The sequence below is a fragment of the Pseudenemella bisphenolivorans genome (assembly GCF_051133435.1).
In the GTDB taxonomy this organism is placed as follows: domain Bacteria; phylum Actinomycetota; class Actinomycetes; order Propionibacteriales; family Propionibacteriaceae; genus JAAYAO01.
This window is the reverse complement of the sequence record NZ_JBPGNY010000002.1, coordinates 399,114-456,784: the sequence shown is the minus strand read 5'-3', so window position 1 is coordinate 456,784 and position 57,671 is coordinate 399,114. Positions and strand designations below refer to the sequence as shown.

General features: G+C 67.8%; 45 protein-coding genes, 1 tRNA gene and 1 pseudogene (1 of these 47 only partly in view). 33 read left to right on the top strand and 14 right to left on the bottom strand.

All coding sequences use genetic code 11. The features are described 5' to 3' along the window. The 10 genes and pseudogenes from dnaN to ACR4XW_RS06900 form a co-directional block, all read left to right on the top strand. Window positions 1-700, top strand: the 3' portion of a protein-coding gene (gene dnaN, locus ACR4XW_RS06945) for a DNA polymerase III subunit beta (RefSeq protein WP_434759806.1). Its footprint begins 461 nt before the window's first position; the window shows 700 of its 1,161 coding nt (coding positions 462-1,161); its start codon lies beyond the left edge, outside the window; the stop codon is at window positions 698-700. A 20-nt stretch (window positions 701-720) separates the two neighbouring features. Then, window positions 721-1,854 (top strand): DNA replication/repair protein RecF, encoded by a 1,134-nt coding sequence (gene recF, locus ACR4XW_RS06940; protein ID WP_434759805.1) that lies wholly within the window; start codon window positions 721-723, stop codon window positions 1,852-1,854. A 34-nt stretch (window positions 1,855-1,888) separates the two neighbouring features. Next, on the top strand, window positions 1,889-2,419 hold the full coding sequence (locus ACR4XW_RS06935; protein WP_434759911.1) for a DciA family protein: 531 nt from the start codon (window positions 1,889-1,891) through the stop codon (window positions 2,417-2,419). 39 nt (window positions 2,420-2,458) lie between these two features. After that, window positions 2,459-4,390 (top strand): hypothetical protein, encoded by a 1,932-nt coding sequence (locus tag ACR4XW_RS06930; protein ID WP_434759804.1) that lies wholly within the window; start codon window positions 2,459-2,461, stop codon window positions 4,388-4,390. Next, complete coding sequence (locus ACR4XW_RS06925) at window positions 4,390-4,905, top strand: hypothetical protein (protein WP_434759803.1); 516 nt, start codon at window positions 4,390-4,392, stop codon at window positions 4,903-4,905. Before ACR4XW_RS06930 ends, ACR4XW_RS06925 begins: the two co-directional genes overlap by 1 nt. Further along, on the top strand, window positions 4,902-5,537 hold the full coding sequence (locus ACR4XW_RS06920) for a hypothetical protein (protein ID WP_434759802.1): 636 nt from the start codon (window positions 4,902-4,904) through the stop codon (window positions 5,535-5,537). Before ACR4XW_RS06925 ends, ACR4XW_RS06920 begins: the two co-directional genes overlap by 4 nt. Before the next feature lie 290 nt (window positions 5,538-5,827). Continuing rightward, window positions 5,828-7,777 (top strand): annotated as a pseudogene (gyrB, locus tag ACR4XW_RS06915) (DNA topoisomerase (ATP-hydrolyzing) subunit B); the annotation flags it as partial. A gap of 41 nt (window positions 7,778-7,818) precedes the next feature. Beyond that, complete coding sequence (gene gyrA, locus ACR4XW_RS06910; RefSeq protein ID WP_434759801.1) at window positions 7,819-10,533, top strand: DNA gyrase subunit A; 2,715 nt, start codon at window positions 7,819-7,821, stop codon at window positions 10,531-10,533. After that, complete coding sequence (locus tag ACR4XW_RS06905; RefSeq protein WP_434759800.1) at window positions 10,526-12,037, top strand: DUF3566 domain-containing protein; 1,512 nt, start codon at window positions 10,526-10,528, stop codon at window positions 12,035-12,037. The genes gyrA and ACR4XW_RS06905 overlap by 8 nt, the downstream gene beginning before the upstream one ends. Window positions 12,038-12,105: 68 nt before the next feature. Next, window positions 12,106-12,182, top strand: a tRNA-Ile gene (locus ACR4XW_RS06900). Window positions 12,183-12,282: 100 nt separating this feature from the next. Here ACR4XW_RS06900 and ACR4XW_RS06895 read toward each other — a convergent pair. The 4 genes from ACR4XW_RS06895 to ACR4XW_RS06880 all read right to left on the bottom strand — a co-directional run bounded on the left by ACR4XW_RS06895 (window position 12,283) and on the right by ACR4XW_RS06880 (window position 19,059). Further along, complete coding sequence (locus ACR4XW_RS06895) at window positions 12,283-12,639, bottom strand: hypothetical protein (protein ID WP_434759799.1); 357 nt, start codon at window positions 12,637-12,639, stop codon at window positions 12,283-12,285. Between the two features lie 91 nt (window positions 12,640-12,730). Next, window positions 12,731-13,303, bottom strand: coding sequence for an RNA polymerase sigma factor SigM (sigM, locus tag ACR4XW_RS06890; RefSeq protein WP_434759798.1), 573 nt, complete (start codon window positions 13,301-13,303; stop codon window positions 12,731-12,733). After that, a complete protein-coding gene (murJ, locus tag ACR4XW_RS06885) occupies window positions 13,304-17,050 on the bottom strand; it encodes a murein biosynthesis integral membrane protein MurJ (RefSeq protein WP_434759797.1) in 3,747 nt (1,248 codons plus the stop codon). Further along, entirely contained in the window at window positions 17,047-19,059 is a 2,013-nt protein-coding gene (locus tag ACR4XW_RS06880) for a DUF6049 family protein (protein WP_434759796.1), read from the bottom strand. The genes murJ and ACR4XW_RS06880 overlap by 4 nt, the downstream gene beginning before the upstream one ends. 86 nt (window positions 19,060-19,145) lie before the next feature. On the opposite strand from ACR4XW_RS06880, the gene ACR4XW_RS06875 reads away from it, so the two are divergent. Continuing rightward, on the top strand, window positions 19,146-20,585 hold the full coding sequence (locus tag ACR4XW_RS06875; RefSeq protein WP_434759795.1) for a CCA tRNA nucleotidyltransferase: 1,440 nt from the start codon (window positions 19,146-19,148) through the stop codon (window positions 20,583-20,585). 2 nt (window positions 20,586-20,587) lie between these two features. Here the strand turns inward: ACR4XW_RS06875 and ACR4XW_RS06870 are convergent, their stop codons facing one another. Next, window positions 20,588-21,916, bottom strand: coding sequence for an MFS transporter (locus ACR4XW_RS06870; RefSeq protein ID WP_434759794.1), 1,329 nt, complete (start codon window positions 21,914-21,916; stop codon window positions 20,588-20,590). Window positions 21,917-22,376: 460 nt separating this feature from the next. On the opposite strand from ACR4XW_RS06870, the gene ACR4XW_RS06865 reads away from it, so the two are divergent. The 15 genes from ACR4XW_RS06865 (at window position 22,377) to ACR4XW_RS06795 (ending at window position 38,625) form a co-directional block, all read left to right on the top strand. Next, window positions 22,377-23,111, top strand: a complete 735-nt coding sequence (locus ACR4XW_RS06865; RefSeq protein WP_434759793.1) for a hypothetical protein — start codon at window positions 22,377-22,379, stop codon at window positions 23,109-23,111. A gap of 104 nt (window positions 23,112-23,215) precedes the next feature. Next, entirely contained in the window at window positions 23,216-23,881 is a 666-nt protein-coding gene (locus ACR4XW_RS06860; protein ID WP_434759792.1) for an SAF domain-containing protein, read from the top strand. Between the two features lies 1 nt (window position 23,882). After that, window positions 23,883-24,638 carry a hypothetical protein gene (locus ACR4XW_RS06855; protein WP_434759791.1) on the top strand — a complete coding sequence of 252 codons (756 nt, stop codon included), beginning with the start codon at window positions 23,883-23,885 and terminating at the stop codon, window positions 24,636-24,638. Beyond that, on the top strand, window positions 24,635-26,368 hold the full coding sequence (locus ACR4XW_RS06850) for a TadA family conjugal transfer-associated ATPase (protein WP_434759790.1): 1,734 nt from the start codon (window positions 24,635-24,637) through the stop codon (window positions 26,366-26,368). The genes ACR4XW_RS06855 and ACR4XW_RS06850 overlap by 4 nt, the downstream gene beginning before the upstream one ends. Beyond that, a complete protein-coding gene (locus ACR4XW_RS06845; RefSeq protein ID WP_434759789.1) occupies window positions 26,365-27,216 on the top strand; it encodes a type II secretion system F family protein in 852 nt (283 codons plus the stop codon). Before ACR4XW_RS06850 ends, ACR4XW_RS06845 begins: the two co-directional genes overlap by 4 nt. Further along, window positions 27,213-28,097 carry a type II secretion system F family protein gene (locus ACR4XW_RS06840; RefSeq protein ID WP_434759788.1) on the top strand — a complete coding sequence of 295 codons (885 nt, stop codon included), beginning with the start codon at window positions 27,213-27,215 and terminating at the stop codon, window positions 28,095-28,097. The genes ACR4XW_RS06845 and ACR4XW_RS06840 overlap by 4 nt, the downstream gene beginning before the upstream one ends. Window positions 28,098-28,119: 22 nt before the next feature. Next, a complete protein-coding gene (locus tag ACR4XW_RS06835) occupies window positions 28,120-28,314 on the top strand; it encodes a hypothetical protein (RefSeq protein WP_434759787.1) in 195 nt (64 codons plus the stop codon). 7 nt (window positions 28,315-28,321) lie between these two features. Beyond that, entirely contained in the window at window positions 28,322-28,699 is a 378-nt protein-coding gene (locus ACR4XW_RS06830; protein WP_434759786.1) for a TadE/TadG family type IV pilus assembly protein, read from the top strand. Continuing rightward, complete coding sequence (locus ACR4XW_RS06825) at window positions 28,696-29,118, top strand: TadE/TadG family type IV pilus assembly protein (RefSeq protein WP_434759785.1); 423 nt, start codon at window positions 28,696-28,698, stop codon at window positions 29,116-29,118. The genes ACR4XW_RS06830 and ACR4XW_RS06825 overlap by 4 nt, the downstream gene beginning before the upstream one ends. Beyond that, window positions 29,118-32,114, top strand: a complete 2,997-nt coding sequence (locus ACR4XW_RS06820; protein ID WP_434759784.1) for an AfsR/SARP family transcriptional regulator — start codon at window positions 29,118-29,120, stop codon at window positions 32,112-32,114. The genes ACR4XW_RS06825 and ACR4XW_RS06820 overlap by 1 nt, the downstream gene beginning before the upstream one ends. Window positions 32,115-32,326: 212 nt before the next feature. Continuing rightward, on the top strand, window positions 32,327-34,240 hold the full coding sequence (locus ACR4XW_RS06815) for a beta-glucoside-specific PTS transporter subunit IIABC (RefSeq protein WP_434759783.1): 1,914 nt from the start codon (window positions 32,327-32,329) through the stop codon (window positions 34,238-34,240). A 15-nt stretch (window positions 34,241-34,255) separates the two neighbouring features. Continuing rightward, window positions 34,256-35,665 carry a glycoside hydrolase family 1 protein gene (locus ACR4XW_RS06810; protein WP_434759782.1) on the top strand — a complete coding sequence of 470 codons (1,410 nt, stop codon included), beginning with the start codon at window positions 34,256-34,258 and terminating at the stop codon, window positions 35,663-35,665. A gap of 133 nt (window positions 35,666-35,798) precedes the next feature. Then, window positions 35,799-36,638, top strand: a complete 840-nt coding sequence (locus ACR4XW_RS06805; RefSeq protein ID WP_434759781.1) for a PRD domain-containing protein — start codon at window positions 35,799-35,801, stop codon at window positions 36,636-36,638. A 124-nt stretch (window positions 36,639-36,762) separates the two neighbouring features. Then, window positions 36,763-37,332 (top strand): pyridoxamine 5'-phosphate oxidase family protein, encoded by a 570-nt coding sequence (locus ACR4XW_RS06800; RefSeq protein WP_434759780.1) that lies wholly within the window; start codon window positions 36,763-36,765, stop codon window positions 37,330-37,332. A 129-nt stretch (window positions 37,333-37,461) separates the two neighbouring features. Then, window positions 37,462-38,625 (top strand): M20/M25/M40 family metallo-hydrolase, encoded by a 1,164-nt coding sequence (locus tag ACR4XW_RS06795; RefSeq protein ID WP_434759779.1) that lies wholly within the window; start codon window positions 37,462-37,464, stop codon window positions 38,623-38,625. 12 nt (window positions 38,626-38,637) lie between these two features. Here ACR4XW_RS06795 and ACR4XW_RS06790 read toward each other — a convergent pair whose 3' ends face one another. After that, window positions 38,638-38,832 carry a ferredoxin gene (locus ACR4XW_RS06790; RefSeq protein ID WP_434759778.1) on the bottom strand — a complete coding sequence of 65 codons (195 nt, stop codon included), beginning with the start codon at window positions 38,830-38,832 and terminating at the stop codon, window positions 38,638-38,640. Between the two features lie 77 nt (window positions 38,833-38,909). Here ACR4XW_RS06790 and ACR4XW_RS06785 point away from each other — a divergent pair, with 77 nt between their 5' ends. Further along, a complete protein-coding gene (locus ACR4XW_RS06785) occupies window positions 38,910-40,043 on the top strand; it encodes an NAD(P)/FAD-dependent oxidoreductase (protein WP_434759777.1) in 1,134 nt (377 codons plus the stop codon). 29 nt (window positions 40,044-40,072) lie between these two features. On the opposite strand, the gene ACR4XW_RS06780 is transcribed toward ACR4XW_RS06785, so the two are convergent. Next, on the bottom strand, window positions 40,073-42,676 hold the full coding sequence (locus ACR4XW_RS06780; RefSeq protein ID WP_434759776.1) for a YhgE/Pip domain-containing protein: 2,604 nt from the start codon (window positions 42,674-42,676) through the stop codon (window positions 40,073-40,075). Window positions 42,677-42,684: 8 nt separating this feature from the next. Beyond that, window positions 42,685-45,432, bottom strand: a complete 2,748-nt coding sequence (locus ACR4XW_RS06775) for an MMPL family transporter (protein ID WP_434759775.1) — start codon at window positions 45,430-45,432, stop codon at window positions 42,685-42,687. A 94-nt stretch (window positions 45,433-45,526) separates the two neighbouring features. On the opposite strand from ACR4XW_RS06775, the gene ACR4XW_RS06770 reads away from it, so the two are divergent. Further along, complete coding sequence (locus ACR4XW_RS06770) at window positions 45,527-46,150, top strand: TetR/AcrR family transcriptional regulator (protein WP_434759774.1); 624 nt, start codon at window positions 45,527-45,529, stop codon at window positions 46,148-46,150. Between the two features lie 42 nt (window positions 46,151-46,192). Continuing rightward, entirely contained in the window at window positions 46,193-46,684 is a 492-nt protein-coding gene (locus tag ACR4XW_RS06765; RefSeq protein ID WP_434759773.1) for a DUF4442 domain-containing protein, read from the top strand. 73 nt (window positions 46,685-46,757) lie between these two features. Here the strand turns inward: ACR4XW_RS06765 and ACR4XW_RS06760 are convergent, their stop codons facing one another. Next, window positions 46,758-48,521 carry an RNA/DNA-binding domain-containing protein gene (locus tag ACR4XW_RS06760; RefSeq protein ID WP_434759772.1) on the bottom strand — a complete coding sequence of 588 codons (1,764 nt, stop codon included), beginning with the start codon at window positions 48,519-48,521 and terminating at the stop codon, window positions 46,758-46,760. A 90-nt stretch (window positions 48,522-48,611) separates the two neighbouring features. Further along, window positions 48,612-49,922, bottom strand: a complete 1,311-nt coding sequence (locus ACR4XW_RS06755) for a DNA polymerase IV (RefSeq protein ID WP_434759771.1) — start codon at window positions 49,920-49,922, stop codon at window positions 48,612-48,614. 78 nt (window positions 49,923-50,000) lie between these two features. Between ACR4XW_RS06755 and ACR4XW_RS06750 the strand changes: the two genes are divergently transcribed. Next, window positions 50,001-50,780 carry a tyrosine-protein phosphatase gene (locus ACR4XW_RS06750; protein ID WP_434759770.1) on the top strand — a complete coding sequence of 260 codons (780 nt, stop codon included), beginning with the start codon at window positions 50,001-50,003 and terminating at the stop codon, window positions 50,778-50,780. Window positions 50,781-50,810: 30 nt separating this feature from the next. On the opposite strand, the gene ACR4XW_RS06745 is transcribed toward ACR4XW_RS06750, so the two are convergent. From ACR4XW_RS06745 to ACR4XW_RS06735, 3 genes are read right to left on the bottom strand one after another with little or no spacing between them, the layout of a single operon-like run. After that, on the bottom strand, window positions 50,811-51,131 hold the full coding sequence (locus ACR4XW_RS06745; protein WP_434759769.1) for a putative quinol monooxygenase: 321 nt from the start codon (window positions 51,129-51,131) through the stop codon (window positions 50,811-50,813). A gap of 37 nt (window positions 51,132-51,168) precedes the next feature. After that, window positions 51,169-52,212, bottom strand: coding sequence for an alanine racemase (locus tag ACR4XW_RS06740; RefSeq protein ID WP_434759768.1), 1,044 nt, complete (start codon window positions 52,210-52,212; stop codon window positions 51,169-51,171). A gap of 3 nt (window positions 52,213-52,215) precedes the next feature. After that, complete coding sequence (locus ACR4XW_RS06735; protein WP_434759767.1) at window positions 52,216-53,610, bottom strand: hypothetical protein; 1,395 nt, start codon at window positions 53,608-53,610, stop codon at window positions 52,216-52,218. A 61-nt stretch (window positions 53,611-53,671) separates the two neighbouring features. Between ACR4XW_RS06735 and ACR4XW_RS06730 the strand changes: the two genes are divergently transcribed. Further along, window positions 53,672-54,958, top strand: a complete 1,287-nt coding sequence (locus ACR4XW_RS06730) for a hypothetical protein (protein WP_434759766.1) — start codon at window positions 53,672-53,674, stop codon at window positions 54,956-54,958. Further along, window positions 54,955-55,884 (top strand): hypothetical protein, encoded by a 930-nt coding sequence (locus ACR4XW_RS06725; RefSeq protein ID WP_434759765.1) that lies wholly within the window; start codon window positions 54,955-54,957, stop codon window positions 55,882-55,884. The genes ACR4XW_RS06730 and ACR4XW_RS06725 overlap by 4 nt, the downstream gene beginning before the upstream one ends. Window positions 55,885-55,954: 70 nt before the next feature. Here the strand turns inward: ACR4XW_RS06725 and ACR4XW_RS06720 are convergent, their stop codons facing one another. Beyond that, window positions 55,955-56,803, bottom strand: a complete 849-nt coding sequence (locus ACR4XW_RS06720) for a DUF3592 domain-containing protein (protein WP_434759764.1) — start codon at window positions 56,801-56,803, stop codon at window positions 55,955-55,957. Between the two features lie 258 nt (window positions 56,804-57,061). Here ACR4XW_RS06720 and ACR4XW_RS06715 point away from each other — a divergent pair, with 258 nt between their 5' ends. Next, entirely contained in the window at window positions 57,062-57,619 is a 558-nt protein-coding gene (locus ACR4XW_RS06715) for a lipoprotein LpqH (protein WP_434759763.1), read from the top strand. Window positions 57,620-57,671: the final 52 nt, after the last annotated feature.

Genomic DNA, 57,671 nt, shown 5'->3' with positions numbered 1-57,671 from the left:
CGTGCGGGTCGAGATCGACGGCGAAACGGTGTCGTTGCTGGCCACCGACCGCTACCGGATGGCCCTGAAGGAACTCACCTGGCAGCCGACCGACACCCAGGCCACCGGGGCCGCCCTGGTGCCGGCCAAGGTGCTGGCCGAGACCTCGAAGTCGATGACCTCGGGTGAGAAGGTGACCGTCAGCCTGTCCCAGGCCGGGGTGGGCGAGGGTCTGATCGGTTTCGAGGGCGACGGGCCCGGTGGCGAACGTCAAATCACCACCCGGCTGCTGGACGGGGAGTTCCCCAAGGTGCGCCACCTGATGTCGATCCAGCCCTTGTTGTCGGTGCGTGGCAATACCCACGACATCATCGATGCCGCCAAGCGCGTGGCCCTGGTGGCCGACCGCAACACCCCGCTGCGAATGCTGATGGGGGAGCAGACCATCACCCTGGAGGCCGCGACCGGCGACCAGGCCCAGGCCTCGGAATCCCTCGAGGCCGTGGTCGACCTGCACGGCAACAGCGAACCCGTCCTGGACGCGGCCGGCTTCAACCCCACCTACCTGCTCGACGCCCTGGGCGCGTTGAGCACCCCGTACGTCCATTTCTCCTTCACCGCGGCCGGCAAACCCTGCCTGCTGACCGGTCTGACCTCGCTGGACGCCGATCCGTTGACCGACTACCGGCACGTGATCATGTTGATGCGTCTGCCGAGTTGAGCGAACGGGGTGATCACTGAGTGTTCGTCGACCATCTGACGCTGGCCGACTTCCGCTCCTACCCCGAAGCCGAACTCGAGCTCACCCCGGGGGTGTGCACCTTCGTCGGTGCCAACGGCCAGGGCAAGACCAACCTGGTCGAAGCGGTGGAATACCTGTCCACCGGCGCCTCCCACCGGGTCAGCAGTGATGAACCCCTGGTGCGGGCCGGTGCCGAACGCGCCGTGGTGCGGGCCCGGGTGCGCGCCGGCCGCGACGACGACCGTGCGCTGGTGCTCGAACTGGAGATCTGGCCGGGCAAATCGAACCGCGCGAAACTCAACCGTGCGCCGCTGCCGCGGGCGCGGGAACTGGTCGGAGTTCTGCGCAGCGTGGTGTTCTCACCCGAAGACCTGGCCATCATCAAGGGCGACCCGGGCCAACGCCGACGCTTTCTCGACCACGTGGTCACCACACGCTGGCCGCGGATGGCCGGAGTTCGCGCCGACTACGACAAGGTGCTGAAACAGCGCACCGCCCTGCTGAAGGTGATCGGCGGCAAGGGCAACCGGGCACCTGATCCGCACGCCCTGCCGACCCTGGAGGTCTGGGACGAACAACTCGCCGCCCTGGGCGCGGAGTTGTTGTCGGCCCGGCTCGACACCCTGGCCGATATGTGGCCGCATGTGCAGCAGGCCTATGCCGACATCGCCCCGACCAACAATGTCGCCACCGGTCACTACCGGGCCTCGGCACCGCTGGGGGAGTCCCACGACCGCGAAGCCTTCACCGAGGTGTTGTTGGCCGAGATGCAGCAACGCCGTTCCGAGGAGATCGCCCGCGGGGTGAGTCTGGTCGGGCCGCATCGCGACGATGTCGAGCTGATGCTGGGGGAGTTGCCGGCCAAGGGCTATGCCAGCCACGGCGAATCGTGGTCGTATGCGCTGGCTTTGCGGCTGGCGGCTTTCGCCCTGTTGCAGGACGATGGTGTGGAGCCGGTGCTGGTGCTGGACGACGTTTTCGCCGAGCTGGACACCACCCGGCGCTCGCGCCTGGCCGGCAAAGCGGTGCAGGCCGAACAAGTCCTGATCACCGCAGCGGTGGCGGCCGACATTCCCGCCGAACTCGACGGCAACCGCTGGCAGGTCACGATGGGGGAGGTGACCCGTGTCTGACCCCGAGGCCGCACCCGGCCCGGACACGCACGGCGTGCCGGAACAGAGCCCCGAAACCCCGGACACCGCGTCCGACCCGGCCCAGGACCACGACCCCACCGGTCTGGAGCTGGCGATGCGGGTGGCCGCCGCGGTCGGCAAGGGCAACGCCCCGCGCGCCCGACGTCCCAAACCCGCGGCGTCCCGGCCGGCGGCCCCGCGCAGTCGCGATCGTGACCCGAAACTGCTCGGCCCCGCGTTGGAGCATCTGATCAGTGACCGGGGATGGTCGACCGAGATCAATGTGCACACTCTGCTCGGCCGGTGGCCCTCCCTGGTGGGTGAGGTCAATGCCGAACACAGCCGGCCCGAGTCCTACAGCGACGGGGTGTTGGTGGTGCGTACCGATTCGACCGTGTGGGCCACCTCGCTGCGCACCATCGCCCACCAACTCGTCGCCCGGTTGAACGACGAACTCGGCCAGGGCACGGTGACGCGGGTGCGGGTGCTCGGACCGGCGGCACCCAGTTGGAAACACGGACGCCGCTCGGTTCGCGGCCGTGGCCCGCGGGATACCTACGGCTGAGCACTTACGGCTGAGCCGAATATCGCTACGCTGGGCCGCGTGACAGCGCCCGCCCGTTTCTGGGACGAATGCCGCGTCCTGGTGGGGACCACCGTGAGGACGTGGCGATCGCTGTTGCCGTTGATGCTGTTGCTGCAGGTGATCTCCTGGTTCTGTCTGCAGAGCACGATGGCCGTGGCCGCGGTGATCACGATGGATCATCCGTGGCTCGCGCTCGGCATCTTCTCGGTCGGTTTCGTGCTCTCCCTGGTCGTCGCGGTGGTGATGCTGAGGGTGGTCGGCGACACCCTGGGCACCCCGGCGATGGTTCCCGACGCCGAGGGCGAACCCGAGGGACGGGTCGGTTTGACCCGGATGCTGGGGTTGACGATGTTGCCGCTGCTGGCGATGTATGCGGCCTTCGGTCATGTCGCCGAGGCGGTGCGCCAACTCACCCTGATCACCTTCGCCATGTTCGGTTCCATCGGTGACAACCTGCTGATCGTGCTCAGCCCGAACCGGGCCGGGGTCTTCACGGTGCTGGCGGTGCTGATCGGCGCCTATGTGCTGCGCCGGGTGCTCGACAAGGTGCACGAGCGCACCGGATGGCGTTGGATGGGTCTGCTGGTGACCATCACCGAAGCCTTCTTCGTGATGGGTGTGGTGCTGGCGGCCTCCCGATGGATCTCGAACCTGACGTTCTGGTTGCGCCACCGCGAGCTGATGGCCTGGTGGGATGCCACCGTCGCCGGCCTGGCCACCGCCCTGCACCTGGTCAACATCGACCTGCCGGCGGTGCTGGCCTGGATCGGCCCGGTGTGGCAGGACGAAGTGGCCCCGTCACTGATCAAGGCCCTCACCGAACCCCTGCTCTGGCTGGCCGTCGCCGCCCTGGTCTTCGGTAGCCGGGTGGTCTCGGTCGCCGATATGTGGCGCAAGGGACAACCCCTGTCCAGCCAGGTGCCCGGGGCCCGGCGGCTCACCCTGTTCCGCAAGATGGCCGCCACCGCAGAGGCCAAACGGCAACATCCCCCGGGCCTGGGACGGCGCTTCGGGATGTGGCTGCAGGAGACCTTCCTGGGCGATATCGACGACAAATACCTGCCCACCCTGCACGCGATCCGGCTGGTGCTGAAAGCCGGCCTGCCGTTCCTGACCGCCTTCGTGTTGCTGCACAACCTGGTGTCGATCGGCAAGGGCCTGCTCACCACCGCCCTGGCGGATGCGATCGGCGGACACTCCACCATCCTGTGGACCGGCATGTTGCCCGGGGTGGAACTGGTGGTCGGCCTGCTTCTCGAAACCGTACGGTTGGTGCTCATCGCGGCGGCCTTTCACCGGTGCCTGCAACTCTTCCGGGCCCGCGCCCATGCCTCGGACAACCCGGTCCCCGCGCCGCGTCCGGGCAAGGCGTCGGCAACGGTGGCCGTCACCTGGCGCAGGTTGCGCGGTGCGTTGGCGATGCTGCTGGTCGCGATCGTGGTCAGCGCGACCGGATGGGTGATCGCGGATCGAACCGGCAAGGAGCACTTCGACTATCGGGACGGAGAGGTCGGCGAGCCCGTGGCCTTCGCCGGTATGGATGTCACCGTCCGGGATGTGCAATACGGCCAACTCGTGCCGGGCCTGAGAGACCTGGCGTTGACGAAATCGCGCTGGGTGGTGGTCTCGACCCGCCTCAGTGCCCCCGGCAAGTCCCGCGCGGTATCGATCAAACTGGTCGGCCCGGGCGGAAAGCTCTATCGCAGCCCCGGTGGCAACCTCACCGTCGGTGACGGTCAGTGGACCGACGAGGACCTGTTCTTCGAGGTGGATGTCGACGACATCGGCGAGTTGAAGATGTTGGTGCAACCGGTCACCGAGATCGTCGTCCGTGAGGACGCCGCCCGGATCGACCTCGGCCCAGAACCCGCTGACGTGCCCCGGGTGATCGATGAGTCGCAGTGGCAGTCGGTGCCGGTCCGCAGGCTGCCGGAGCATGGGGGCAACTGATGAGGACGCCGTGGTGGTTCATCAGTCGCTGGCAGGCCTTCGTGGCGGTACTGCTGGTGGGCCTGTCCTTCCTCACCGTGTGGATCGGCATGACCTACAGCTACACGCTGACCAACTACACCGTGCACGAGCCGGGTGAGGTCGTGTCGAAGGACGGCATCACCTACAAGTACCTGGGCATGGTGCGCTCCCAGGTCGGTACCGGCGGCGGACGAGTGCAATATGCCGCACCGGGAATGACCTACGTCGCCGTGGTCGTCGAGGTCACCATCGATGAGGGCGCCGATGCCTATTGCCCGCTTTCCTTGATCGATGCCGAGCAGACCATGTCCTGGTTCATCGAGCAGTCCCATGTGCTCAACGAGAGTTTCCGGTCCTCCTGTATGGACGCCACCCCCGGTGAACCCACCCAGGTGGTGACGGTGTTCGAGGTACCCAGCTCGCAGGCCGAGAACGTCGGCGGCGTGATGCTGGGCACGACCACCTGGCGGGCCCTGTCGGAGGTGATCCGATGAGGGCCGGGGTATGGCTGGACGACCATCCGCTCGACGAACAGTGGTCGCAACCGGTACGTCCGTTCCGACTGCCGGGCTGGGTGTGGTTGGTGAGCATCGTGCTGGTGTTGGCCGCGATCGCCGGCACCGTCTTCGCCGCCGGTGGTTTCGAGGAGCGCCGAGACCTGATCGATCTGCGCAAGCCCGGTGCGGTGCTGGAGGTCGGCCCCTACGAGATCGTGTTGGACCGGGTGGAGGTGCAGCACGTCCAGGATTACGACGATTCCTGGCACTGGGAGTACCGGGTGATCGGCACGATCACCAACACCTGGCACGAGACGGTCTACTTCGAGACCGGTGACCACGGCTGGATCGCGGTCCGTAATCCGCGCGGCGGCGAGGCCTTGTCGGTGACCAAGGTTGAGGTCGATCAACACGGCAGCGCCTGGGTGCCACCCACCGGAACCCCGCAGTCGGCGGTGTGGACTGTGGAAATGGACACCGAACCGACCGCCTACCTGGCGGTGGGCCTGGTCGACCTGGAGTACACCGACAACACGCTGATCGCCCTGGGGGAACGGGTCTGGAACCCGGCCGACCGGGCCTATCTGACCTATGTCCCGGTGATTCGACTGCCGGATGCGTCCCAATAATGACGTGTCCCCCCACAGCGGTGGGGGTCGCGAGCGTTCTGCGGGCCTTTGAGGGCCGCTAACGGGCATATCGATACAATTTTGTCGTCCGCGGGGGCCGTGAAAGCAGGTTATTCCGCGCTGAGGCAGTAGACTCGATGTGTTTGGGTGATAAGCCATGAGTAACGACAGGAGACGACCCGGTGAGTGAAGAGACCACGGGCCCGTTGAACCCACTGGGAGACATCTCCGGTGAGTTGACCGAGGCCGAGTTGGCCACCATTTCGGGGAGCGTGTCGCACGCGGTCGCCGAGGGTCAGTACGACGCGAGTTCGATCTCGGTACTGGAAGGCCTCGAGGCGGTACGCAAGCGGCCCGGCATGTACATCGGTTCGACCGGTGAGCGCGGTTTGCACCACCTGGTCTACGAGGTGGTCGACAACTCCGTCGACGAAGCCCTGGCCGGCTACTGCGACAAGATCACCGTCACCATCCTGCCCGAGGGCGGCATCCGGGTGGTCGACAACGGACGCGGTATTCCGGTCGGCCTGCACCCGGTGGAGAAGATCCCCGCGGTCACCGTGGCGCTGACCGTCCTGCACGCCGGCGGCAAGTTCGGCGACGGCGGCTACAAGGTCTCCGGTGGTCTGCACGGGGTGGGTGTGTCGGTGGTGAACGCCCTGGCGTCGCGGCTGACCGTCGACGTGTGGCGCGACGGCTACCACTGGCAGCAGTCCTTCTCCCTCGGTGAACCGGACGGGCCCCTGGAGCGGCTCGAGGAATCCGACGCGAACGGCACCACGGTCACCTTCTGGGCCTCCGACGAGATCTTCGAGACCACCGACTACTCCTACGACACCCTGCTGAACCGGTTCCGTGAGATGGCCTTCCTGAACAAGGGACTGACCATCGAGCTGGTGGACGAGCGTCCCGAGCATGCCGACCCCGAAACCGGCGAGGCACCGGGGGAGACCTTCCGCTACGACAACGGCCTGATCGACTACGTCGCACACCTCACCGCGACCAAGGAAACGATCCACCCCACCGTGATCGCGGTGGATGCCCACCAGCCCGACCAGGGCATGGGCCTGGAGGTGGCGATGCAGTGGAACACCTCGTTCAACGAATCGGTGCACACCTTCGCCAACACGATCAACACCCACGAGGGCGGCACCCACGAGGAGGGCTTCCGCTCCGCGCTGACCAACACGGTCAACAAGTGGGGTGAGGCCTGGGGGCTGATCCGCAAGCGCGAGGACCGGGTTTCCGGTGACGACATCCGTGAAGGTCTGACCGCGATCGTGTCGATCAAGCTCTCCGAACCGCAGTTCGAGGGCCAGACCAAGACCAAACTCGGCAACACCGAGGCGCGGTCCTTCGTCCAGCGGGTGGTCAACGACAAGCTCGGCGACTGGATGGAACAGAACCCGGCCGAGGGCAAGGAGATCGTCCGCAAGTCGCAGGCCGCCGCCCAGGCCCGGCTCGCCGCCCGCAAGGCCCGGGATCTGGCCCGCAGCCGCAAGGGTCTGCTGGCCGGTGGCGGGCTGCCCGGCAAACTGTCCGACTGCTCCTCGACCAACCCCGAGGAGTGCGAGGTCTTCATCGTCGAGGGTGACTCCGCCGGCGGTTCGGCCAAGGGTGGCCGCGACCCGCGCACCCAGGCGATCCTGCCCCTGCGCGGCAAGATCCTCAACGTCGAGAAGGCCCGGATCGACAAGATCCTGCAGAACCGCGAGGTCGAGGCGATCATCAACGCGCTCGGCACCGGCATCCAGGACGATTTCGACATCGACAAGCTGCGCTACCACAAGGTTGTGCTGATGGCCGACGCCGACGTCGACGGCGCCCACATCCGCACGCTGCTGCTGACCCTGCTGTTCCGGTACATGAAGCCGCTGATCGATGCCGGGCACGTGTACCTGGCCCAGCCGCCGCTGTTCCGGCTGCGGTGGACCAACGCCCCGCACGAGTTGGCCTACACCGATTCCGAACGCGATGCGCTGCGTGAGGCCGGGCTGGCCGCCGGCAAGAAGCTGCCGAACGTCAACCCGATCCAGCGGTACAAGGGCCTCGGTGAGATGGACGCCGGCGACCTGTGGGACACCACGATGGATCCGGACAAGCGGATCCTGCTGCAGGTGACCCTGGACGACGCGGCCCGGGCCGACGAGATGTTCTCGATCCTGATGGGCGAGGACGTCGAGATGCGCCGCAGCTTCATCCAACAGAACGCCAAGGACGTCCGCTTCCTCGACATCTGACGCGGTGCGGCCGTTGCCCATCGCAGAGCTAAGGACTTTGCATGACTGACATTCCCCAAGACCCGACCTCGGCCGAGGACCAGGCACCCGACGAGCAGGTGCAGGCCGACGGACAGGGCCTGGACATGGGTGAGCGCCTGCAGCGCACCCAGGAGATCGCCCTCACCGACGAGATCCAGAGCGCCTACCTCGACTACGCGATGAGCGTGATTGTCGGACGCGCCCTGCCCGACGTCCGCGACGGTTTGAAGCCGGTGCACCGCCGGGTGCTGTACGCGATGTTCGACGGTGGTTACCGTCCCGACCGGGGCTGGAACAAGTGCTCCCGCGTGGTCGGTGAGGTGATGGGTCTGTACCACCCCCACGGTGACTCGGCGATCTACGACACCCTGGTGCGGCTCGCCCAGCCGTGGGTGATGAAGGCCCCGCTGGTGTTGGGGCAGGGCAACTTCGGTTCGCCCGGTAACGACCCGGCCGCCGCGATGCGGTACACCGAGTGCAAGATGGCGCCGCTGGCCATGGAGATGGTGCGCGACATCGAAGAGGACACCGTCGACTTCAAGCCCAACTACGACAACCGCGACACCGAACCGGTCGTGCTGCCGGCACGGTTCCCGAACCTGTTGGTGAACGGATCCACCGGTATCGCGGTCGGCATGGCCACCAACATCCCCACCCACAACATGCGTGAGGTGGCCGACGCGGTGCTGTGGTCGCTGGCCCACCCGGAGGCGACCGAGGAGGAGCTGCTCGAGGCGGCGATGGAACGGGTCAAGGGCCCCGACTTCCCGCTCGGCGCGTTGATCGTCGGCCGCAAGGGCATCGAGGAGGCCTACCGCACCGGCCGCGGATCGGTGACGATGCGCGCGGTGGTCGACATCGAGGAGGACAAGAACGGCCGCACCTCCCTGGTGGTCACCGAGTTGCCGTACATGTGCAACCCCGACAACCTGGCCGCCAAGATCGCCGAGTTGGTCAACTCCGGCCGGATCGGCGGCATCGCCGACATCCGCGACGACAGCTCGGCGCGTACCGGTCAGCGTCTGGTGATCGTGTTGAAGCGCGACGCCCAGCCGCGGGTGGTGCTGAACAACCTCTACAAGCACACCCAGTTGCAGGACACCTTCGGCTGCAACATGCTCGCGCTGGTCGACGACGTGCCGCGCACCCTGCGCCTCGACCAGTTCATCACCCACTGGGTGACCCACCAGATCGAGGTCATCCAGCGCCGCACCCGGTTCCGGCTGGCCAAGGCCGAGGAGCAGGCCCACCTGTTCCGCGGTTACGTCAAGGCCCTGGACGCCCTGGACGAGGTGATCGCGCTGATCCGCGGATCGCGCACCACCGAGGAGGCCCGGGAAGGGTTGAAGGCCCTGCTGGACATCGACGATGTCCAGGCCACCGCGATCCTGGACATGCAGTTGCGCCGGTTGGCCGCGCTGGAACGCCAGAAGATCATGGACACCCTGGCCGAGATCGAACAGCGAATCGCCGACCTGCAGGCGATCCTGGCCGACGAGAGCCGGCAGCGGCAGATCATCGCCGATGAACTGACCGAGATCGTCGACAAGTACGGGTCGGAGCGCAAGACCCGGATCATCGCCGCCGACGGCGACATGTCCGAGGAAGATCTCATCCCCGACTTCGACATGGTGGTCACGATCACCCACGGCGGGTACGCCAAGCGCACCCGTTCCGACTCCTACCGGGTGCAGAAGCGCGGCGGCAAGGGGGTGCGGGGGGCGTCCCTGCGCACCGACGACACCGTCGAGCACCTGTTCACCACCAGCAACCACGACTGGGTGCTGTTCTTCACCAACCAGGGACGGGTCTACCGCACCAAGGTGTGGCAACTGCCCGAGGCCGGACGCGATGCCCGCGGTGGACACGTCGCCGGGTTGTTGAGCTTCCAGCCCGATGAGCACATCGCCCAGGTGTTGACCCTGCGCACCTATCAGGATGCGCCCTACCTGCTGCTCGCCACCCGTCAGGGCAAGGTCAAGAAGACCGACCTGACGTTGTACGACTCGCCGCGCCAGGCCGGGGTGATTGCGATCAACCTGGCCGATGGCGACGAGGTGATCGGTGCCGGCCTGTGTGGACCGGACAGCGATGCATTGTTGGTCTCGCGCAAGGGTCAGGCGATCCGGTTCCAGCTCGATGATGCCCAGGTCCGTCCGATGGGACGGGCCACCGCCGGGGTCAAGGGGATGGAATTCCGCGCCGGCGACGAGTTGCTGTCGATGGCGGTGGTCGACCACAGCGATGATGCCGACGACGTGGAACGGTTCGTGTTCACCGTCACTGACGGTGGCTACGCCAAGCGCACCCGGGTCAGTGATTACCGCGAACAGCGCCGCGGCGGCCTGGGCATCAAGGCGATGAAGCTCAACGAAGACCGTGGCTCCTTGGTCGGTGGGCTGATCGTCGTCGAGAGCGACGAGGTGTTGGCGATTCGGCTTTCGGGTCAGGTGACCCGCAGTGCGGTGTCGGAGGTTCCGGTACAGGGCCGCGACACCATGGGGGTCAAGTTCGTCGGCGTCCAGGGCAAGGATGCGGTGAGTTTGATCGCGGTGAATCCGGAGGCCCAGGAGCCCGAGCACGAGGATCAGAACGGTGAATCGGATGCCGAATCCGAGGCCGAAGATGCATCTGAAGCCGGAACCAAGCAGAATGAACCGGTCGAGGAAGGTAGCGTGACTGTTACCGACCCAGGCGCCGAGGATGTGCACGGCGAGGAGGAGCTCAGTGACTGATCACTCGAATAGCGGTGGGGACGACGACACGATCGTCCAACCTGCGGTCACCGGTGACAAGCCGGTGCGTCAGGTGGCCCCGCCGTCCCAGGCACCGGTGATGGCGACTCCGCCTGCTCAGGTCCGTCCCGCGGCCGCACCCAAGACCGAGTCCGGTCCGGTGCCCAGCCCCGCCCGTCCGAGCGATACCGGCGCCGGCCCGGCCAAGGCGCCCACCGCCGCCTCCGGGAATACCCCCGGCGCGCCGGTGAAGGCGCCCGGAACCCAGCCGTCCCCGGTGCCGGCACCGGCCGAGGCCAAGAACGCGGCCACGCCGGCTCCGGCCAAGCCGGGACAGCCGCAACCGGCACAATCCCAATCGGCACAGGCCAAACCGACAAAGCCTGCGCAGCCGCAGTCGGCTCAGCCGAAGCCGAACCAGCCCGGGAAGCCGGCCCAAACGCCGCCGGCTGCGAGTGCCGGCGCGAAGCCCCCGGCTTCGTCCGGTACCCCGGCCGCGACCCCGGCGCAGCCGACAAAGAGTACGGCGCAGCCGGCAGCGACCACGGCTCAGCCGACAAAGAGCACGGCTCAGCCGGGGGCAACCAAGCCCACCGAACCGGCGAAGCCGGCCCCGACGGCGAAGTCCGCTGAACCGGCCAAGCCCGCCGAGCCGGACGCTGCCAAGCCGGACGCGGCCAAGGAGAATCAGCCCGGGAAGCCGGCTCAGCCGGTGCGGCGAGGCCCGCGCAGCAAGGCGAGCGCCCGAGCCGCAGCCGCTGCCGGTGGTGCCGCCCTGGGTGGTGCCGCAGTCGGTGCCGCCGCCGGAGGTGCTGCTGGTTCCGGTGCCGTCGGGTCGAAGCCCGATGCACCCGGCGCCACGCCGGCGATGGGTGTGAACCGGGGTGGCGCGCCGCAGCGCAGCACCGCCCAGGTACTGGGGGAGGACAAGAAGACCGACGATCTGGCTGCCCGGGATGCCGCCGGCGGTGACGTGGCCACCCCCGATGCGGACGCGAAGACCGAGGTGTTGGCCTCCGATGCCTCCGCGACCCGCACCAAGGATGGCGACGACAAGACCTCGGGGGCGAAGGCGACCGCCGCGAGCGTGGCCGCCTCGGTGAAGCGTGCGATCGGTAACCCAACCACCCACCGCACCCGCAAAGCTCGGCTGCGGTTGGCGAAGTTCGACCCCTGGTCGGTGATGAAGACCACCTTCCTGTTCTCGATCGCCTTCATGATCGCGAGCCTGGCCGCGGTGATGTTGCTGTACAGCGTGATCAGCTCGTCCGGCGTGTTCGACGCGATCAACGACATCGTCGGTCAGGTGCTGGCCGCCCCCGGTGACACCACCCCGTTCAAGATCGAGGACTACCTCACCCCGCAGCGGGTGGCCGGGTTCACCCTGGTGGTCGGCGTGCTCAACGTGGTGCTGATGACCGCGATCGGAACCTTGGCGGCCTTCCTGTACAACCTCGCCTCCTCCCTGCTGGGTGGTCTCGAGGTGACCCTCGCCGAGGACTGATCGAAAATTTGGAGCGGGCAACGGCGATGCAGTACAGTGACTCGTCGTTGCACCTCCGGGAGCACCCCGGGCCTATAGCTCAGACGGTTAGAGCGCTGCCCTGATAAGGCAGAGGTCACTGGTTCAAGTCCAGTTAGGCCCACCACCATCCAGAACCGGGAAAACCCGCCCCACGAGGGCGGGTTTTTGTTTCCCGGGGGCGGGTGTGTTCGGTCGGTTCGAGCTGCGCGTCAGTTCGAGTTCGGTCAGTTCGAGAGCCGCGTGCGGCGCTGCGGGGCGATCTTCTTCTCCCCGATCGGGTTCGCACCGAAGGATCCCAGTGCAGTACGCGCCGCGGCAGCCGCCGATTCGGCGTCCATCTCGGCCTTGCTGGCGCCGCTGCGACGACGGGCCACCTCGGCATCGAGGGTGGCGTCCAGCCGTGCGGCGACGTCCGGGGGCATCGTCTCGGCCGGGACGTCCGACAGCAACGAGCCGGCCTCGGTGAACACAGCGACAATCTCGGTGCAGCGGGCGCACGATGCGACATGTGCGCGCGCCACCCGATCAACAGCGAGATCGGCAGCCACGTCGGCCAACACATCACGCGAAGGATGAGTCATCTCGGGCTCCAGACGGCGGTTGGAAACGAGGGGTACAGGCTGGGACGAGCTCGATCTCGGATCGGTTCCGGCTCGCGGGTGGTGATCTTTTTCATACCCGGCTCCGGAGTTGTTCCAGCAGCGGCAACAGCTTGGCCCGTCCGCGGGAACACCGGCTCTTGATCGTCCCGGTGGCACATCCCAGGATACGTGCGGCTTCCTCCACCGAATAGCCCTCCATGTCGACCAGCACCAGGGCGGCGCGTTGGTCGGCGTTGAGTTCACCCAGGGCGGCCCGCACCACCTCGCGGGTCTCACCGGCCTCGACGGCGTGCTCGGCATTGGACGGGGCGGCCATGATCTCGTTGCGGTCGATGTCCTCGGGCAGGGCATCGGCCCGGCGCACCTTGTTGCGGCGAATCCGGTCCAGGCAGGCGTTCACCACGATCCGGTGCAGCCAGGTGGTGACCTGGGAATCGCCCCGGAAGGTGTGCGCGCGGCGGAAGGCCGAGATGTAGGCGTCCTGCAGGGCGTCGGCGGCTTCCTCACCGTTGCGCATGGTGCGCAGCGCCACGGCCCACAAGCGGTCGCGGTGCCGGTTCACCAGCACGGCGAAGGCATCGTCATCACCGTCGACATGGGCGGCGAGCAGTTGCACATCGGTGCGCTCGTCGGAGTGGAGCATCTAGCGTTGCACCTCGATCTCGAAGATCCCCCCACGATAGTTGCCGTCCTCGGGGGGCAGCGAGGTCAGATAGACCAACACCCACCGGGTGGGTTCCGGGCCCTCCTCGAGGTTCAGGGTCACCTCACCCTCGGCATCGGCTTGGGTGGCCACCGTGCGCCATTGGGTCTGGCTGTTCATCGGGGCCTCGTTGCCCTCGGCATTCTCACCCGGGACGCGCACCTCCACGTCGGTGCCGTCGCCCGACAGCCACAGTTTCACCGCGGTGACGTCGGTGGGCTCGCCCAGATCGACCACCAGACCCACGCCGGGTTTCAGTCCGCCGAGCTTCGGGTTGCCGCGGTACGACAGGGTGCGCCAACGGGTGTCGGGGTCACCGTCGTGGGCCAGGGCGGTCTCGTCGGGGTTCTCCTCGTCGTTGCCACCGTCGGCGGACGGGTCGAAGTCGAGGGCCTCGGCAATCTCCACCGGACCGTCATTGCCCCGATCGGATTCGGAGGTCGGATGGGGTTGGGCCGGGCCGGTGGTGCCGAGCTGACGCTGCACGAACACCCCGATCAGCGACAGAATGAACACCAGCAGCACGAAGCCGATCAGCAGCGACAGCCAGCGCCGGTTCGGTTCCTCGTCGATGATTGGCCCGGTCGATTCGGCCGGGTCGTCCACTGCGGGGGGTGCGCTGTGTTGGGCGTGGTAGGCGTCCTCGGGCGATTCGGTGCCGACATCGCGCCGGCCGACCACCGGCACCGGGTATCGGATCCGGGCCTCCAGTTCCTGGGAGGCATCGGTGGTGCCCAGGATCGCGCTGAGCGCACCGACCACCTCCTGGGCGGTACTCAGCGGCGGCAGGCCGTGCCGCAACGGATCGCCCAGAATCTGCTCGCACAACCGATCCAGGGCCGGGGAGACCCCGGCGCGCACCTGACGCGGCGACAACAACCTCGAACCGCTCTGCGGGGCGGCGGGCAGCCCGTGGGCGGGGCCGCCGGGCCACCGCGACACCACGGTGGCGTACAGCATCCGGCCCAGGTCACGTACGTCGGTGTGCTCGGGATCGTCCGAGGTCTCGTCGGGGTGCAGGGCGCTGGAGATCAGGAAGCCGGCGATCTTGATATTGCCGGTGGGGGTGATGATCACCGTCTCGGGGCTGATCCGCTCGTGGTAGAGGCCCTGGGCGTGCATCACGCTCAACGCGTCGGCGATCTCGCGCACCAGCCAGGCCGATTCCCGGGCGCTCAACGGCCCGGTGGACAGCAGCAGTTGCAGGCTGCGGCCCGGGGCGAACTCGGAGACCACATAGGGCCCGGTCTCGTCGTCGACCACGTCCAAGACCCGCAGGAATCGCGCATCGGTGGCCACCGCCGAGCGTCGGGCGGCGTCCAACACCGCCCGGGTGCGCGAGTCGTCGGCTTCCAGCAGGTGCACCAATACCGAACGTGACAGCACCGAATCGAAGGCCCGCCAGGTCACGATGTCGTCCCCGCGGCCGGCAATCTCCTCCAACTCGTACCGATCCCCGAGTACCTGGCCGGCGGTGGCCTGCCAGGTGCCGCCGTCGACGAGGGGACGGATCGTGGTCTCCTCGTCCGACTCGTCGCCGACCGGGGCCATCGTGCTGGTCGGCATATCGTCCTCACCCAGGCTGAGCCGGGCGTGGGCGGGGGTGTCGACGAGTTCCTCGGCCGGCTCGTCGGTGACTGCCGCGGAATCCCGGACCGCGGTGTCCTCGTCCTCGTCGGCGTCCTGGATGCAGTCGTCCTCGGGGGACGGGGCGGCCGGTGGGTGCAGGGTCGCGTCCGGGTCGGTCGGCGGGTTGGACTCGGTGGTGAGTTGTTCGACGGTTTCGGCATCCACCGCGGCCTGCGGGCCGGTGTCATCGGACTCCGGGTTGCCGCCGCGGCGCCGCAGCACCCCGAGAATGTCGCGGACCTCCTGCAGGTTCAGCAACCGGGAGCCGAGCAGGAAGCCGGCGATGGCCGCCAACCCGGCCACCAGCAGGGTGAGGGCCAGCGGACCGAAACTGGTCGACCAGTACTTCTCACCCAGCCACACCACCAACAGTGCCGCCCCGGCACCGGGCAACACGGCCAGGAACAGCCGCACCAGGTGTCGTCCGATCTCCCGCAGCGACAGCTCGGGAAGCTTGCGCTGCAGGATCCGCAGCACCATGTACAGGCCCACCAGGTAGGCCAGCGAATAGGCCAGGCCCAGACCCGCCGCGACCAGCGACGGCCGGTGGAAGGGCACCACCAGGGCCATCGCGAAACCGACATTGGCGATCGCGATCACAATCTGGACCAGGAAGGCCGACCGGGTGTCCTCCAGGGCGTACAGGGCACGCAGGCAGATGTAGTGCAGGGTGAACGGCACCAGTCCGACCGCCAGGGTCATCAACGTCCAGCCGATGTAGCGGGCGTCCTCCGCACCGGCACCGTTGCCGAACAACAACTGCACGATCGGCCCGGCCAGGGCGATGAACCCGACGCTGACCGGCAGCAGCACGGTGACTGCGAGTTTCATCGTCCGCAGCGTCTCGTTGCGCACCCCGGCCAGATCACCGGCCTCGGCCAGTCGCGAGGCCGAGGGCAACATCGCGGTGGCCAGCGACACCGTGATCAGCGAGTGCGGCATGATCCACAACAGGTAGGCGTTGTTGTAGGCCGTCAGACCGGCACCCTCACCGGCGGCGGTCGCCGAGGTGGCCAGCTTGTTGATCACCACCAGGGCCAACTGGGTGACCGCGACGAAGCCGAGCGTCCACTTCGCCAGTGAGAAGGTGTGGCCCAGGCCGACCCCGCGCCAGTCGAAACGGGGCCGGTAGCGGAACCCGGCCAGCCGCAGGTAGGGCACCAGGATCGCCGCCTGGACGAGGATGCCGAAGGTCGAGCCGAGGCCGAGCAACATCTCCTGTCGGGCGGTGAAGGCCCCCGAGCCGTCCCCGCCGCTGCCCCAGGTGAACAGGTACAGCGACAGCACTCCGATCGAGACCACGTTGTTCGCGATCGGGGCCCACATCATCGGGCCGAACCGTTCCCGGGCGTTCAACACCTGCCCGGCCAGGAAGAAGGCACCGTAGAAGAAGATCTGCGGCAGACAGAAATAGGCCAGGGTGACCATCGACTCGTACTGGGCCGCCAGTGCCGGGGCCTTCCACGCGTCGGAGGTGTACAGCCACACGAATCCCGGCGCCCCGATCGTGATCAGCACCGTGACGACCAGGATGATCGTCAGGAAGGCGGTCATGATCCGGTTGGTGTAGGCGTCGCCGCCGTCGGGGTCCTTCTTCACCGCCCGGACGATCTGGGGCACCAGGACGGTGTTCAGCGCACCGCCGGCGAGCAGGATGTACAGGCTGTTCGGGATCGTGTTGGCCAGGGTGAACATGTCCACCTGGCGGGTGCCGTTGCCCAGCACGAAGGCGATCATCGCGGTACGGATGAAACCGAAGACCCGTGACAACAAGGTGCCCGAGGCCATCACCGCACTGGCCGACAGCAGCCGTTTGGTGGCTGCCGTGCCGGTGGCTGCCGTGCCGGTGGGGGCCGGCTGGTCGTCGGAGTCGGTCTCGTCGTCGATGGGGTCCGGGTCGTCCCGGCCGGTCAAATCGTCGTGGACGGTGGCGTCCTCGTCATCGAAGGGCACGAACGGTGCGGTCGAATCGGGGTCGGTCACCTCGGCCCACCGGGAGTCGTTGACCCAGTCGGGCGGGTCGAGGGATTCGTCGGTCTGCCGTTCGCGGGGCGTCACCGGTCACCTCCCTGCACCTGGCGGGCGCGTACCTGGCGGATCCGCAAGGTGGTGGTGCCGACCAATACCGCGCCGGAGATCAACACGATCACCCAGGCGGCCCACCCCAGGTCGGAAACCTCCACCACGACATTCACCTTGTCGCTGACCTGGTGGCCCGACGGGGTGGTGAGCCGCCCCGACACGTCCACCAGGCCGTTCACCTCGGCGACCGGGTTGATGTTGACCGTCACCGATTCGCCCGGCGCGATCACCACCACCGGTTGTTCCGGGAAGCGGATTCGTTGGCCCTGCACCGATTCGAAAACCGGCCGTACCTGGATCTCGCGGGAGTAGTTGTTGCTGATCGTGGCCGGAAAGGTGGTGCCCTCACGCATGCTCAGGGTGACCCGGCTGGGGGCGCGCAGGCTGATGGTGTCGCCATCGGTCACCCCTTCCATTTCGGCGCGGGCGGGGGCCAGAAAGGCTTCCTGCTCCTTCGCGGCGCCACGCCACCAACTCGACACTCCCCGGGCGATCACCGGGTAGGAGGTGGTCTGGCGGTCGGTCGGGTCGACCAGCAGGTCGTTGAACAGGGCCTGGGTCTCGACGAGTTCGGTGACCAGGGCGAGTTGTTCCGGTTGCAACTGGGCCTGATCCATCGACGTGGTCCACTCCGGGTCGCCGGTCCACGACGACGGGCTCTGCTTGAGCAGTTCCGACAGCGGGCGTCGGCGGGTGCCGGCGGGGGTGGCCTCGTCCAGGGCGGCTGCCTGGGGGGTGTCGATGATCCGCACCGGCACGGGCTGCCCGTCCAGGGCTTGGACGAGCGCCTCGGCGTGCATCCGCTGCCGGATCCGGATCCGGTCGCCGACCGGGTCGGGGCCGGGCCCGCCGTCGAAGATGGTCGGGTCGGTGCGTACCAGCGGGGTCTTGTGCACCGGCTGCAGTAGTACGCCCTGGGCGTCGGTGTTGTTCAGCACCACCGCCGAGGCCTCGAAACGATCGGCCAACAACAGCCCGTCGGGGTTCCACTCGTTGGAGGAGTTCAGCACCAGCACCGGGGCGTAGGCCAGGGCGGGTACTTGCTGACCGGCCTTGTCGGCATAGGAGATGAGTTCGGCACCCATGTTGTCGGGCATGGCCGCCAGGGCGGTCAGGTCGGGCATCGCATAGGGCAACCGGTAGCGGTCGCCGGAGAGCTTCTCGAAGGCCACCAGCCAGTCGTCGGCCACCGAGGCCCCTTCGCCGGGGCGCAGTTTCCCGTCGGCGCCGGTCACCTGGTATCCGTCGCTCATCATGATCACCTCGTCCAGCAGGGACGGGTCGATGGCGTGGCTGACCTTCTCGCGGGCGGCCGATTCCAGCAGGGTGTGCAGCCGTCCGCCCGGGGCGAGTTCGGTGGCCAGATGGTCGTCTACGAAGACGTCGTCGCGCACCATCGAGGGCCGGCTCGACAACACCACCACCGAGGTGACCATCGGGGCCGGGGTGCTGTCGGTGGTGCGCAGGGCGAAGGTGCGGGCCCGCGACAGGGTCCAGGGGGCCGACCCGTCGGTGCTGCCGCGCAGGTGCAGGCCGATCAGGTACACCCCTTCGCGGTCGGGCAGCTCGAGATCGTCCATGGTCAGGGTGATGCGGAACTTGACCTCCTGGCCGGCCTCGAGCGGTTTGTCGGGGGTGGTCAGATCCTGGAAGGTGCCGATCTCGCAACACACCCGCCGGCCGAGCGGCTGGGTGGGTTCGGATTGCAGCACCGAATCGAGGGCCTCGGGGGTGGTGATCGGGGTGCTGTCGCGCCACACCATCGCCTGCAGGTTGTACAGCGGGCCGCTGGTGGTGTTCGCGATGGTGCCGGCCACCACCACCTGGCCGTCACCGGTGCTCGGCACGGTCACTTCGGAGAAGGTGATTCGGGCCGGTTGCTCCTCGTCGGCGGCGGCCGAGGGGGAGGGGCCGAGGAGTCCGACGACCGCGAGCACCAGCAGGCTGATCAGCCCTGCCGCCCATCGTCGATTCAGATTCCTCACGTCGCCATCGTAAGCGGCCTTCCGGAGTGCCGGGGCCACACGCGCCGGGCGGTAGACCGGTGCGACTGGGGGTAAAGTGTCGCCCCGTGTCGAACCTGAGCAAGGCCCAGTCGAACGCGGTGGCGGAATTGGTGCGCATCGCGCCGGTCGTCGATGCCCTGGGACAGGCCTTCGAGGCGGCCGGTCACGAGTTGTACCTGGTCGGTGGTTCGGTACGTGATGCGCTGCTCGGTGAGTTGGGCAACGACCTCGATTTCACCACCTCGGCCCGTCCCGATCAGATCGAAGAACTGTTGCGCACGGTCTCGTCCAGTGTCTGGACGGTCGGCAAGGCCTTCGGGACGATCGGCTGCAAGGTGGCCTCCGGCGGCATCGAGTGGCTGATCGAGGTGACCACCTACCGCGCCGATGTGTACCGGCACGACTCGCGCAAACCCGAGGTCAGTTTCGGTGATCGGCTCGATGACGACCTGGTGCGCCGCGATTTCACGGTGAACTCGATGGCGATCCGGGTGCCGCAGACCAAATTCATCGACCCCTTCGGCGGGTTGGCCGACCTGGCCGAGGGCATTCTGCGCACCCCCGGCAAGCCGGAGGATTCGTTCAGCGACGACCCGCTGCGGATGATGCGCGCTGCCCGATTCACCAGTCAGTTGGGCTTCCGGGTGGCCCCGGAGGTGATCGAGGCGATGACCTCGATGAGTGAACGGTTGACGATCGTCTCGGCCGAACGCAACCGCGACGAGCTCAGCCGACTGCTGCTCACCGACCGTCCGCGGGCCGGGCTCGATCTGTTGGTGCGAACCAGCCTGGCCAGGCAGGTGCTGCCCGAGCTGCCGGCACTGAAGCTGGAGGTCGACGAGCATCATCGCCACAAGGACGTCTACGAACACTCGCTGACCGTGCTCGACCAGTCGATCGCGCTGGAGAAGGCCCGCGGCCACGGCCCCGACCTGATCGGCCGGATGGCCGCGCTGCTGCACGACATCGGCAAACCCGCGACCCGCAAGTTCGAGCCCGGCGGCAAGGTGTCGTTCCACCATCACGATGTGGTGGGGGCGAAGATGACCCGCAAGCGCTTGCAGAAGCTGCATTTCAGCAATGACGAGATCAAGTCGATCGCGAAACTGGTGGAGCTGCATCTGCGGTTCCACGGTTACGGTGAGGGCAACTGGACCGATTCGGCCGTGCGCCGCTACGTCCGCGATGCCGGGGACGAGTTGGAACGCCTGCACATCCTGACCCGGGCCGACTGCACCACCCGCAACAAGCGCAAGGCCGTCCGGTTGCGCACCGCCTACGACGATCTGGAGCATCGGATCGACGAACTGGCCGCCCAGGAAGAACTGAACGCGATGCGGCCCGACCTCAACGGTGACCAGATCATCGACATCCTGGGCATCAGCCCCGGGCCGACGGTCGGCAAGGCCTACCGGCACCTGCTGGAGTTGCGCATCGAGCGCGGCCCGCTGGGTGAGGAGGCGGCCACCGAGGAACTGCGCCGCTGGTGGGACGAACAGGCCTGAGATCAGGCCGGTATCCGGCTGCGCCGGGTGCCCTTGTTGAAATCGTGGTTGCCGATCGGGTGGCTGAGCGTGCCGAAGCCGACCGCGATCAGACCGAAGGCCGCCGCTGCACCGAGGAAGACCGGTAGTGAGGCGCCGTCGGTGGGCAGCACCAGGGCGCCGATCACCGCGCCGAGCACCATCGCGGCGTTGAAGACCATGTCGAAGATGGTGAACACCCGGCCCTTCATGCCGTCGGCGATGTGGGCCTGGGCGAGGGTGTCGACGCAGTTCTTCAGCGACTGGATGCAGATGCCGAGGACGAAGCTGGCGACCACCAGGGCCGGGTGGGCGAACCAACTGCCCGGGAAGGCCTGCACCAACGCCGAGACCACGGTCAGCACGATGATCCAGGTGCGGACCCCGAAGCCGTTGGTGCCGGCCGGGGTGACCACCGCGGCGAGCAGGTAACCGGCCCCGGTGGCGCCGGCCCAGATGCCGAGTTGCACCAGGGCGGTGTTGAGTTGCTCGGGGGTGTTGAGGTGGTTGCGGTGCACCAGGATCGCGCCGGTCATCACCAGGCCGTAGACGACCCGGTGGGCGCCGAGGGTGGCGATGCCGAGCAGGGCCGGACGGCGCTGGTAGAGGTGTGCGGCGGCCTCACGCAGCCCGTCCAGTACTTCGGAGACCTTGACCTGGGTGCGCACGTCGGGGCCGAGGGCGTCGGGTTCGAAGCGGGTGGCGACCAGGGCCGAGAGGGCGAAGCCGATGGCGGCGGCGATGAAGATGAAGGCGTCGGCCTGATAGGAGGGCAGGATGCCGTCCAGACCCAGGCGCAGGGCGGCGGCAACCGCAGCCCCGATCACCACCCCGAGCGGCCCCACCGGTGAGATCACCGAGTTGGCCAGGAGGTATTCGTCGTCGTCGACGGTATGGGCCAGGGAGGCGCCGAGGCCGGCCATCAGGAAGCGGTTCAGGCTCATCGCGAGCAACACGATGGAGAAGAAGACGATGGACGAGAAGGTGGTGCGCAGCCCCGTGGCCACCATGCCGGCCAGCATCACCGCGGCGAAGACCCGGATCGCGTCGGTGACATAGATGACGCTGCGCCGGTTCCACCGGTCGAGCACCACCCCGACCAGGGGGCCGACGATCGAGAACGGCAGCAGGGTCACCGCCAGGGCGAGGGCGATCGACCAGGCGTCCGGGGCGTGGGTGGGGGAGAAGAGGATGTAGGAGGCCATGCCGACCTGGAGGCATCCGTCGGCGGCCTGGGTGACCAGCCGCACCGCGAAGAGTCGTCGGAACAACGAGTGGCGCCACAGACGCCGCATCGAAGAGACCAGCTGCACGTGCGGATTCCTTCCCGAAGGTGGCCACATCGTAACGACAGCAGAGAAAAATGTCGGTGTGTTGCCCGCGGGTGGAAGGCCAGGGACGTGGGAAATGTCCCGGAATTGCACCGGGGACCGCTGGTTACATTTCCAAGCGGCCCCCAGGCGATTTGTTATCCCTTGTGAGGATGCCCTAAGTCTACGCCGGTTACCAGCAACCAGGAAGGGTTTTGTGAGGTAAGTCTCCCAAATTCTTAGGGAAACCCTCAGAAAAGGTCGCTCTTTGTCGACTAGTATTGATCGGCTGTTCCGCAAGGCGGAACGCGGCGCTGTTTTCGGGGTGAATCGGAGCGTCCGGAAGGTATGTGGCAACAGGTTCGGGCCTTCGGACAACACTGATTTCGGTCGGGACAACACCGGGCACAACATCGCGTCACGAGGATGGGTTCACCCCCGGTACCCATCCCCAGGAGCGATCATGAGTACAGCGCTTTCCTTGTCCACCGACATCGTCGGCTTGAGCTGGAACGGCCGATTGTGGCCCGAGCCCGACGACACCGAACTCACCATCAGGCGGTGGGCCCGCGACAATCCGGATCTTCGCGGGTGTCGCACCGTGCCCGAGGTGTTGCGTGCCATCGCCGGCAATGCCGATGGGCTGTTGTTGTTTCTGATCGCCTGGTCGCAGGTCGGCTGCCGGGTCGCCGACCATCTGATCGCCCGCACCATGGCCCCGAAACTGCGGCAGATGGCCGGACGCGATCACATCGCCGAGTTCGACGACTACCTCGCCCAGTTGTGGTTGCAGGTGCAGGGCTACCCGTTGCAACGACGGCGTCGGAGGGTGGCGGCCAACCTCGCCCTGGACACCCTGAAAGCGGTGCTCGCCGAACGCGACTGTGGCCGTGAGGCACCGATGGTGCCCGACCTGCTCGAAATCCGACTCGGGCCGGTTCCCGAAACGCCGCTCAGCCGGCGACTGATCGATGCCGGCCAGGCCCTGGGTCTGTTCGACGAGCACACCGCGCGAGTTCTGGTGAGCGTCTACGTCCTGGGTCTGTCCGGTGATCAGGCGGCGGTGGCCCACGGCATCACCGCCGACATGGTCAGGTACCGGTGCAGCAAGTACGTCCGCCGCATGTCACAGCACCGGCGCGAGTTGCTGCAGCACCTGACCCGGCCGGAGATTCGCGAAGCCCTCCATGCAGCTTGAGGTCGCTCGGCAGCGACACCCGATGTTACTGGATCGTGACCTTCGACCCGGGTGGGGACGAACCCGGGGCTGGCTACGTTGCGATCAATCGAGAAAGGCCTGCGATGCCACCGACAACGGCGCCGAAACAGTCTCCCGAGCATGCTTCCGACTGGGGAGCCGATGCGCCGACCGCGGGCTCGGGTTTGCGCAGCCGTCGTCGACCGATCTGGGTGGCGGCCGGAATCCTGTGCCTGGTGCTGGGTGCCCTCGGTGGCGTCGGACTCTACGGGCAGGCGACGACCTCACACACGGTGGTTCAGGTGTTGCGTCCGGTCTCGCGCGGTGAGGTGATCGAACCCGGTGACCTGGGTGTGGTCACCGTCGGTTCGGTGCCCGGTGTGTCGGTGGTCCCCGGTGACCGGGTGGCCGATCTGGTCGGCGCCACCGCTCGACGAGACCTGTCGGAACGCTCCCTACTGGCCGAAGGCGCGGTCGGGGAACCCGATGTCGCCGACGGTCAGGTGCACATCGGCCTGAAGCTCGCTCCCGGACGGCTGCCGCTGGCCGAACTGACCCCCGGCACCGAGGTGCTGTTGGTACCGGTGGCCGGCCCCAACGGAGCCGAACCCAGCCACGATCGCTCCATCGACGCGGTCGTCGCCAGTAGCGCGATCGCCTCACCCGACGGCACCGCCATGGTGCTGGACGTCTCGGTGAACCGGGAGCAGGCCGAACTGGTCGCCCGGCTCGCCGCCACCGACAACCTCGCCCTGGTACGGACCGGTTGAGATGGCGGTCGTGTGCTTGGCCTCGGCCACCGGCGCACCGGGGGTGACCACCACCTCGGTCGGGCTGGCGATGTTCTGGCCCCGTGACGTGGTGCTCGTCGACGTCGACCGCGACGCCGGACAGCCGATCCTGGCCGGATTCCTGCAGGGCCAGGACGGCGGTGGCCGCGGGATGGGTGCGCATGCGGCCGCCCACCGGGAGGGCCGCCGGCTCGAACCGCTGACCCAGGTCTTCCACCTGATCGAGGACGCCACCGTGAAGCGCCTCTTCCACCCCGGTTTCGCCCACCCGGCCGCCGCGGCCCTGTTCGCCCCGGTCTGGACGGACTTCACTGCTGCACTGGGGGAGTTGCGTGGTGGCTTCGACATCGTCCTGGACGCGGGACGGGTCGGCCCCGGCCTGCCCGAACCACTCTTGGCCCTCGCCGACCTGCTGGTGCTGGTGGTGCGCAGCGACCTGCGCTCCCTGGCCGGTCTGGGTGGGGTGATCGAGTCGGTCACCGAACGCGCCTCGCTGGCCGACACCCGGGTGGTGCTGGCGGTGATCGGCCCGCAGCGGCCCTACTCGGCCCGCGACATCACCGCCCAGTTCGGCCATCCGGTGCTGGTGACACTGCCGTGGGATCCGGCCGCCGCCGAGGTGCTCTCGGACGGGGCCACCTCCACCCGCCGGTTCATGCGGTCGTCGCTGGCCCGGTCACTGCAGGACGCGGCGCTGACCCTGTTGCGCGCCACCGAGGTGGAGCAGATGCCATGACCGAGCCGACGAAGCTGTCCGAGGTGCCGCTGCTCACCGCCATCCCCGCCGAACTGCGCGCCCCCGAGCCGGTGCAGCAGGTGGTCAACATCTGGCCCGATGACGACATCGAGGACTGGACGCCACCGGCCGCCCGACGCTCGGCCGCACCGCCTACGACGAACGTGGACTCCCCGGACCCGGGTCCGTCCGAGCCGCGCCCACCGGAGCCACAGCCGCCGCAGCCGGACCCACACGTGTTGGAACCACAGCGTTTGGAACCACAGCGTTTGGAACCACAGCCGTTGGAACCGCAGCGGGTGCCGCCGCAGCCCGCGCCGCCGGCCCGGGGCACCCCGGTCACCTCGGCCAGCCGCGCCGACGTCAGTGCCTGGCTGGGGCACCGGACGTCCCCGACAGCGGCCCCCGCGAAGGGCTCGATCGAGTGGCCGCTGGTGGTGGTGTTGCGTCGCCGAGCCGCGGAGCTGATCTCGGCCGAAACCGAGAAACTCGAACGACGCGGCACCCCGGTGACCGAGGCGGATCGGCGATTGTTGGGCCGGTCGATGATCAGCCGGGTCGTGCACGGCCATGCCGAAGAACTTCAGGCCTCGGGGCGGGAACTGTGGGATCTCGGCACCGAACAGGCCTATGCCGCCGCCGTCGAGGACGCGGTCTTCGGATACGGCCGCTGGCAGCCGCTGTTCGAGATCCCCGAGGCCGAGAACATCGAAATCACCGGCTGGGATTCGGTGCAGATCCAGTACGGCGATGGCACCCGCCGGGCGCATCCGCCGGTGGCCGACAGCGACGAGGAGCTGATCGAGGCGGTCCGCTACCTCGGCGAGTCGAATCGTCCCAGCCGGCCCTTCGATGCCGCCCACCCGACGATCACACTGGCCCTGGGGGACCGTTTCCGACTGCATGCCATCGGATTCGGGCTGTCCCATCGCCCCTCGATCACGATCCGCCAGCACACCATGACCGAGGTGACACTGAGCGACCTGGTACACGGCGAGATGCTGCCCCAACCGCTCGCCGACTTCCTGGCCGCCGCGGTGCGAGCCCGCAAATCCATCGTGATCAGCGGCGACCAGGGGGCGGGCAAAACCACCCTGCTGCGAGCCCTGATCGCCGAAATCCCGCACCAGGAACGTTTCGGCACCCTGGAAACCGACTACGAACTGCTCACCCACCTGCAACCGGGCCGCAACAACATCCTGGCCCTCCAAGCCCGCACCGGCATGGGCGAACTCCACGACGGACGACGGATCGGCGAAGTCACCGTCGCCGACCTGATGCCGGAGGCGTTACGGCAGAACCTCTCCCGGTTGATCGTCGGCGAGGTGCGCGGCGCCGAGGCCGGGGCCATGTTCGAGGCCGCCCAATCCGGGTCCGGCCTGATGGCCACCACCCATGCCCACTCGGCCTCGTCCACGGTCGACCGGCTGGCCTCGCGGGTGGCTCAGGCCGGAGTGGTCACCGTGGCCGAGGCCCACCATCAGATCGCCCATCACCTGCACCTGCTGGTGCACGTCCGGCTGATCGACGACACCTGGCGCGGTGGAACCCGCACCCGGATGGTCAGCGAGGTGCAATCACTCAACGGCTCGGTCGAAGGAGGCCGACCCGTGTTGCATCAGGTGTTCCGGCACGAGGCGGGTGGCCGTCCGGTCTTCCAGCCCGATGCGGCGATGGCCGCCGAACTGGCCCGATATCACCGGGCGGCCGATGGGAGGGTGACCCGATGATCGCGCTGTGGGCGGCCGCCGGCGCCGCGGTCGTGCTCGGAGTGTGGCTGATCATCGCCGGCCTGCAATCCACCACTCGTCCAGCGACATCCCGTTTTGCGACCAAGAAGCTGCGCATCCCGATGCCGAGTTGGCGGGTCGGCCTTGCCGCCCTGGGTGGGGTGATCCTGGTCGCGTTGACCGGGTGGGTGGTGTGGTTGCCGATCGTGGTGGTCGCGGTCGTCCTCGGCCCGCGTCTGCTCTCGGCCCCGCCCAACCGGGACATCGAGGTGATGCAGGCACTTGATCGGTGGGTGCGCACCCTGGCCGCGACCATGGCCACCGGACGTTCGGTGGTCGACGCGATCCGGGCCGGACGTCGCTCCGCGCCGGCTCAGATCGCCGAGCCGGTGAATCGCCTGGTGGCCCGGCTGAACGATCGTTGGACACCGCGGGATGCCCTGGCCGCCTTCGCCGACGACCTGGACAGCCCCGATGCCGATGCGATTGCGGCCGCCCTGATCCTGGCCGCACAGCGTGGTCAGACCGGTGCCGCGACCACCCTGATCGAACTGTCCGACTCGGTGCAGCACCGGCTGCGGGCCTGGCGGGACATCGAGGCCGAACGGGCCAAACCCCGGTTCGTGGTGCGGCAGGTGTCGGTGGTGATGGCCGTGGTGCTGGGCGCCTCGATCCTGATCGGTGGCGACTTCTTCAGCCCCTACCGAACCGCCACCGGTCAGGTGATTCTGCTGACCCTGGTGCTCGGTTACCTGGGATCGCTGCTGATGCTGCGCCGCATGACCATGCCACCACGGCGCGATCGCGTCCTCACCGTGCAAGCCCTACCGGGGGAGGGGACGCCGTGAACACCACCTGGGCGATGGTCGTGGCCACCGGGCTGCTGCTCGGGGCCGGGGCCTTCCTGATCATCGGCGGCCTGATTCCGGGCCGTCCCTCCCTCGCCGCGGCGCTGGCCCGGCTCGAGGGGCGCACCGCGGCCGCATCCCCGGAGCCGACCGGCACCCGCTCGCAGCGCCTCGGCGCCTGGCTGGCCCGCCATTCGCCCATCCCCGTCGGACGACGACAACAGCAGCGACTGCGTTTGCAGGGCATCACCCTGGCCGAGTTCCATGCCCGCAAACTGCTGCACGCGGTGCTGGGCGCCCTGGTGCCGGGAGTCATCGGCGGGTTCACCGCCCTGTTGGGGGTCAACGTCGGCCTGATCCCCGGCGGTGCGGCGCTGCTCGGTGCGGTCGTCGGCTGGTTCCTCCCCGATCTGACCCTGCGCCGCGAGGGCAACCGCAAGAGCCACGACGCGGCCGAGGCCTTGTTCACCTTCTTCGACCTGGTCACCCTGGAACGCCTCGCCAATGCCTCGGCGATCCAGGCCTTGACCAACTCGGCCCAGGTGTCCGACACCCCGGTCTTCCGGCAGATCCGCGCGGCTCTGGAACGGGCTCGGATGGAACAACGCCCGCCCTACGACGACTTGGTCATCCTGTCCGAACGCATCGGACTGCCCGCCCTGGCCGACCTGGCCGAAGTGATGCGTACCGACCAACACGGCGCCGCCCTGGCCGACAACCTGCGCAGCCGAGTGCGCGAGTTGCGCGATGAGCACCTGACCGCCACCAAGATCGCCGCCACCGAGGTGTCGGAGAACATGACCCTGCCGATGACCATCCCGGCCCTGTTGTTCGGGCTGCTCTTTCTCACCCCGCCGGTACTGCGTCTGCTGTCCGGCTGACACATCCCCAGGAGATGAACCCATGAATCGAAACCTGAGCCGCCTGTCGGCCGTGCTGGTGGGCATCGTGCTCACCGTGACCCGGCCGGTGCCCCGCGATGAACGCGGGCTCTCCCAGAGCACCGAGAACGCGATCCTGCTCGCCGGTGCGGTCACCGTGGCCGGCATCGTGGTCGCGGCGATCAGCGTCTACGTCCAGTCGCGGTTGCCGAAGTAGGCGCGCGATGCCAACCCCGAGCCGCGATGAACGCGGTCTGAACGAATCACTCCAGTGGGCCCTCGTACTGCCCCTGGTGCTGCTCGTCGTGCTCGGGGTGCTGCAAACCGCGCTGTGGTTGCACGCCCGGCAGGCCGCCCAGGATGCCGCCGCCGCGGCAGCCGAGGCCGAGGCGGTACTGCACCCACCACCCGAAGCCGGCGAACATGCCGCCCTGGAGATCACCCGGATCGCCGGCCTTCGTGATGTCGACGTGCACGTCGACCGCGGTGCGGAGCTGATCACGGTGACCGTCACCGGCCGCCCCCAACTCATCCTCGACCTCGGGCCGGGCAGCGTGCGTGAACAGGCCGTGATCAGTCCCGAGCGGGTGACCCGGCCATGACTCGGGACGAACGTGGCGCGGCCTCGGTGGAGGCGGTCGTGGTGATCCCGGCGGTCACCCTGCTGCTCGGGTTGCTGATGGTCGGGGCGCGGCTGTGGTACGTCACCAGCGCGGTAGAGGACGCGGCCTGGCTGGCCGCCCGCAGCGCATCGCTGGAACGCCACGGTGCGGCGGCCCGGGAGGTCGCGCACCGGGTGGGTACCGAACAACTGCGCTCGGCCGGCACCGACTGTGCGGATCTGCGGGTACACGCCGACGTGTCCGGGCTGCAGCGCCGGGTCGGTGAACCGGCAGCGGTCTCGGTGCGGGTGCGCTGCACCGTGCCACTGGCCGACCTGCTCGTGCCCGGCACCCCGGGCTCGATCCAGGTGTCGGCGAACGGTTCTTCGATCGTCGACCAACACCGGGGGAGTCCGTGATGCGAATCCTGCGAGCCGTGGGCGCCTGGCTGTTGCTGCTGGTGGTGCTGGTCGGGGTGCCGGCGGTGTTGCTCGGCCTCGGGACGATTCCCGCCCCGGCGGTGTGGCTTGACGCGCTGCGCAACCCCGACGACGGCAGCGTGCTCATGGGTGTGCTCACCATCGCCGGCTGGTTGGCCTGGCTGGTCGTGGCCCTCGCAGTTCTGGTCGAGACCACTTCGGTGGTGACCCGCGGCCGTTTGCGGATCCGCCTGCCGGGCTTGCGATGGGTACAAGCGATCGCAGCGGTACTGGTGCTGACCGCCCTCGGCGGGGTGATGCCGGGGACGGTGGCGCAGGCTGCACCGGAGGTTGCCGGCGTGACCGGCCCGGCACCCGGGGTCGGTGGTTCGACTACCGGCACCACTTCGGGAGGTCCGGTCAGCCTGGAGGCATCCGTCCTCGAGCCGACCGTCCACGACCGGACGGGCCTCAATCCGATGCAGACTCCGCCGGAGGGCGAAAGCGCCGATCCGCACCGAGGTCCCGGGGTTCGCCACCGGGTGCAATCGGGTGACGATCTGTGGAGCCTGGCCGAGCACTACTACCGCGACGGTTCCCGGTGGCGACAGATCGCCGCCGCCAACCCCGAGGTGCTGACCGGTGGGCCGGATGTGTTGGAAGCCGGCTGGGAGCTGTTCATTCCGAGTGCCGAGGACACGCGATCTGCCGAGGACACGCGATCCGGGCCTTCCATCAGGGTCGCCGAAGGCGACACACTTACCGGCCTGGCCCGAGCCCATCTGGGAGACCCGGACCGGTGGCCCGAGTTGTGGTCCCTCAATCGGGCAGTGCTCCACCACCCCGACCAACTGTCGGTCGGGATGATGCTGCGCCTGCCCGAGACCGCAGCCACCACGTCCCCGGTCTCCCGGGACGCGGCCGAAGAACCGGCCGGCCCGGCCGAATCCCCGCAGCAGAACGACAGTGGGCCCCGGACGTCCGAACCGACGCCGGAGCCCGCCGAACCCCGGCGGGAGAAGCAAGCGGGGGAGCAGGAAGCAGAACAGGCACCCGAGCAGCCCGGCGAACCAGCCGCGGAACAGCCACCGGAGTTCGACTCGACGGACGTGCCCGCTGTTGATGGTGGGGTGGATCTAGGCGCCGCCCTGGGCGGGATCGGTGCCCTGCTGGCGGCCGGGCTGGTGGGCAACTTCGCGATCCGCCGTCTGACCCAGATGCACGAACGTCCGGTGGGTCGCCGTATTGCCCAACCGGGCCAGGCAGCGCAACGGCTGGCCGCAGCCCTGCACACCGTCCGTTCCCCGGGCGGCAGCGAAGGACTGACCCTGGCCCGCGAGCTCATCGCCCGGCACTGCCTGCGGGTCGGCGGCAGTCCGCCGGCACTGCACCAGGCACTGGTCACCCCGGATCGGGTGGAACTGGTCGTGTCAGACGCCGGCAGCCCACCCGAGGGATTCCGCATCGAGGGGAACCGCTGGATCCTCGACGCGGCCCGGCGCACCGATATCGGTGAGGCCGTCGGCAACCCCTGGCCCGCACTGGTCACCATCGGTCGGCACATCGACGGTGAGGTGTTGATCGATCTGGAACGCGTCGGTGACCTCGGCATCGACCTGGACGATCCCGAGGACACCCGGGCCCTGGTTCGAGGCATCGTCCTCGATCTGCTCGCCAATCCCGATGCCGCCGAAGTGGTGGTGCTCGGCTGCGAGGAACCGTTGATCGACGCCGCCGAAGCCGGCCACGTCCGCAGTAGCGCCGACCCCGACGAACTGCTGGCCGAACTCGAACAGCGCGCAGAACAACAGCGAGCCTGCGAGCCTGCCGACCCGCCGGTTCCGGCCCAGCTCAGGTTGGACATCGACCACGCCGAGGCCTGGCAACCGACCATCGTGGTGCTCGGAACACCCCTTACCGTCCAGCAGCGGCGCCGGCTCACCGCGCTGCTGGATGATCCGCGAACCCCGCTGGCCGTGGTGCGTGTTGCGACCCCGGCCGCAGTTACCCTCACCGGCGATGCCCGTCGAGCCCACATCGACGGAATCACCGACGGCTTCACCCCCCATCTGGTCACCGAACCGGCCCGAGACCACGTCGTTGAACTGTTCCGGGTGACCGGGTCCACCACGACTGCCGCGGCACCGTGGTGGTCACCGGCCCCGGTGCCCGATATCTCCGGCTTCGACCCGCCCCGAGTGCCCGCCCCGGGTGCCCGACAGGAGTTGCCCGTGCCCACCGACACCCGTCCCCCCGACCGACCGATGGCGCCATTGGTGCGGTTGCTCGGCCCGATCGACCTGCAGGACGCGCGCGGTACCGCGCCTCCGAGAGCCCACAAACAGTGCATCGAATACTGCGCCTGGCTCCTGGAGAACCCGGGCCGATCATCCCGGGAAATGGCCGCGCAACTCTTCGTCGCCGAAGCCACCCGACGCTCGAACATGAGCCGGCTGCGCACCTGGTTGGGGCACGACCCCGAGGGCCGCCCCTACCTACCGGAGGCCTACTCGGGTCGGATCACCCTGCATGACGCGGTGACCTCCGACTGGCAACTGCTGCAGGAGATGCTGCCCGGCGACATCCGCACCGCCCGCGACAGCACCCTGCACGCCGCCCTGGAGCTGGTGCGGGGTGCCCCGTTGGCTGATGCCGCCCCCCAACAATGGGGCTGGGCCGAGGAATCCCGCTTGGACATGGTCTCGATGATTCGCGATATCGCCTGGGTGCTTGCCGACCGCGCCCGTCGTGCGGGAGACCTCAACGTGGTGCGTTGGGCCACCTCCCGCGGCCTGACCGCCGCCCCCGACGACGAACTGCTGATGAGTCTGCGGCTGCGCGCCGAACACGAAGCCGGCAACACCGCCGAGGCCGAACGCCTGTCGCGCCGGATCATCGTCCGCTCCCGCACCCTCGGCCTGGACCTGCTGGACGAGACCGTCGACCTGCTGCAGCAGATCGCCGAAGGCCACGTGCGAGCCCGCCGGGCACTGTGACTTCACCAGACGCGACACCGAGAGCGAGTTGAAGGGCTGACCCGCACCCCGACTTGCGGAGCAACTACGACGCGTTGTAGAGTGCCTGTCAGGTTCGATGAGAACCGACAGGATTGTTACTCGCAAGAGGCAAGACCTGAGGAAGCACTGTTGTGCGCCTCAGGTCTTTTTTTGTTTTCCGGGCCAAACGGCCACGAACAGAGGGGATCGAGATGGTCAAGGTTGACTATCAGTCGCTGGCAGGCGAAATCCTGCGCGAGGTGGGCGGCGAGGAGAACATCGCCCAGGCCACCCACTGCGCCACCCGGCTGCGACTGAGGTTGCGCGACGAGAGCAAAGCTGACAAGGCCGCGGTGGAGAAGCTGCCCGGCGTCATCACCGTGATGCCGGCCGGTGGCCAGTTCCAGGTCGTGATCGGCAACAACGTGCCGCAGACCTACCAAGAGCTGATGCGCATCACCAAGCTCGGCGAAGCTGACGACACCGAAGCCGAAACCGGGCCCAAGGGCAACCTGCTCAGCCAGTTCATCGACCTGATCACCGCGATTCTGCACCCGATTCTGTGGACGCTGGCCGGCGCAGGCCTGCTCAAGGCCTTCCTCGCCCTGGCCACCACCTTCGGCTGGCTCAGCCCCGAGGGCACCACCTACGCGATCTGGAACGCCGCCTCCGACGGCCTGTTCTACTTCCTGCCGATGCTGCTCGCGGTCGGTGCGTCCAAGAAGTTCCACGCCAATACCGCGACCTCCCTGGCGATCGCCGGCGCGATGGTCTACCCGGCCATCGTCGCCATGGTCGGTAACCCGGACGTCACCTTCTTCGGCATTCCGGTGATCGCTGCCAACTACACGTCGTCCTTGATCCCGATCATCGTCGCGGTCTGGTTGCAGGGGCACCTCGAACGACTGCTCAACAAGGTGCTTCCCGCCACCATCCGCAACTTCACCACCCCGCTGCTGGTGCTGACCCTGCTGGTGCCCTTCGTGCTGATGACCGTCGGTCCGCTGACCACCTACCTGGCCAACGGCATTTCCGGTGGCGTGCAGTGGCTGTTCGAGGTTGCTCCCTGGGCCGGTGGCGCGATCATGGGCGCGGCCTGGCAGATCTTCGTGATCTTCGGTCTGCACTGGGCCTTCGTCCCGATCATGCTGAACGACCTGAGCACCGTCGGACACACCCTGCTCGGTGGCCCGGTTCTGCCCGCCGTGCTCGCCCAAGCCGCCGCGATGCTGGCCGTGATGGTCCGCACCAAGAGCAAGTCGCTGCGTCAGATCGCCGGCCCCGCGGCCCTGTCCGGCTTCCTCGCCGGTGTCACTGAACCCGGTATCTACGGTGTGAACCTGCCCAAGAAGCGTCCCTTCATCTACGGCTGCATCGGCGGTGCGGTCGGCGGTGTCATCGTCGCCCTGGCCGGCGGTGCCAACGACGCCTTCGTCTTCCCGTCCCTGATCGGAATCCCGGCCTACATGAACGTCGGCAACTTCGCAATGACCATGGTTGGTGTCGCCGTCGCGGTGGTCATCGCCTTCACCCTGACCCTGGTGCTCGGCTTCCCCGACGCCCCCGACGAAGAGGTTGCCGCCGACATCACCAACCCCGCCCTGACCGCCCCGGTGTCCACTCCGGTCGATGCCGGCGCCCCGGTCACCGGTACCGGAACCACCCTGCTGGCCACCGACAGCCTCGACGTGCGTGCCCCGGTACCGGGCAAGGCCGTCGCCCTGACCGAGGTCAACGACAAGGTCTTCGCCTCCGGCGCGATGGGTGCCGGCATGGGCATCGTCCCCACCAGCGGTGACTTGGTCGCCCCGATCTCCGGTGAGGTTCGGGCCGCGATGCCGCACGCCTACGGCATCAAGTCCGACAACGGCGTCGAGGTACTGGTGCACATCGGCATCGACACCGTGCAACTGGACGGCCAGGGCTTCACCTCCCACGTCACCCAGGGGCAGCGCGTCGAGGCCGGCGACAAGCTCGCCACCGTCGACCTGACCACGATCACCGAAGCCGGTTACGACCCGACCACGGTCGTCATCGTCACCAACTCCGCCCAACTGACCGAGGTCGTCCCGGTCACCGACGGTGATCTGGACGCCGACGACCTCGCCCTGGCCATCAAGCTCTGAGAAAGGAACACCCCCATGACCGAACTCACTTTCCCCGAAGGCTTCCTGTGGGGCGGCGCCACCGCCGCCAACCAGTTCGAGGGCGGCTACACCGCCGATGGCAAGGGCCTGTCCATCCAGGACGTGATGCCCCAGGGCATCGTCGCCCCACCCACCGAGGAACCGACCGCCGACAACCTCAAACACGAGGGCATCGACTTCTACCACCGCTATGCCGAGGACATCGCGCTCTTCGCCGAGATGGGCTTCAAGGTCTTCCGCTTCTCGATCGCCTGGAGCCGGATCTTCCCCAACGGTGACGAGGAAACCCCCAATGAGGAGGGCCTGGCCTTCTACGACCGGGTCCTCGACGAGTGCGAGAAGCACGGCATCGAGCCGCTGGTCACGATCAGCCACTACGAAACCCCGCTGCATCTGGCCAAGACCTACGACGGCTGGGTCAACCGCAAGATGATCGGCTTCTTCGACCGTTACTGCCGGGTGCTGTTCGAGCGCTACGGCAAGCGGGTCAAGTACTGGCTGACCTTCAACGAGATCAACGCGGTGCTGCACGCCCCGCTGATGTCCGGCGGCATCTGGACGCCCAAGGACCAACTCACCGATCAAGACCTGTACCAGGCCATCCACCACGAGCTGGTCGCCTCGGCCCGGGCCACCAAACTGGCCCACGAGCTGATGCCGGAGTCGAAGGTCGGCTGCATGATCATCGCGATGCCCGCCTACCCGCTGACCCCCGACCCCGCCGATGTCTGGGCGGCCCGACAGATCGAGCACGACAACTTCGCCTTCGGTGACGTGCATTGCTTCGGCGAGTACCCGGGCTACTTCAAGCGCAAGCTGCGCGAGCTCGGGGTGGAGTTGGAGATCACCGACCAGGACCGCGAAGACCTCAAGCACACGGTCGACTTCGTCTCCTTCAGTTACTACGTCAGCATCTGCGCCACCGCCGACCCCAACGCCGAGAAGGGCGCCGGCAACATCTTCGCCGGCGTGCCCAACCCGCACTTGGAAGCGTCCGAATGGGGTTGGCAGATCGACCCGGTCGGCTTGCGGATCGTCCTCAACGACTACTGGGAACGCTGGCGCAAGCCACTGTTCATCGTCGAGAACGGTCTCGGGGCCAAGGACGAACTGGTCGAGGTGGACGGTGAACTCACCGTGATCGACGACTACCGGATCTCGTACCTGAACGATCACCTGGTGCAGGTGCGTGAGGCGATCGCCGACGGTGTCGAGCTGCTCGGCTACACCACCTGGGGGTGCATCGACCTGGTCAGTGCCTCCACCGCCCAGCTCAGCAAGCGCTACGGATTCATCTACGTCGACCGCAACGACGACGGCAGCGGCAGCCTGGCGCGCTACCGCAAGAAGTCCTTCGGCTGGTACCGCGACCTGATCAACAGCAACGGAGCCACCCTGAAGTGAGAGCCGACCGCTGCCCGGGGCCCACGACGCCAGGGGACCGGGCAGCGGTTTCACTCATCGGCCGGGCCGACCGGGATCGGTCACCGATGGGCGAGGCGTTGGTAGCGTGAGGCGCACCTCGAAAGGGTTGAGCATGGAGATCTTGCGCGTTTTCAACAACAACGTGGTGTTGGCGCGCTCGGCCGACCGTGGGGACGTGGTGCTCAGCGGCCGGGGCCTGGGTTTTCAGGCCAAACCCGGGATGAAGGTCGACATGTCCAAGGTCGTCCGGGTGTTCATCGCCGACGACGGCCGCGATATCGACAACTTCGCGATGCAACTGTCGGCGATTCCGCCCGAGCACCTGCAGTGGGCCGACGAGGCACTGGAAGTCGCCCGAGAACGCCTGCCCGGTGACCTGCCGGCCACCACCGTCATCGCGGTGGCCGACCACCTCAGCTTCGCCCTGAAACGGGTGCGGATGGGGGTGGAGCTCGAATATCCGCTGCGGGCCGAGATCGCCCACCTGTATGCCGATGAACTGGCCGTCGCCGAAGAGGTACTGGCCCACGTCAACCGGCGCACCCCCGTCCCGCTGCCCGAGGGTGAGGCCGTCGCGATTGCCCTGCACCTGGTGAATGCGGGATTCACCACCGGGGATCTGTCGCAGACCTACCTGATGACCGGCGTTTTCACCCAGATCTTCGATGTGCTCGAACAGGTACTCGGCACCAGCTTCGACCGGGACTCCCTCACCGCCGCCCGGTTCATCACCCACCTGCGCTACTTCTTCGTCCGAGCCAACCAGGGCCAGCAATTCCGGGAACAGGTCGCCGACTCCTTCGCCGGGGCGATTCGGGAGGCCTACCCCGAGGCCTACGGGGCGGCGGTCAACCTACGCCAGGTACTCGAACTGCGCCTGGGCCAACCGATCACCGACGACGAGGTCAGCTACCTCACCATCCACATCGCCCGGCTCGCCAAAGACCTGTAGCTCCTCCGGACAAGAGTTAAGTGAGCAGCTTCGACCGGAACCTGCAACTTTAAGCGTTAAAGTTGCAGCTCCCCGCAGGCCCGAAAACCCGGTGACCCACCGGATGCGCGTGCGAGCATGAAGCATGGGCAAGTTCTACGACAGCATCGAACCTCAGTTGGTGGAGTTCATCGAGAGCCAGCAGATGTTCTTCGTGGGCACTGCGGCCGCCGACGGTCGGGTGAACGTTTCACCGAAGGGTCTGGACACCTTCCGGGTGCTCGGGCCGAATCGGGTGGCCTGGCTGAACGGCACCGGGTCGGGCAATGAGACTGCGGGGCATCTGGTGCAGAACCCCCGGATGACGATCATGTTCTGCAGCTTCGAGGGCAAGCCGTGGATCCTGCGGCTGTACGGCACCGCCCGCATCATCCAACCCGGCGACCCCGACTTCGACGAGATGGTCGCCCTGTTCCCACCCTTGGAGGGATCCCGGCAGGTCTACGACGTCACGGTGGGGGAGTGCCAGACCTCCTGTGGTTTCGGGGTGCCGCTGTACGACTACGTCGGTCAGCGCGACCTGATGGCCTCCTGGGCCGACAAGAAGGGCGCCGAGGGCATCGCGAAGTACCAGCGCGAGAAGAATGCCCGCACCATCGACGGCTTCGACACCCGATTGCCCGCCTCGGTGCTCGGGAGTGACCGAGCCCCCTGACCACAAACGCACCCCACAGCCGGGTATGTGACGCGAAAGCACCGGATGACCGGCTCCGGGGTGCGTTTGTATCCAAGGTCCCGCCTGCAAGGAGGGGGACTAGGCTGGTGCGGCGAGCGAAAGGTGGATATGACGGCGTACGAACAACCCCTGCTGCAGGCGAGTTCTGCCCGATTGCCCCAGATGCTCCGCGACCTGGAACGGGTGATCACCCGGGAAACCCCGTCGGAGGACCTCGAGGCGGTTGCCGACGGTGCGGCCGCAATCGCCGCGCTGCTGCACCGCCGGCTGGGGGCCGAACCCGAGATCGTGGTCCTGCAGGGGGTCACCCATTTGCGGCTGCGGTTCGGCGAGGGTGACCCCAAGGTGGTGATCGTTACCCACCAGGACACGGTCTGGCCGATCGGCACCCTGGAACGCCTGCCGTTCAGCATCCGCGACGGCATCCTGCGCGGCCCGGGTTGTTTCGACATGCTCAGCGGCCTGGTGATGGGCATTCACGCCCTGGCGCTGATCCGCGAACTCCACGGTGACGAGGCCCTGAACGGGGTGAGCCTGCTGGTCACCGGAGACGAAGAGGTCGGGTCGCTCACCTCGGCCACTTTCATCCAGGCCGAAGCCACCAACGCGATTGCCGCCCTGGTGCTGGAACCCTCCGGTGACGGCGGTGCGATCAAGGTCGGCCGCAAGGGCGTTTCCCGTTATCAACTGCAGGTTCGGGGACGTGCCGCGCACGCCGGCCTGGAACCGGAGAAGGGCATCAACGCCGGGGTCGAACTGGCCCATCAGATTCACCGGCTCACCCAACTGGCCGACCCGGTCGAGGGCACCACGGTCACCCCCACCCGGTTGCAGGGCGGTACCACGGTGAACACGGTGCCCGCCGAAGCCTGGGTCGATGTGGATGTGCGGGCCTGGACGCTGACCGAACAGCGCCGGGTCGACGAGGCGATGAAGTCCCTCACCGCCCTGGCGCCGCAGGCCCAGGTGGTGGTCTCCGGCGGCATCAACCGACCACCCCTGGAACAGGAGCGGGCCCAAGATCTGTACCGGGCCTATGCCCGGGTCAACGAGAACCTCGGCCTGCCGGTGCCCCCGCCGATCCGGGTCGGCGGCGGGTCGGACGGCAACTACACCGCCGCCATCGGGGTACCCACCCTGGACGGCCTCGGCGGTGTCGGCGACGGCTCACACGCCGACCACGAACACGTCATCATCGCCGAACTGGCACCCCGCACCGCGGCCCTGGCCGGGTTGATCCTCGACCGACTCGGCATCGACACCGCCGGCTGAAGCCGGGTCGGGTCACTCCTCGACGATGCTCAGGGCCATTTCGGGGCAGCCCTCGACCCCGTCGGCGGCGGCGTCGGCCAACTCGGGCGGAATGACGTCCAGCTTGACCACCACCAGGCCGTCCTCGTCGTGGTCGTAAACATCCGGCGCAGCCATCGAGCACAGGCCGTGCCCCTGGCACATGTTCAGATCCGCGATCACCTTCATGACTTCTCCATCCCGGTCGTGCAGGTACCTTGAGGCCATTACCTCACATCGTCATCGAGACCCCGCGGAGGCTCCCCATGGGTGGAATCGTGATAGCCGGCGGCGGCCTCTCGGCGGTGCGCACCGCATCGTCCCTGCGACGCAAGGGATACGACGGCGACCTGACCATGCTCGCCGAGGAGGCCGTCGCACCCTATGACCGGCCGCCCCTGTCGAAAGACGTATTGCTCGGCACACGCGACAGCACCACCCTGCCCTTCGACACCGACAAACTGGCGATCGACCTGCGCCTCGGCACCCGGGCCATGGTCCTGGACCCGGCCGCGAAACAGGTGCGGGTCGAGGGCTCCGACGGCCCCGGACGGGTCGACTACGACCGCCTGCTGATCGCCACCGGAGCCACCCCGATCCGAATGCCGGGGGACGGACACCAACACCTGCTGCGCACCGCCGACGACGCCCTGGCGCTGCGCGAGAAACTGGCGCCCGGCGTGCGGGTGGTGTTGATCGGTGGCAGTTGGATCGGGGCCGAAGTCGCCACCAGCGCACTCGCCCGCGGCTGCGAGGTGATCTGCATCGAAGCCACCGATATGCCGCTGGCTGCGGTACTCGGCCCGCAGGTGGCCCGGCACCTCAAGCACTGGTGGGAAGCCGTGCAGGTCTACACCGGCTGCCCGGTGTCCCGGGTCGACGAGGGCCGGGTTCTGCTGGCCGACGGGATCGAGATCGAGGCCGATGTGGTGGTCACCGGGGTGGGGGTGCGGCCCAATATCGGCTGGCTCGCCGACTCCGGCCTGGAGCTGAATCGCGGGGTGATCGTGGACGAGCACCTGCGCACGTCCGCGCCCGATGTGGTGGCGGTCGGCGATGTCACCGAACGCTGGTCACCGCGGGCCGGCGCCCACTTGGTCGGACAGCACTGGGACGATGCCTCCTCCGGGGGTGCGGTGGCCGCGGCGACCCTGCTGGGTGACATCTCTGCCGGGTACGACCCAGTGCCCTACTTCTGGTCCGATCAGTTCGGGCACAAACTCCAGTACGTCGGTGCGCACGGCCCCGACGACCGGGCCGTCCCCGAGTTCATCGACGATCTGCTGTCCGCGGTGTCGTGGGTGGACCCGGCCGGTAATCTCACCGCCTGGCTCGGTATCGACCGACCCCGCGATGTGATGAAGGCCCGGACGGCGGTCGGCGGCCCGTACCAGCCCTGACCGGGTCGCCACACGGCCGCCAAACAACCTCAGGAATACCGGAGCATCAACTGCGAGGCGCTGACCGTCCGCGACCGCACCACCGCCAGCACACTGGCCGAGGCCGCCACGATCAACCACCCCAGAAGCATCGTCAGGTTGCCGCCGATGCCCGATCCACCGACCATCATCGCCTGCACCGCATCCAGCGCCGGGGTCAACGGCAACAGCGGCCGCACCCCGAGAAAGAAGCCCGGTAGGGCGGTGGTGATCGCCCCCGACACCGACAGCACCACCAGGGTCACCGAGACCACCCGTCCGAAACCACCCAGCCAGGCCACCAGGGCGTGGTTCAGCACCACGAACATGGCACCGGCCAGCAGCAGAATGCCGAGCACTCCCATCGCCCGGGCGAAGGACAATCCGACCACCACCTGGCCGACCGCGGTCAACGCCACGGCCTGGACGGCGGCGATCGCCACCCCCGGCCAGATCGACCGCCAGGCCAACTGCCAGGACGGTTTGCTCGAGGTCAGGGTGCGCACCGACACCGCCTGCACCAGCAGGTAGGTCGCCAGGGCACCCAGCCACAGGGCCATCACCATCAGCAACGAGGTGGCCGACACCAGCGGCAGCAGTTCACCGTCGGCGGCCAGGTCGGTGGTGACCGGCATGGCCACCACCCCCTTCAGGTTGGCCCGGTCGGCATCGCTGTAGTGCGGCAATTTGTCGCGTCCCTCGGCGACACCCTCGGCCAGCTCGGTGGTGCCCTCGGCCAGTTTCGCCGCACCGGCGGCGAGTTGCCCCATTCCGGAGGCCAGTTCATCGGCACCCCCGGCCGCGGCGGTGACGCCGGCGCTGAACTGTTGAATACCCCAGGCCAACTCACCGGTACCGGTCGACAGTTGGGACGCCCCGGCGGCGGTTTGCGCGATGCCGTCGACCAGTTGCTGCAGACCACCCGGGAGTTGTTCGGCACCTGCCGCGAGCTGCTCGGCGCCACCGGCCAGTTGCTGCACGCCACCGGCGTACTGTTCGACCCCGCCGGCGTACTGGGACGCCCCCGAGCTGAGCTGCTGCGCCCCGCCGGCCAACTCGGCCGCGCCCCGGGAGAGTTCGTCCCCGCCGGCGATGATCTTGTCGGAGGCGATCCCGAGCTGGGTCAGACCGTTGGTGAACTGTCGGATTCCCTCCGAGGGGGTGAGGCCGGTAGTGCCCATGGCCTGCATCGACTTCACCAACTCGACCACCGAATCGAGGCCGGCGAGCCCGGCCTCCACCTCCGCGGCGGCGTTCACCAGGGTCGGGCCGGCATCGGCCAGGCTCAGCCCGGTGTTCGGATCGGGAGTGCTGTAGCCCTGCCAGATGGTTTGGCCGATCTGTTGGGTGCCGTTCTGCCAACCGGCGGCGAAGCCCTGCCGGAAGGCTTCACAGGCCCCGGGCACCCCTTCGAGTTCGGGCGGGCACGGCACGTCCGGAGCCGGGGTGCCCTGCTCGGCCAAAGTTTTGAGTTGGGTGGTCAACTCGTTGAACCCACCACCGATCTGCCGCAATCCGTCGGGTAGGTCGGCCAGCCCGGCCAGAGCGGCCTCGATCTCGTCTGCGGACGGCATCTGGGTGCCCTCCAGGGCGTCGGCGAGCTGATTCAGCGGCCCGATCAACGGCTCGGCCCCATCGGTGAGTTGCTTCACCCCGGTGGCGTACTCGCGCACCCCGGCGGTGTACTGCCGGGTGCCGGCGGCGAACTGTTCGACACCCTGGCCGTACTGCTGCACCCCGGTGCTGAGTTCCTTGGCCCCGGACGAGAGCTGGTCGGCCCCGGTCGCCAGCCGGTCGGCACCCGAGGACAGTTCCCCGGCACCGTCGGCCAGTTTCCGGGCCTGACCGGGCAGCTCGCGGGTCTCGTCCCGCATCCGACCCAACCCGGAGGCCAACTCCTCGGCACCGGCATCGAGCTTTCGAGCACCCTCGGACAGCTCCTGCCCACCGGCACTCAGTTGGCCCATCCCGGCCGCCAACTCGGCGGTTCCCGTGGCGGCCTCCCGCACGCCACCGGAGAGTTCGTTGGCCCCTTCGGCCAGTTGCTGCGTGCCGTCGGCGAGCTCGCCGAACTGTTCGCCCATCTGGTTGAAGCCCAGATAGATGTTGTCCAGGTAGGTCTCGGTCAGGCTGGTGCTCATCATGCGGGCGGCGGTTTCGATGATCACCTTGGCGACCTGTGGATCGGTCACGCCCCCGATCTCGGAGGTCTGGATCTGCAGCACGGCCTTCTCGGCATCCTGCGGTTTGCCCCCGAAGGAGGTCGCTGCGGCCGAGAAATCTTTTGGAATGGTGACCACCGCGGCGTAGCGTCCCGAAGCCATGCCGGCGGCGGCGTCCTCGGGGTCGGACAGCACCCAGTTGATGTTCAGATCGGGATTCTGCTCATCGCCGGTGACCAGACCGGCGGCCAATTGGCGGCCCATCGGCACGATCTGGCCGTCGATCTTCACCGGCTCGTCGAGGTTGACGATGGCGGCATCGATGCGGTCCAGGCGGGTATCGGATTTCCAGATGGCCCAGGTGAAACTGGCGGCGATGATCACCGGCACCAGCACCAGGCCGATCAGGCCCAGCCAGCCGACCGGACGATTCAGGTGAGCACGTTCGAGCATCAGCAACCTCATCGGGTGGAAAGAAGTTCGGGGGTGGTCAACGCCAGGGAGTAGTAGCCGTGCGGCAACAGGTCGGTGACCAGTTCGGTATCGGCGACTCCCAGCAGTACCGCCCGGCCCTGGTCGTGGGCTCGGGCCAGGGCGGCGGCGAGGGCTTCGCGGTCGGCGTGACGGTGCAGTGCATCGGCGCCCTCGACCACCAGCAGCGGTAGTTTCGCCCGCTGCAGGTCGCGCACCAGATGCGGATCCTCCGCGGTCACCACGTCGCTGTGGGCGCGTACCCGGGAGGCCTGTTCGGGCAACAGGTGACCGGCGACCTTGGCCTGCCCGCCGGTGGGCCGGATCCGTCCGGACAGGGCGAGCAGCAGGGCATTGCGCGGGGCCGGGTCGCCCTCGATCACCAGCACCTCACCGGGCAGCAGCCGCACGTTGACCGGGTCGAACAGCCGCATCTCGCCCTCGCGCAGTTCCAGCCCCTCGGCGTAGACCAGATGCGGGTCGTCGGCCGAGGGCCAATCGGCCATCTCGAGCTCGTGGTGCAGTGATTCACCCTCCACATCGAAGGACGGCAACCGCCGATCGAGCCACTTCGGCAACCACCAGGCCTTCTCGCCGAGCATCGCCATCACCGCCGGCACCAGGGTCATCCGCACCACGAAGGCGTCCAGGGCCACCCCCATCGCCAGGGCGAAGGCGATCGGCTTCAGGGTGCCGCGCGGGCTTTCGGGTACGAAGAAGGCGAACACCGCGAACATGATCAACGCGGCCGCCACCACCACCGTGGCCGATCCGATGAACCCGGTGCGCACCGCGGCCCTGGCGTCGCCGGAATGCACGTAGTCCTCGCGCATGCGCGAGACCAGGAAGACCTCGTAATCCATCGCCAGGCCGAACAGGATGCCCATCAACACGATCGGCAGGAAACTGATGATCGGGCCGAGGTCGGTCAGGTTGATCAGCGCCGCGCCGAAACCGTGTTCGAACACCAGGGCGGTGGCGCCGAAGGCCGCGAGCACGCTCAGCAGGTAACCGAGGGTGGCCTTGATCGGCACCGCGATCGAGCGGAAGACCATCGTCAACAGCACCAGCGACAGGCCGACCACGAAGATGCCGAAGGGCAACAGGGCGGCACCGAGCCGGTCGGAGACGTCGATCGCGACCGCGGTGTAACCGGTGACGGCGGTGTCGACCCCATAGCGTTCGCGCCATTCGTCGGCCCGATCGCGCAGGGCCTGGACGAGATCCTGGGTGGCCGGGTCGTCCGGGCCGGTACTGGGCACGACCTGGACGATGCCGGTGTCGGCGGTGCGGTTCGGGGTGGCCAGCGGCACCATCTCGACCCCGGGCATCGCCTCGATGTCGCGCTTCAGCCCGTCCATCACTCCCAGCGGATCATTGGATCCGATGATCTCGGCGGTGACCAGCAGCGGGCCGTTGAAACCCTCGCCGAAGTTGTCGGTGATCAGGTCGTAGGCCACCCGCGACGGACTGTCCTCGGGGTTCGAACCGGCATTCGGCAGCGCCAATCGCAGATCCTTGGCCGGGATCGCCAGCGCACCCAGGCCGATCACCACGATCAGCACCGTCACGGTCGGCACCTTGGTGATCACCCGCACCCACCAGCCGGACGGCCCGCCGCCCCGGGTGCCGTCACCGTTGGGGGCGGCCGCGTGTGTCTCCTCGTCCTCGTCCTTGTCCTCGGGCTCGTCCGATGCGGCCCGCCTGCGCTTCCTGGGCTTGGGCCGCATCTTCTCGCCGGCGAACCCGGCCAGCGCCGGCAACAGGGTGAGCGCGATCAACACCGCGATTGCCACCCCGATCGCGGCGGCGAGGCCCATCACGGTGAGGAAGGGAATCCGCGCCACGGCCAGGCCGATCAGGGCGATCACCACGGTCAGCCCGGCGAAAACCACCGCCGATCCCGAGGTGGCCACCGAGCGTGACATCGATTCCTCGGCTGCCAGACCGCCGCGCATCAGTTCGCGATGGCGCGACAGGATGAACAGGGCGTAGTCGATGCCGACCGCCAGGCCGAGCATCAGCGCCAGCATCGGGGTGGTGGAGTTGATCGTGGTCAGTCCGGTTGCGGTGACGATCAGCAACATGGTCACCCCGACGCCGACGATCGCGGTGATCAGCGGCATCGACGCGGCCCGGATCGACCCCAGGGTGAGCAGCAGCACGATCATCGCGACCCCGACCCCGATCAGTTCGACCGGGGTGACGGTGGGGACGTCGGCGTTGTACAACTCCCCGCCCATCGACACCTGCGAGCCGGGCAGTTCACCCGCGACGCGATCGGCCATCGTGCTGAACTCGGCCTTGTCGTCCTCGCTGTACTCGGTCATCTCCCCTTCGAGCTGCAACTGGACGATCGCGGCCCGGCGATCCTTCGAGACCAGCCCGTCGATCATGTCGCTGTAGGGGGATTGGGCCATCACCACCCGGTCGGTGTGGTTGAAGCGTTCGACCGCGCGGTCGATCACCTGCTTGACCGCGGGATCGTCCACCGTGCTGCCATCGGGGGCGACGATGATCATCGTGGCCGAGGCGCCGGCGATCTCGGGGAAGGTCAGCCCGAGCTGGTCGAGGGCGGCCTGGGATTGGGTGCCGGGCAGGGTGAAGCTGTCCTCGAACTTCTTGCCGATCAGGCCCGCCAAGGCGCCGCTGATGACCAGCGCCACCAGCCAGATGACCAGCACCCGCACCCGGTGTTGCCAGCACTGGCGCCCCAGGCGGTAGAGGAAGGAGGACATGCACGAGCTCCCAAGTTCGATACAGAGGTGTATTCAATACAGAACTGTATCCGATGCGCTAGGGTGTTCGGTAATCAATGAGAATGTGACGCTGATGACCCAACTCACCGCTCGCCGCGAACGCACCCGAGAGCGCCTGCTCGAGGCTGCGCGCAGCGTGTTCGCCGAGAAGGGGGTGCAGGCCGCCTCGGTGGAGGAGATCTGTGAACGGGCCGGATTCACCCGCGGGGCTTTCTACTCCAACTTCGAATCGAAGAACGACCTGACCCTGGCCTACATGGTTCGCGTCGGCGATTCCGTGGTGGCCGGGGCCCGTGAGGCGGTCGAGGGAGTGCTGCCGCGGCTGTCGGACGTCACCGACATGGATGCCCTGATCGACGAGGGCATCCGGCTCTTTCTGCGCACCCAGGACGCCAACCTCGAGGGCATCCAGGCCGGCCTGGAGTTACGCCTGCACGCCTCGCGTGTGCCCGAGATGCGCGATGCCTACCTCGAACTGGTCGAGCGGAGTCACAATGCCATCGCCGAGATCATCACCGAGGCGCTCGAAGTGTTCGGCTGGGAGTGGGCCCTGGATCCGTCCGTCGGGATGCGGCTGCTGCACGGCGTCTACGAACAAAGCGCGCTGGAGACGATCATCAGCGGTGGCGAGGCCGATGCGGTCACCCCGTTGCTCGGTGAGATGATGCTGGCGATGGTGCGGCCCAAGGGAGCCTGAGCGCTCTCGTGGGACACGGTTCGTCCGGTACCGTCGTCCCCCATGGCCCGTTTGCCCCGCACCTACGCCGATCTGCAGCAGATCATCGGATCCACCACGCTCACCCGCTGGGCGATGAACTTCTGGCCGCCGTTCCTGGCGTCCTCGATCCGGATTCAGGAGATTTCGCCGGACTGGCGGCGGGTGCGGGTGCGGCTGCTGCGGCACCGGGTCACCGCGAATTACGTCGGCACCCTCTACGGCGGATCGCTGTACTCGATGACCGATCCGTTCTGGATGATGATGGTGCGTCACAACATGCCCCGCGGCTGGACGGTGTGGGACAAGGCCGGCGAGATCGACTACGTCAAACCCGGACGCGCCTCGGTGCAAACCATCTTCGAGGTCACCGACGAGGATCTGGCCGAGATCCATCGCCAGATCGAACAGGCCGGCAAGGCCCTGCACTGGTTCACCAATGACATCGTCACCGCCGACGGCACCCTGATCGCCCGGGTACGCAAACAGATCTACGTCCGCCCACCGCGCGACTGAACGCGTCTGGATTCGCGCAAGCGTCATTGCGAGGTGGGACGAGGGCAATGCGCATTGGTGGCTCGTGCAGTCGCTACTGATCAAGCGAGGCGGCCCATCGATAGTAGAAGCCACGACCTCTGCCTGCTGGAGATGAGGGCGTGAGTACACCGTCTTCGGCAAGAGCTTTGAGAATACTGCCGACGTTGGTGGCGCTTGCGTTCACCAGTGAACCAAGTTCTGTGCTGCTGATTCGACCTCGGACTTTCGCATAGGACACTGCGATCTCCGGACGCGTAGGCAGTGGACGGTCGTGACCTGCTGCCCGATCGAGAGCGTGCAAGGTCTTGAGCGCGTTGGCTTCAAGTCGCCAGGCTGGTGGCGCACCAACCGGCGTCCCATCGATTGCGGTCAGCAGTGAACGGTTCCCCATCTTGGCCCGTGACAGTTTGCGTATGGCCTCCCGCGCTTCCTCGACCGGTAGCTGGATGAGCGGGACGGCCTGATGCTCGTCAATCCATCCTTTGGTCAAAAGATGTCGAAGGAGGAGCAGGGAAGAAACGTCCGCCGCCTCTTCGGCGGGCTCGATAGTTCCGAGCCATCCGATCCACGGCTCGTCCAATGCATCGCCTACTAGGGATGCCCGGACAAATGGGCCGGGGATCTCCCTGATCGTCGGTGGTTTATGTCCTATCCGGACCATCTCCCGCACCATGCGGTCCACCCCGATGCCCTCACGTTCAGCGACTCGGAGGTCTGCCAAAAGCTGTGTGAGCGCGGCGTTGCGCGACTGAGATGGGTGAGTGATGATGTTCGATTCGTTCACGCCGCCGAAGAAGCCACCCGGGCTCAACACTCTTAGAGTTCGGCCGATGTGCTCGATCACCGTGGGTTGGGCGAGTCCCCATTCACGGTGAGCCACACCATTGACGACGGCTTCTCGAGCCGCCAGTACGGGGATATCGTGAACCTGCCGAACCACTAGTCCGGCCTGCACATGTCTGGTTGCGTTGTACACTTCCAGTGTGGCGAACACTTCCGCCAACTCCTCAAGGAGTGAACGATTCGACCGTCGAACGCGAGCTGTGCTGTCGCCCCCGGCGTAGTCACGGTGGATGTAGTCCAGACACGGAACTGACCGTCCGACGAAGGCCAGCACGCCGGCATTGGTCAGCATGCCGTCATGCGTGACGACGTTCAGACGCCTCAGAAGCTGGGCGTCGGACACCTTGGCCAGTTCCTCAGCGAGGGTCTCTCCGCTGGAATCCAGAAATCCTCTGGCGATTGCCAAAGCCTGTGGGCGGGCAGCAGACGCCGGAGTCGATGATTCCTCCGCGGACCAGTCGTAGTTGAGTGCTTGCATTCGACGGGCGTGCCACGTGGCGGCATCCACTTCAACGCAGGTGTCGTGGACGCGCCAGTAGATGCGATCGTTGAACCGGACGGGCTCGACAGCGTTAGGCGAGATGATCACTAGTAGACGGGTGCCGCGAATTGTTGCTTCCGACAGATCAACTGTTAGTAGACGTCGCGTCAGCTCGTAGATGCGATGTCGAAGCCATTCCCCGTCGAGGTTGGTGCCGACCAGTGTTCCGTCGTCCGCAATACCAACGATCAGGGCGCCCCCACCAGGAGTATTCGACATGCAAGCTGCTTCGCGAGCCAACTGCTTGGCAGCTGACTCGTTATGGGTATTGCCAGGGATGATGTTGCCGGAGCGGTCTCTCCGATTGGCCTCCTCTTTGAGGTCGACATGTTTCCGCTCGTGGTTCCTATCGACTGCTTGCCCGGCTTCCATTCGTGCCAGCAGATCCGCGACCTCCGCACGGACGGCATCATCACCAAAACTTATGCTCACGCACCCATTCTGCCACGGATCATAATTAATCGGCGAAGTTAATTATGGCTCTAGGCGTCGCGCGTCGCCGCCCATAACTTTGTCCGGCGGTCACGGCGTGACCGGGGTCAACCGCAGGGCCGGATCGCCGAGCTCGAAGGTGCGTACCGGGCCCGGCCCGGTTTCGGCGGTTTCGAAGCGGACGGTGACCCGACCGAGGCCCGATCCCCAGACCCAGCCCGGGCCGTACTCGTCATGGGTGACATCGGCACCCGGGATCCACGACGGTGGACGGCGGGTGCCGACCGGAGTGACGGTCACCGCATCCGGGCCGGTGGCCGCGGTGGGTTCGAGGTCGAACAACTGCTCCTGGGCGACCTCGGTGAAACCCGAAACCCCCACCCCGAGCAGCCGCACCCCGTAGGACACATCCAGAGCCGCGAGAATCGTTTCGGCCACCGAGGTGATCACGTCGAGCCGGTCGGTGGCCCCCTCCAGAGTGCGCGAGCGGGTGTTGGTGGTGAAATCGCCGAGCCGCAGTTTCACCGTGATCGTGCGGGCGAACATCCCCGACTTCTGCAGCCGCTCGGTGACCAACCGGGCGCAACGCTGCAGGTAGCCGAGCAGTTCGCGCCGGTCGGCGATATCGGTCTCGAAGGTGTCCTCCACCGAGATCGACTTGGCCTCGCGCTCCGGGTTGACCGGACGCTCGTCGCGTCCCTCGGCCAACGCCTGCAGCGAGGTGGCGGCGGCATGGCCGATCTCGCGTTCCAACTCGTGTTGCGGAATCCGTACCAGATCGGCGACCGTGTCGATACTCAACCGGCGCAATCGTTCGGCGGTCACCGGACCCACCCCGGGGATCACCTTCACCGGCAACGGCGCGATCGTGGCCACCTCGGTACCGGGGGAGATCAACCGCAACCCATCGGGTTTGCCCAACTCGGTGGCCAGCTTGGCGATGAACTTCGACGAGCCCAAACCGATCGAACACCGCACCCCACCGGTCACCCGGTACACCCGCTCCTTCAACGCCGCGGCCACCTCCACCAGCGAGTCATCGTCCAGAGCCCGCTGATCACCGGCGGCCAGATCACAGAAGGCCTCGTCGATCGACAGCGGTTCGACCAACGGCGACAGGGCCAACAACTCCGCCATCACCAGCTTCGAGGTCGCCCGGTAGGCACCGAACCGTCCGGCCAGAAAGGCCGCGTGCGGGCAGCGGCGCCGGGCCTCGGCCATCGGCATCGCCGAGTGCACCCCGAACGGACGGGCCTCATAGGACGCGGTCGACACCACCCCGCGCATCCCGAGCCCGCCGACGATCACCGGTTTGCCCCGCAGGGACGGCTTGTCACGTTGCTCGACGGAGGCGAAGAAGGCGTCCAGATCGAGGTGCAACACGCTCGCGGTGGGTCTCATCGACCTCCAGCCTAGGGCGTTCGCGCCCCGTTCACGTGCTGTCCGCCCGAGCTATACCGGGCTGCGTAAGGTGGCTGCGTGACTGTGAACTGGATTGAACTGGACGGCTTGGTGAACCTGCGCGATGTCGGGGGCACCCCGACCGTCGACGGTGGGCAGATCCGCTCCGGACGGTTGCTGCGCTCGGACAACCTGCAGGATCTCTCGTCGGCCGATATCGAACGCCTGCTGCAGATCGGGCTGACCGATGTGGTTGATCTGCGGTCGACCTTCGAGGTGACCAGCGAGGGCCCGGGGCCGCTGCACGCCCATGACGGCCGGGTGAACTTCCACCACTACTCGTTCCTGGTCGAGGAGGACTCCGACACCGCCGACGACATCATCGACCGGGCCATGCCGACCCATGATGTGGACGAGTTGCGCAGCAAGATCGACGACCACTTCGCCGCCTCCTACGTCGGCTTCCTGCACAAGCGTCCCGAATCGGTACTCGGCGCGCTGCGTGCGATCGCCCATGCCGACGGTGCCGCCCTGGTGCACTGTGCCGCGGGTAAGGACCGCACCGGCATCACCGTCGCGATGGCGCTGATGTTGGCCGGGGCCGACCGGCAGGCCGTCGTGGACGACTACGCCGCCAGCCGCGAGCGGATGGAGCAGATCGTGGCCCGGCTGCGCTCCACCGAGACCTACGCCCACCTGCACCATGAACCGGTGTCATCGCACATGACCCACCCCGAATCGATGGACGCCTTCCTCGGTTTCCTGGAAGATGCCCACGGCGGGGTCGAGCCGGCACTGTCGGCCATCGGCTGGACCCCGGCCGACACCGAGGCGATGCGCCGGCACCTGCGCGACTGAGCCTGAGTCAGCCGCCGCGACCGAGGCCGTTCAGTCGACCTTGAGCTCGCCCATCTCGTCCCAGCCCTCACCGTCGACCGAGCGCGAGATGATCTTGGGCGTGGCGACCAGGAACGGACGCATCGCGTCCAGCCCCTGCTGGAAGTGCGGCGCGTTGACGTGGGCCTCGCCGGCCCCGTCCTTGAAGGCCTCGACGAGGACGAACTCGTTCGGGTCCTCGACGCTGCGCGACCACTCGAAGAAGAGGTTGCCCGGCTCGGCGCGGGTCGCCTCGGTGAAGGCGCGGGTGGCGTCGATGAACTCGTCCGCGCGCTCGGGCTTGACCTGGTATTTGACGACGATGAAGATCATGCCGTCAGCGTAGGTGATCGGCCTGCCGCCACCCGTCTCAGCCTAAGACAACCTCGTCGACGGTGACGGTGGTCAGCCGCAGCTCGACCGGCACCTGATCACCCACCCGGGGCGGGGTGGCGTCGGCGGGCAGAAAAACCAGGGACGACTGCATGTGCGGGGGCTCGACGAACCAGCGCTTCGCGCCGTCGATGGTGTACGGCGACATCGCCCGGCCCAAGGTGGCCAGGGCCCCGGTGGTGGCGGTGATCGCCCGTTGCCGCAGGGTGCTCACCGACGAGGGGGCCTCCATCGCCAACCCGTGGGCGGTGCCTCCCGCGAGCACCACCACCCAGCCGTTGCCGGGGGCCTTGCGCTGCCGGTAGCCGATCCGCTCGCCCTTGGGCACCTTGTGCACATCGATCACGGTGGCCAACGGGTGCAGGGTTTCGGGGGCGCCGAGCCACAGTTGGGTGCCCACCCGCAGGCGCAGCTCCGACTCCTCGGCGCCGACCTCCTTGGCGATCGCACCCGCCTCGGCCCAGGGCAGGTGCGAGAACCACAACGGTGCCGGACGCACCTGCCGCACCCGGCGGGTATGGGCCAGGGCCTCGGCATAACGTCCGGTCTCCAGCAGCGGCAGGTGAATCGTCCAGCCCCGGAAATCGACCCGATCCAACAGCGGCGCGATCGCCTCCACCTCTTCGGCCGACAGCCCGTGCCGGGTCATCGAGGTGCGCACCTCGACCAGCACCGGGCCGGCATCGCGTTCGGCGAGCGCGGCCAGATCCTCGGCGCGCGAGACGGTGGTGATCACCCGCGGGTCGGCCAGCAACGCCTCGGCCACCGGATCACCGGGACGCCAGGGTTGCAGCACCACGATGTCGCCGCTGAAAGCCGTCCGCACCTGTTCGACCTCGCGGGCGGTGCCCACCGCGAGGGTGGTCGAGCCCAGTTGTTCGGCTTCGGCGGCCAGCCGGGCCAACCCGAAACCGTAACCATTGCCCTTGGCAACGGGCACCAGCCCGGACGTGGTGTCGGCGACCTGCCGCAGATGGTGGCGCCACGGGGTGGCATCGACGTTCAGCACGAGTCCAGTCACGTGTCACACGGTACTCGGCTCGCGTCCGGTGTCGTGTTGCTCGCCGGTCACCCGGGCGGCCCGCCAGTCATAACCGGCCGCACGATCGTTGATCAACCGGGCCAGGGTTTCCTTGTCGCCGAGCCGGAAGGCCAGATCGCAGGCCACCTCGAAACCGTGCCCGGCATGCAGGGCGGCGAAATCACGCCGGGCAGCGGCGGTATCGCCCCGCAGGGCGGCGGCCCGCAACTCGGCCGCGGCCGCGTCCGCCCGGGTCAGTGCCGCCCGCAGCACCGGCAGGCTGATCCCGTCCACCACCTGATGCCACTGGCCCACGTAGTCGGCCAGCGCCACGTCGATCGAGGCCAACTTCAACGGACGCTCCCGCGCGGCGATGATCTCGCGCGCCTCGGTGGCCTGCGCCAGGGCGGCCCGGTGCAGCCCGGTCGCGGTTTCCGGATCAGTGGTGACCAGAGCCAGATCCTGGGTGGCCGCCGACGACCGGATCAGCGCATCGGCCAACCCGACCGGGTCACCCTCGGCGCGGGCCCGGGCCACGACCCGGTCGAATCGCTGTTTCGCCTCCACCGGGTCACCGTCGACATGTTCGGCATGGGCGTCGGCCTGCCGGGCCTGCTGCCGGTGGATCGGATTGAACTCGGTGCCCTCACCCACCTGGGCGGCGAAGGCACGCATCTCCTCGGCCGCCCCGGGGGAGCGTGAAACCATCGCGATGAAGGCGCGAGCCTGTTGCAGCCCCGCCAGCCCCTCCGGGTTGCCGGCCAACAGGGGTTCGGCCCGATCGAGATTGCCCTCGGCGGCAGCGAGCGCGCCGGATTGCATCTGGGCCTGGGCCAGCCCCAACAACACCACGCCCAACTCCGACGGTTCGGCGGCCCGGAACAACTCGACCGCCTGCTGATAGCCGGCGATCGCCTCGGGAAAGCGCTGCCGGGCCAGGTCGAGGGCGGCCAGGGTGACCAGCGAATGCCGGTGCGACTTGTCGGGATTGACGGTGGCTGGGGCCAACTCCACTGCCGTGCGGGCACTGGCGTGGGCGGCCTCCCAGTCGCCGGTGAGCTGTTCGAGCTGGCACAGGTTGAGGTGCACCGTCCACTCGTGATCGTCCAGACGTTGCTGCTCGTCGCTGCGACCCCGTTGCCGTCCGATCGCGGCCAGAGCCCGGTGCAACCAGGCGCGGGCGCCGTCGAAGTCGCCGGCCAGCAGCCGCTCGTGGTGGGCGACCAGGGCCAGCCGACTGGTCGCGTCATCGGCGGAGTACGGGTCGGTGATCTCGGCGGCCTGTTGTTGGGCCTTGGCCAGCACTTTTCGCCAGCGCGGATCGCCGGCGTTGATCAGGGCGGCCATCTCCTCGACCATCGTGCGCACCCGCCGGGCCTGACGATTCAGCTGTGACACGCCCAAACTGTGACATCGAGCCGCATAGAATGCCAACAGATCCACCCCCGAGGAGATGCCGGTGTCTGTCGATCTGCGTCCCCGCAGCGCGGTAATCGTCGACCTGTGGTCCGATCTGGCCATCGACGCCCCGGCCTTCACCAACAAGGCCGGACGCCCCCTGGCGCGCACCACCAAGTGCCTGCTCGACCCGCTGGTGATCCGCCCCCGGGCTCACCGCAACCTCGCCCAGGCCCTGCTCGGCCCCGCCGATGTCGATGAACTGCGCGGCCTGATGGCCGATTCACAGACCCACATCGAGAACGCCGAACGCTGGTTCGTGTTGCTGCGCGAACACCGCCGCCGGATGCGGATCACCGAGGGCAATCCCCAGGAGCTTTACTTTCCGCGGGCCTTCGAACTCGCGGTGACCACCGGCCCGCCGGGGCCGGATGCCGAGGCCCACTGCGCCGACACCATCGCCGAGATTCACTACCGGGCCCTGCCCGGGCCGGACGATCTGGCCGCCTTCGTGGGCGAGGACGAGACCCGCCAACGGGTCTGCGAGATCTGGACGGAAGGTTGGCGCGCCGATCAGCCCGCCCCCGACGACGATGAGCTCGCCATGCTGGCCGAGATGATCGGTGTCGCCTTGGACGATATGGATTCCGACCGGCTGGCCGACCTGCTCGAAGCCGATCAGGGATACCGCTTCGCGATGGCGATGCGGGTCGCGCCGGGGCTGGTCGATGCCCTGGTGAATCGCGCCGGACTGCCCCGTCCGGGGCTGCGGTTGTCTGTGCACGACCCGCTGCAACCGCCCGCTTACCGGGGCCAGGGGGAGTTGCCGCTGGATCGCTCCTTCGAGCAGCGCACCCGCAGCGCGTTGCGCCGGCACCGGGAGCTGGACGCGGCGATCAGCGCCGACGAGATCGTGGCCGATGAGGCCGAACGCAGCGTGGCACCGTTCGGGTTGTTCGCCGAGGACGGGCAGGCGCTCTTCCTGGTCGGGGTGGTGGCCTCGGCCGGACTGGATCCCTTGAGTGCCCACGTGGTCGAGCCGATCACCCGTCCGCGACTGGTGGCCGACCTGCAGGCCCGGTTGCGCAAGGAGGCCTATGTGATGCACCTGCGCCGCGAACTGGCCGCCGGTGTGCCGATCCACCCCCGGCAGGAGCGGGTGGTCGAAGAACTGACCGACTTCTGGCGTCCCTGGCTGAACCGGTTGTGGGTGCGCCTGCACGGCCGTGATGTCACCGAAACCCCGGTCAGCGACGAGGCCCGCGAACTGCTCACCGGCATCACCCGCTCGGTGATGCTCGATCACCGCCAACAGATTCGCGATGTGCTGGAGAAGGTGGCCGGATGATGTGGCAACGACAGCAGGGCCTGTGGACGCTCGGCGCCGAACTCGATCTGCCCGCGCCATGGCTGCAGGTCCTCGAGGCCCGCGGCGCGATCCTCACCTGGCCGCTGGATGCCCCGGCCGATCAGCCCCCGGTGATCACCGTGACCGATCCGGACGAGGCCGACTGGCTGTGGCAGTTGATCGGCGAACCCGGCCAGGTCGGGTTGCTGCTCGCCACCTCGGGGCAGGACGCCGGCCAGGTCGACATCGACTGGCAGCCCGAGGTGCTGACCGCCCTGCGCAAGGCCGCGCACGGACTGTGGTTGCGCACCTGGTGGCCGACCAGCCCGCAGGACGGGATTGCCGGGTTGGCCCGCGACGAGGTGGATCGGGAACTGGCCGAGGTGCTGGCCGAGGTCGAAGGCATCGTCGACGACGAGGTGCTCCCCGAACTCGTCACCGCCCCGGTGACCACGCGCGCCGATTACGCCCTGGCCGCCTCCGGGCAGCAGACGCCCCGTCCCGAGCAGGTGATCGCCTCCGGTGCGGCGCCGGTGGCCTGGCAGGGGGTGCCGTCCGGGGTGCTCGATGCCACCGAACACCCGGTGCTCTGGTCGGTGGACGCCCGACCCGAGGTGGTCGTGCACGTGTCGGTGCGGATGCTCGGCGGCGGCGCGTCCCTGGTGGCCGGGCTGCCGGTGCTGGTGCAGTTGCCGCCCGCCGAACTTGTTGCCGGGGCCCTGGACGAACTTGGGACGGCGCGGATCGAGTTGCCGATCACCGCGGCCGAGGCCTGGTCGGCCGACTGGACGGGCTTGCGGGTGGTGGTCGGCGCCGAGGTGGCCGAGGACCCGGAGCTGCGGGCCCGGGTCCGGGAGTTCGCTCGCCACCGGCGCACGGTGACCGATGCGATCTCGTACGCGGCCGAGGCCGACGACGACTACTGAGCGCCGGCGAACCACACTGCAACAGCACTGAGCCCCGGCGGGTTCGCCGGGGTGGTGGTGAGGTCCCGGTTCAGAGGGTGGCCGGGTGGGTGGGCCAGCCGGTGTCGGGCTGCCAGAAGGTGCTGTGGTCGAACTCGGCCTCACCGGGGCGCTGCGGGTCGTACAGCACCGTGACCGGGGTTCCCCGCACCGGTACCGACATCTCCGGCACCACCAGATTGCGGGTGGCTTGCTGTGGGCCTTGCGGGGTGTTGAAGGCCACGGTCACCCGAAACTGCGGATCGTCCATGATCTTGACGTGGGTGTAGGTCACCTCCACGATCCGGCCCACCGCCTGGTGACCGGCTCGACGAAGCTGCTCGCGCTTCGCCGCGCGGGCCTTGGCCGCGGAGATCGAGGCCAACGCGCCGATCAGCATGCTCACCCCGGCCAACAGCAGAAGCGTCGGCAACCACACCGGCAACCAGTAGGCGATCAGCTCCAACCAGCCCCAGGCCGGGTCGAACCACTCCGGAGCGGTCCACGCCGACCAGCCGGCGGCGACCCCGATACCGGCGCCCGTCCAGCCGGCTCCGTTGCTGAGCAGGAGGCCGGTGCGGATCGTCCCGCCCAGGCGCATGGCAGCGGTGCCGGCCATGGACCCGAGAGTCACGAACACGCTCATGGCGATCATCGTCCCGGCGCGGAAGTGCTCGACCTCCCAGTCCTCGAACGGCTGGGTGAGCATCTGCCGGAAGATGTCCAGAATCGGCACCAGGGTGAAGGTGAAGAGGGCGAAGAGCATCAGCGTGAGGCCGGTGAGCGCCCAGCCGGTCGGGCTGGGGGAGAGGCGCTGGTGCTGCGATCTCCACAGCAATCCGGTCAGGGACGGGGTGATCGGCAGGTCGGGGGGAATCGCCCCGGGAGTGAATCCGTTCATGGCTCCACGTTCCCAACCGCGCGAGGCTACCGATCACACGTTCGCTCTGCTCCACGCAACCGCCCTCGCCCTCGACCTCGCTCCGCCAGACGTCCCCCTCCCTCGTACATGCAACCGGTACTCGTTCCTGCGCCACGTAGTAGGCCACGCAGGAACGAGTACCGGTTGCATCTGCGAAATCTGTGATCGGTAGCCCGGGGCCGCTTCCTACCTTCGAGTCATCGCACCGACCGGTGCAGTGATTACCAAGGAGAAGACATGAACCGCACCACGATCACCAAGCTGACCTCGCTCGTCACCGCCGGCCTGCTCGGCTTCGGTTTGACTGCGTGCAGCGGCGGCGGGATGGCCGCCGACGACGCCCCGGCCCCGACCGCGGCGCAGGACGAAGTCACCGACAACACCGAGCAGTCCGACAATACCGAGCAGAACGAGCCCACCGAGGAAACCGCGACCGATGAGGGCGCCGCCTGGAGCGTCAAGGTCGACGGACAAGCCATCTCGATCGACGGTGCCGAGGTGGTCTGCCAGGACGCCGGCGGCATGATGAACATCGCGATCGCATCCCCCAACGACCCCGACCAGGCCTTCGCGGTACAGCTCACCAGCGGTGACGAACCGACGGTCAAGGCAGTGGGTCTACTCGACAAGGAAGGCAACGCCCTGGCCTATGCCGAGGGATCCGGGGTGGGCAAGGCCTCGGCCACCAAGGACGGCAACACCTACGAGGTCACCGGCGAGGGCATGGTCACCGACGTGAACAACCCCAGCAGCATGGAGACCAAGCCCTTCGAGGTGAAGGTCGACTGCAGCTGACCCGCAACACAACGACACCGCCGCGACAAGCTCGCGGCGGTGTCGTTGCGTT

Excerpts from the sequence above, each read along its gene's own strand:
- ACR4XW_RS06785 (WP_434759777.1), top strand. The coding sequence starts at position 38,910 with ATGGGTGGAATCGTGATAGCCGGCGGCGGCCTCTCGGCGGTGCGCACC.
- ACR4XW_RS06835 (WP_434759787.1), top strand. The coding sequence starts at position 28,120 with ATGAATCGAAACCTGAGCCGCCTGTCGGCCGTGCTGGTGGGCATCGTG.
- ACR4XW_RS06860 (WP_434759792.1), top strand. The coding sequence starts at position 23,216 with ATGCCACCGACAACGGCGCCGAAACAGTCTCCCGAGCATGCTTCCGAC.
- ACR4XW_RS06815 (WP_434759783.1), top strand. The coding sequence starts at position 32,327 with ATGGTCAAGGTTGACTATCAGTCGCTGGCAGGCGAAATCCTGCGCGAG.
- ACR4XW_RS06830 (WP_434759786.1), top strand. The coding sequence starts at position 28,322 with ATGCCAACCCCGAGCCGCGATGAACGCGGTCTGAACGAATCACTCCAG.
- ACR4XW_RS06745 (WP_434759769.1), bottom strand. The coding sequence starts at position 51,131 with ATGATCTTCATCGTCGTCAAATACCAGGTCAAGCCCGAGCGCGCGGAC.
- ACR4XW_RS06925 (WP_434759803.1), top strand. The coding sequence starts at position 4,390 with ATGAGGACGCCGTGGTGGTTCATCAGTCGCTGGCAGGCCTTCGTGGCG.
- ACR4XW_RS06825 (WP_434759785.1), top strand. The coding sequence starts at position 28,696 with ATGACTCGGGACGAACGTGGCGCGGCCTCGGTGGAGGCGGTCGTGGTG.
- ACR4XW_RS06775 (WP_434759775.1), bottom strand. The coding sequence starts at position 45,432 with ATGTCCTCCTTCCTCTACCGCCTGGGGCGCCAGTGCTGGCAACACCGG.
- ACR4XW_RS06805 (WP_434759781.1), top strand. The coding sequence starts at position 35,799 with ATGGAGATCTTGCGCGTTTTCAACAACAACGTGGTGTTGGCGCGCTCG.
- sigM (WP_434759798.1), bottom strand. The coding sequence starts at position 13,303 with ATGCTCCACTCCGACGAGCGCACCGATGTGCAACTGCTCGCCGCCCAT.
- gyrA (WP_434759801.1), top strand. The coding sequence starts at position 7,819 with ATGACTGACATTCCCCAAGACCCGACCTCGGCCGAGGACCAGGCACCC.
- ACR4XW_RS06790 (WP_434759778.1), bottom strand. The coding sequence starts at position 38,832 with ATGAAGGTGATCGCGGATCTGAACATGTGCCAGGGGCACGGCCTGTGC.
- ACR4XW_RS06920 (WP_434759802.1), top strand. The coding sequence starts at position 4,902 with ATGAGGGCCGGGGTATGGCTGGACGACCATCCGCTCGACGAACAGTGG.
- ACR4XW_RS06720 (WP_434759764.1), bottom strand. The coding sequence starts at position 56,803 with ATGAACGGATTCACTCCCGGGGCGATTCCCCCCGACCTGCCGATCACC.
- ACR4XW_RS06855 (WP_434759791.1), top strand. The coding sequence starts at position 23,883 with ATGGCGGTCGTGTGCTTGGCCTCGGCCACCGGCGCACCGGGGGTGACC.
- ACR4XW_RS06850 (WP_434759790.1), top strand. The coding sequence starts at position 24,635 with ATGACCGAGCCGACGAAGCTGTCCGAGGTGCCGCTGCTCACCGCCATC.
- ACR4XW_RS06795 (WP_434759779.1), top strand. The coding sequence starts at position 37,462 with ATGACGGCGTACGAACAACCCCTGCTGCAGGCGAGTTCTGCCCGATTG.
- ACR4XW_RS06755 (WP_434759771.1), bottom strand. The coding sequence starts at position 49,922 with ATGAGACCCACCGCGAGCGTGTTGCACCTCGATCTGGACGCCTTCTTC.
- ACR4XW_RS06765 (WP_434759773.1), top strand. The coding sequence starts at position 46,193 with ATGGCCCGTTTGCCCCGCACCTACGCCGATCTGCAGCAGATCATCGGA.
- ACR4XW_RS06810 (WP_434759782.1), top strand. The coding sequence starts at position 34,256 with ATGACCGAACTCACTTTCCCCGAAGGCTTCCTGTGGGGCGGCGCCACC.
- ACR4XW_RS06820 (WP_434759784.1), top strand. The coding sequence starts at position 29,118 with ATGCGAATCCTGCGAGCCGTGGGCGCCTGGCTGTTGCTGCTGGTGGTG.
- ACR4XW_RS06780 (WP_434759776.1), bottom strand. The coding sequence starts at position 42,676 with ATGCTCGAACGTGCTCACCTGAATCGTCCGGTCGGCTGGCTGGGCCTG.
- ACR4XW_RS06865 (WP_434759793.1), top strand. The coding sequence starts at position 22,377 with ATGAGTACAGCGCTTTCCTTGTCCACCGACATCGTCGGCTTGAGCTGG.
- ACR4XW_RS06800 (WP_434759780.1), top strand. The coding sequence starts at position 36,763 with ATGGGCAAGTTCTACGACAGCATCGAACCTCAGTTGGTGGAGTTCATC.
- ACR4XW_RS06725 (WP_434759765.1), top strand. The coding sequence starts at position 54,955 with ATGATGTGGCAACGACAGCAGGGCCTGTGGACGCTCGGCGCCGAACTC.
- ACR4XW_RS06715 (WP_434759763.1), top strand. The coding sequence starts at position 57,062 with ATGAACCGCACCACGATCACCAAGCTGACCTCGCTCGTCACCGCCGGC.
- ACR4XW_RS06845 (WP_434759789.1), top strand. The coding sequence starts at position 26,365 with ATGATCGCGCTGTGGGCGGCCGCCGGCGCCGCGGTCGTGCTCGGAGTG.
- ACR4XW_RS06770 (WP_434759774.1), top strand. The coding sequence starts at position 45,527 with ATGACCCAACTCACCGCTCGCCGCGAACGCACCCGAGAGCGCCTGCTC.
- ACR4XW_RS06895 (WP_434759799.1), bottom strand. The coding sequence starts at position 12,639 with ATGACTCATCCTTCGCGTGATGTGTTGGCCGACGTGGCTGCCGATCTC.